Origin of the sequence: Streptomyces sp. NPDC087787 (genome assembly GCF_044743035.1) — a bacterium.
In the GTDB taxonomy this organism is placed as follows: domain Bacteria; phylum Actinomycetota; class Actinomycetes; order Streptomycetales; family Streptomycetaceae; genus Streptomyces.
The window spans coordinates 1-55399 of sequence record NZ_JBIUVQ010000029.1 but is presented as its reverse complement, the minus strand read 5'-3'; the positions used below and the strand labels follow the sequence as shown (position 1 = coordinate 55399).

Genomic DNA, 55399 nt, shown 5'->3' with positions numbered 1-55399 from the left:
CAGGACCTTGCTGAAACTCCGGCCGGTCCAGGCGTGCTTGGGGACGCGGCAGGTGGCACAGCCCGTGACGTCGTCGTTGTTGACGGGGTCGGCGCAGGCGTAGTCGTACGCGTTGCAGCTGCCGCCCAGCACGGGGTCGGTGGACAGGAAGCGACCGGTCGCAGGGTTGTACAGGCGCACGCCCATGAGGGTGAGACCCGTGACGGTCTCCCCAGAGCGGTGCATGCCGCCGTGCCAGCCGTAGCGGACCGCGGTCTGGGCGCCGGTGCGGTTGCCGTACTCGTCGGTGCTCAGAACTGTGGGTGCCTGGCCCGCGGTCAGCGGCAGCTGCATCACCACGTCGCCGTGCAGGTTCACCATCTGCAGCACGGTGTTCCCGGTCTTGGCGGTGGTGGCGACCAGTTGGCCGTCGAACCCGTTGACGTTGCGGGTCAGTGCCCCGGTCGCGGTGTCCTCCACGATCCAGCGGGGGATGTCCACGTCGGAGCCGTAGTGGTTGAGCTTGGACTGGGTCTGTGTCCAAGTACCCGAGGAGTTGGATTCGACTGTCCAGCCGCGGAAGCGGAACTGGGAGTCGAGGGTCCAGGTCTGACGCTGGCTGCCAGCGGTCTGCTGGCGGACCAGGTCGTTGGTGTGGTACGTCAGCGTCGTGCCGGGGGCCGCGGTGGTGCGGCCGAAGGCGTCGTAGGCGTAGCCGGAGTCGACCAGCCGGTCGGCGCTGTCGTAGGTGTGGCTCACCGTGGTAGCACCACTGGTGGTGCACTCCAGGCCTGGCTGTGAGGCCGAGGTGGCCCGCGTCTTCCGGTTGGAGTTCTTGTCGAAGGTGTAGCTGCGGGTGATGCAGACGGCGTCGACGGTGTCGTCCTCCGCCTTCACTAGTCGGCCGACCTTGTCATACCGGTAGCTCTGGTTTGAGGTCTGCCCCAGCGAGCCGGTGTAGAGCGACCGCTGTCCGTGGACCGTGGGCACCACGGTCTCGGAGAAGAGGAGCTCGCCGTCGCTGTCCCGGGTGTAGGTGCGCTGCGTGGCCATGCCCGCGGGGTTGGTGCTCTGGCGCAGGGTGTAGCCACCGGGCAGCTTCTGGCTCAGCACCTGACCGTCGGCGCCGTAACTGACCGAGAAGGTACCGGCCACCGAGTCCGTGATCGAGGTGAGCAGGTCCCGCGGGTCGACCGCGGTGTCGTAGGCGTACGACGTGGTGGACGGCACGCTGTCGCTGGCACTGAGCGGACGGTCCTGAGCGTCGTACTTGCTGGTGGTCACGCCACCGTCGGCATCCGTGTAGGAGATGAGTCGGCCGAGCTTGTCGTAAACCTTCCTGATCGTTCCGCCATTGGTGGAAGTGATCGTGGCAAATTTGCCGCTGGCGGAATCGTACGTCGTGGTGACAGCCGGGACGGCCGTGCCGAGGCCACCGGTGATCGTCACGGTCGTCGCGCGGCCAGCGGCGTCATACACGGTCGTCTTGACACGGGCGCTGCCGTTTGCGGTTTCCGTCAGCTTGGCAGTCTCGCCCCAACGGTCGTACTCGACCGTGGTGGTCACCAGCTCCGACGGGTTCGAGCCGCCGCCGCTGATCGCCGCCGCCGGGCGGGTGCGGCACACCTCGTCGGCCCACTCGGGGCGGCCACCGCAGACGCCCGTGCCATCACCCGTGTAGTAGTCGTTGATCACGGTGCCGGCGTCGGACCCGCCGGACGCGGGCAGGCTCCCGCTGATCTGGAGTCCGGCGCTGTTGTAGCTCGCCTTCTCGGTGATGGCCAGACCACCGGGGTCCTGGATGGTACTGGTGGGCTTGCCGACCACCCAGTCGTAGACGGTCTGCGTGACCCGGGCGTCAGCCGTGAGCGTCGGCCAGTTGCGCGGCTGTCCGCCCTCGGTGCTCTTGGTGACCTTGTCGGAGACGGATGCCGTGCCGTCGGTGGGACGGCCGCTGTCGTACTCCCTGACGGTACGGTGACGGACGGCCAACTGCTCACCCGCGGCGGCCACCGTGGTGGTGCCGTCCTTCAGATCGCTCTCCAGTACGACGCGGTGCAGCGGTCCAAGGGTCTCTGGCTCGCGGGAGCCGTCGGCGTTGTAGACGCTGCGGTTGGAGAGTAGTTCGGCGCGCTCGGCGGCGGGTAGGGCAGCGATACCGAGGTCGGCCAGCTGGGCCTTGTCGGCGTCGGTGGTGCCCAGCGCCAGGGCGCGGTTGGCCGCGGACAGCTCGCGCACGGCGTTGCCGGACGCGTCGTACTCCGTGGTAGTGATGTTCTTGGCCGGGTCCAGGGTATTGACCTCACGCCCGGAGGCGTTCAGATAGTGCACCATGGCGCGACCGTAGGCACCTGTCGTCAAACCGGCACCGTCGTGCGACGCCGGGATGGAGCCCGTGGGGATGATGGCGGTGGCATCGGAGGGGGCGTCCAGCTGACCCCATGCCCGCACATCACTGGAGCCCATGGCGCGGGGCGCTTTGGTGCCGGTGAGCGGGACCCCGTATACGACGGAGGTCTCGGCAGTGTTGCCGTCGAGCTCGTCAGCGGATCCGGCCTTGAGTGTGGGGCGGGAGACCTTGAGTAGCATGCCGTCGCCAGCTACCGGGTCGGAGCCGACCTTGCCGTAGACGAAGGTCCACGCAAGCTGGCCGGGCGGCGTCATCTGGGTGACCCGTCCCAAACTGTCATAGGCGTACGTCGTCTTCAGCGCCGGAGAGATCCGGGGATCCCAGGTCTCGCGCAGACGGCCGGAGTTGTCGTAGGCGTACTTCGCCACGGTCGTCGCCGTCGAAGCCGTGGCTCCCGGTGAGGTGGTCCAGGCACGGATTTCCACCACCTGGTCCTTCACATCGCCGAAGGCGCCCGCCGTGGCCGTAGTCGAGGTCGCATAGACAAACTCCAGGACGCGGCATCCCCGAGTGGCCGGGGCGGTCTCGCAGGTTCCTACGTTCACCGCACTGGTGGCGGCGATGACGCGCTTGGGCCGTGCGAGCACCTTTCCGTCCACCGTGACGGCCTCGGACACCACCTCGGTGGTCGAGTGTGCCTGGCCGTCGATCAGGGACCGCGACACCGTCCACGCTGCAGCCGAGGAGTTCACGCGGCTGAACGTGGTCACAGTGCCCTCGGTGTCCGACAGGGTGAAGTCGCCGCTGGAGAAGCTTCCCTTGAGGGTGAGGTTCTCGGCTCCTGGCTCGGGAATCCAGCCGGTCTTGGCTGCATTCGCAGTGAATGAGATCGTCTCGCCATCGGCGCTGACCACGTCGAGCGAGGTCGCGGAGGTCTTGACCAGCTCGGAGTAGTCGGACTCGACGGTCTGGGCCGCCGTTCCGCTCGTCCACTCCTTGCCGAAGATCGCAGCCTGGCCCCCCTGGGCCGCTCCTGCCTGCGGGGTGCGCGAGGACGCGGCGCGGGTCACCTTCATGTCGAACAGCGAGATATCGGTGCCCGACAGGGTGTAGTTGCCAGTGAGCAGGTTCAGCGAACCGGGACCGGCCTCGGCCTCGGCCGCGCCGTCGGCGTTGCGGTCCACCACGACCGACAGCGGCTGGGTGCTCCCGGAGGCGCTGTTCGGGCCCGTGAAGTCGGCCTTGACCTGGATCGAGCCGTCCGGGTTGACGGTGTCGGTGGTGTTCCAGACCAGGATGCTGTTCTTGCCGTTGGTGAGAGGCAGCGGCCACGCGGTCAGCGGGCTGCCACCAGAGGTCACGTGACCGGCCGGGATCTTCACCCAGTCGTCCGCCTCCGAGCGGCGCCAGGAGAACGACACCTTGTCGTACTTCGCAGCATCGGCTTCGGCGACCAGCGGCAGACGGCGTGCGGTGCGCTCACCCTCAGCGGGCTGGACGAAGCCGCCGGGGCCGGCGTGGAAGACGTACTCGGCCGGCTCGGACGCGTTGTCGGCCTTGTCCACGGCCCGCACCTGCAGGGTGTGGGTGCCGTCCTTCGGCGGGGCGATACTGATGGCCTTGTTCGCACTGGAGCCGCTCGTGGTCACCTTGGTCCAGGTGACACCGTCCAGCGACCATTCCAGCCAGTTGTGGTCACCGCCGGCGGGCGGGGTGACGGTGAAGGTGCCGGCCTGGCCGGCGCCCTTGACCCACTTGTCCGACGGGTAGTCCGTGGAGACGATCTTCGTCGGGGCGGACGGCGCCTTGGTGTCGACCGTGAAGGTCTTCCAGGCCGACCAGCCGGTGTTGTAGTGCGTGCCGTCGTACGGGCTGGTGCGGAACTTGTACGTCTTGCCGTCCGCGAGCACACCGGAGGGCACGGTCACCGAGGCGACCTGCCCGGACGGCACCCAGGGGGACACCAGGACGTTGCCGACCTGGGTGTTGGTGGCGGAGTCGAAGATCTGGAAGGTGCCGTTGACCTTGTCGCCGTCGGCGTCGACGAAGGTGTCTCGCAGGGTCGGCGTGGTGGTGTTCACCATGTAGTCGCCGCTGTAGGAGAAGTACGGCGGGCCGGCCTCCTGCTTGGTGCCGGTACGCGGCCGGTAGTTGTAGTTGACCACCAGCTTCGGCGGGTTGGAGGCCGCGTTGGCGGAGTTGACACGCTTCCACTGGGCCACGACCGCTTCGCTCGTGGCCTGGATGCCCATGTGGCCGCGGGTGGCCTTGGACGAGGCCCACTCCTGCGCCAGCGTGGTCACATTGGCGTTGATCCAGCCCGCGGGCTGGGTGCTGGTGCACGACGAGTTGCCACGGGTCTCGGTGGAAGTCGCCTTCAGGGCCGTCATCGTCGGGCGGTTGGTCCACCGGCTGGACGTGGAGGCTGCGGGAGAGGACCACACCTCCCACGGGTACGCCTTGCAGTCGGTGTTGCCCGAGTGGAAGTTCCACAGCGACAGCTTCGCGTCCAGGACCAGCGCGTCCTGGATCGGCGTGGTGTTCCAGGAGATGAAGGTCTGCGCGGTGCGCGGAGTGCCGTCGGCGTTCTTGGTACCGGGGTTGCCCCAGTCCAGCTCGGTGTCGGTCGACTGGTCGACCGTCACGCCCTGCTGCACGTAGGTGTCGAAGACGTTGGAGAGCGAGGAGGTGGACGGGTCGATGGTGACCGGGTACTTGGTGGCCGGGTCGGCGAGGAACTCGGCGTCCGGGGTGATCACCAGGTCGACGGAGGCGCCCTTCCGGACCACCTTCAGGCCGACCCTGGCCTTGCGGGTGTGCTCACCGGAGCGCTCGTCGACGGTGGCGTCCCACATCACCGGCGCGGGCATGACAGCCCGCTTCTTGTTCTTCCCGTCGGTGAACAGCACACTGCCGTCGGCCAGTTGCGTCGCCTTCAGGCCCCTGGCCTTCAGCGGCAGCGTGTAGGAGTAGTCACCGGTCTCGGGGCGCTGCTTGAGCTCGACGAACTGCTCGAAGCCGGTCCGGGTGGCCTCCACGACCACGTCCGCACCCGGTACGGCATCGGCGTACTCCGCCCGCGTACCGTCCAGCTTCGGCTGCGGAAGCCCGCCCTTCCACTGCAACGTGATCTGCTGATCACCTTCACCCAAGGTCACCAGGTCGGTGGCTGGGGTCTGCTGAGCGGCCTTCAGCGACTTCGCCGGAGTGCCCGTCTTGCCGGACAGGCGCAGCCCACCCGGGTGGGCCCTGGGTGCTACGGTCCCATCGGCGCCCTGGACCAGGTCCAGGTCGACCTCACGCCACTCTCCCGTATCCTCGTCCGTGAACCGAACGGGCCCGGCGGCGAGTTCGGTGGTGAGCGAACCGTCCTTGTTCACCCAGGTTGTCGAGGTCTCGGTACGCTCCGACAGCGCCTCGACGCGCTTGCCCGAAAGCCGTGCGGCGACACGCGCCGACGGGATGTCCGTGGCCTGCGTGGCGGCAGCGCTCTTCGCCTCCTGGGGAGCCTGCGGGGTGGCGAGGGCCGTGGAGTACGCGCCGTCAAGGAGCGTGAGGGCAAGAGCCAGGGACAGACTTCCCGCTATCCAGCGAGTGCTTCCCCCAGACCAAGGGCGTCTGCGTCGATGGGACGCATTGTTCCGAATCATCCGGTTTCTCCGGTCCTTTCATTTCGCGAACACGCCACATCTGTGGCGCTGTTGTGAAGCTAGCCGAAGCAAAAAGAGAGCAAAGGTGGCAAGTTAGAGGTAAAGTGATCTTGGTCGGGCTGAAGCAGCCCTGTGATCTGCATCATGTGGAATTTTGCGGCGTAATGGAGCAACCTTTAGCGGGCCTTGAAGGTCTGCCGTGTGAGTCGCCCCGCCCTGCCAGCGCGGGGGGCCACCTCTTTCTCGCTCCTCACGAAGGACATCGCAGATCAGTTATGGGCAAACCGCGCTACATCTGGGGTACGGCTGCCGTGGTCGCGGCAGGCATTGCCGGAGGGCTCGCACTGGGCACCGGCTCCGATCAGCCGGGCATGGACGCCGGTCGTGACGGCAAGCCGGGTCCGGTGAGGAGCCAGGCCCGCACCGCCGAGCTGCCGACGGCCGAGCACGGCACCAAGGCCACCCTGAAGCAGCAGGAGGCCGAGCCGTTCAGCATGCTCGGCATCACCTGGAGCGACCCCTCGGCGCGGATCGAGGGCACGATCGAGGCCCGGACCCGTGCCGTGGGATCCGGTCAGTGGTCGGACTGGCTGCGGCTTGATGGTGGTGGCGGTCAGGGTGAGGCGGCCGCCCAGCGCGGCGGTACGGAACCGGCCTGGGTGGGACCGTCGGACGCGGTGGAGGTGCGGGTCACGGCGGGCGGGCGTACCTCCGACCGCCTGCCTGCCGGGTTGCGCCTGGACATGATCGATCCGGGCAAGGGCACCGGCACCGCCACCGGCACCGGCACCGGAGCGATGGAGCCGGCGGCCTTCAGCGTCGATGCGCCCGACGACCCGTCCCCCTCCCCTGACTCCACGGACGTGGTGGAGCCGCAGGACCCCTTCGTGCAGGAGACGCCGGCCGGCGACGATCCCACCACCGAGCCGGCCGAGCCCGAGGCCCCGGCCGAGCCCGCCCCGCCGAGCCAGGCGCCTACTTCTTCCGCACCGGTCTCCCAGCCCCCGCCCCCAAGCCCCAGCCCCGGTGCCACCGGGCCCAAGGCTCCCCCGTCCACCGCGCCGCGGCCGGCGATCGTGTCGCGGGCCGGGTGGGGCGCCGACGAGTCGATCAGCCCCGAGCAGCCCGATTACCTGCCCGGCGGCAAGGTCAAGGCGGTGGTGGTCCACCACACCGCCGAGAGCAACAACTACACCTGCGCCGACGCCCCCGCGGTCGTCCGCGGCATCTACGCGTACCACGTCAAGCAGCTGGGCTGGAAAGACCTCGGCTACAACTTCCTGGTCGACAAGTGCGGCACGGTCTACGAGGGCCGCAAGGGCGGAGTGGACCTGCCGGTCATGGGCGCCCACGCCTACGGCTTCAACTCCGAGACCACCGGCATATCCGTCCTGGGCACCTACACCGACGTCGCACCGAGCGACGCCGCCCTGACCTCGGTGGCCAAAATCGCCGCCTGGAAGCTCGGGCAGTACGGCGTGGACCCGACCGGTACGACCACCCTCACCGCGGGTGACAGCGGCCGCAGCTACGCGGGCAAGACCTGGGCCAAGGGGGCGAAGCTGACCCTGCCGACCCTTCACGGGCACCGCGACGGCTTCAACACCCAGTGCCCCGGCAACGCGTACTACGCCAAGCTCCCCACCGTCCGTGCCTGGGCCGCCGGCCCCGTCACCGGCCTGACGATCAAGTCCGTCACCGGCGCCGGCGTGTCCGGCACCACGTACTACACCAAGGCCGCGATCACCGTGAACTGGACGGCCACCACACCGTCCGCACTGATCAGCAAGTACGAACTCCTCGTCGACGGACAGCCGGTGGCCACGGCCGCGGGAACCGCCACCTCGGCCAAGGCCACGCTGGCGCCGGGCAGCCACCAGGTGCAGGTCCGCGCCACCCACCAGTCCGGCAGGACGGCCACCTCCGCGGCGGCGGTGGCCGTCGCGGAGACCACCGCCCCCACCTTCCCGACCAAGCCGGCCCTGGCGCTGCGCGCGGGAACGGTGAACACGACGGCGGTCCCGGTCACCCTGAGCTGGAAGGCGGCCGACAACGCCGCGTTGAAGGAGGTGAGGCTCACCTCCCCGGCCACCGCCACGTACGGGCCGGCCACGACCAGCGCCAACCTCACCGCCCGGTCCGGTGCGGCGACCACCTGGTCCCTGACCGCGTACGACCAGGCGGGCAACACCGGTACGGCCTCCGTGTCCGGCACGCCGGTCATCGTCCGGGAGACGGCCGCGACGAAGACCGGCACCTGGACGAGCAAGTCCTCGACCAGTTACCTGGGCGGCACCTCCTACACCAGCTCGACCAAGAACGCCTCGCTGACCTGGACCTTTACCGGCCGCTCCGTGGCCTGGATCGTCTCCCGGGCCGCCACCTCCGGGCAGGCGCACGTCTACATCGACGGCACCAAGACCGCCACGGTCGACCTGAAGTCGGCGACGACCAAGTACCGTGACGCGATCTGGACCAAGACCTGGCCCACCAGCGCGAAGCACACCGTCAAGATCGTCGTCGTCGGCACCGCGGGACGCCCCGCCATCACCACAAACGGCATCGTCTACCTCAAGTAAGACCCGCAGCACCCCCCTCCGGTGGCAGCCCCCGGACCCTGCACAAGCAGGACCTCCGCTCCGGCTGCCGCCGGACCCGCGTCCAGGGGTAGCCGGGCAGCAGCCAGGCCCGGGCCTGCGTCTCCGAGCGCCGCTGGATCCGCTACGCCCGCTCCTACCTGCGGCCTGATCGCCCGCGTCCACAGGCTGCTGGCCACCGACCTGTGGACCGACAACGTCTGGGTGGTCGACTCCACCCCGATCGAGTGCGCCCGCTCCCGCGAGACGGTCAAGCGCTCCGACCTGGCCGGCTGGGCCGAGTACGGCTACTGCGCCAGCCACTCCCGGTTCTTGGCCGAGGCGTAATGGGCTCGAACTCGCCCTTCGTCTGGGCACCCCTGGTCCTCGCAGGAATGTGCAACGCCTCGTCCCCGGTAGCTTCAATGCCGGGAACGAGGCGTCTGTGCTTGCCGGGCCTACAGCTCGATCTCGATGTGCTCCACGTCGGTGAACTCCACGCCGAGGCCGTGCGCGCGGGTGTTGTTGTTGCGGAAGTACATCTGCGCGAGGCCGTCTGCCGCGATCTGCTGGAGCTGCTGTTCGGTGGCGCCCTGCTCCCGGGCGGTGAACAGCTGGTCCGCGAACATGGGCGGCAGGGCCTGGGTGATGTCGCGGATCCGGGCGTCGTCGGTGGTGCCGGGCGCGGCGGTGAACCCGAACCGTGCGCGCGTGGAGACGACCAGGCCGCCGGTGGAGGCCGCCTTCTGCCTCGCCTTCGCCCGCACCTGCGGCTGCCAGCGCTTCTTGACCTCGCGCTCCAGGCGGCCGCGCAGGTCCTGGCGGGGCCGCTTCAGCTGTCCCTTGACGTAGCGCTCCACGGTGCGCTGGGAGATCCCGAGCGCCTGGGCGGCGGCCTTGGTGCCCTTGAGCTGCTTGACCAGGTACTTCATTTGCGCCTGGGCGCTCTGCGGGATGCGGCGGGTGAACGCCCCCTCCAGCGCGCGGTCCAGGCTGTCCCCGAGCGAATCGACCATGACCTGCTACTCCCCTTCTCCGGCCGTCGGGTCGGTCTTGATCAGGTTCGAGACGTTGAAGACGCCGCCGTGTTCCTCGAACTGCTCTTCGGCCCACAGGACGGTCTGGGTGCCCTGGTGCTTCACCATCCCGGGCGAGATGCCGAGCCGGAAGCCGCCGGGCACCGGCTTGCCCTCTGGAGTGTGCGGCAGGACGTCCAGCGGGGAGGGGCCGGGCGAGGGGTAGACGATGGCGTCGGTGCCGATCGCCACCGGGTACAGGCCGGCGGCCGCGGCGGTCTTCATCAGCTTGCGGTGGATGCCGATGCGCTGGTTGGCCAGCACGGCCGCCCGGATGTCGGGGCGCCACGTCTCGCGGGCGAGGGCCGGCCACGGCTCGTAGTACGGCACCTGGCCGCGGTTGCGCTGGCGTAGCTTGCCGATGCCGCCCTTCGCAGTGGCCTTGATCGCGCCCGCCAGCAGCGCCATCGTCGGGTCGACGCTTTTGGAGCGGGCCATCGCGTCCAGGAAGTTCTGGCCGCTCAGGTCGGTGGTGACGCCGAGGTCGGCCATCGTGGCCACGTACGCGTCGCGCAGCCGCTTGTACCAGCCGTCCAGGTAGCGGCCGGTCTGGGTGCGGACGTACGCCTCGATCGGCGCGACGTCGAACCCGAGCTCCACCGCGTACTGCACGGTGGGCGTGGCGTACCAGGCCGGGCCGGTGGGGCGGTCGCCCTTCGGCGTGAACGGTGACGGGAGCCGGTTGCCGTCGACGGTGCGCCCGTTGATCTCCACGCGGGACAGGTCCACATGGGAGAGGTCGACCAGCCACGAGCCGGGCAGCGCCGGGTCGAACTTCGGGTTGCCGGTCAGGTGGGTCGGGCCGTTCAGCCCGACGGTGAGGCCGTTCGCGGCGGTGGCGAACGACATGTTGACGTCGACCGCGACCAGGAACTGGTTCATGCACTCCTCATCGGTCAGCGGCCGGCACCAGTCGTAGGGCTCCTCCATCAGCATCTCGGCCGGGGTGCGCAGGTGGTGCCGGGCGAACTTCCCCTTGAGCAGCGGGTGCTCGTCCGGGACCTCGCACTCCACCACGTCGTACACGGCGGTGAGGGCGTCCGCGTTGAACGCGCGCTTGAACTCACCAGTGGCGTCGTCCTTCTCCGCGCGGGTCGGCGGGCGCAGCGCGACCATCAACTCCAGGCCGGTGACGGCCGTGGTGCCGCGCGGCGTCATCACCCGCTCCGCGTACGTGCCCAGGTAGCGGGCGAGGTCGGCCGGGTGCATCGTCGGCAGCACCGGGTCGTCCTTGCGGTCCCACTCGCGCACGTCCAGCGCGTTCCAGGCCGGGATGCACAGCTGGACGCAGTTGCGCTTGGAACCCTCGGCCGGGCGGTAGATCCGCGCCCACGGCCCAAAACCGCGCTGGGTCAACTGCCAGTCAGCCTTGACGAGTTGCTTGACCACCTTGTGGCCGTCCGGGAGCCGTCCGGCGCGCCGCTCCTCCTCCGACAGGGCGGCGGGCAGACCGTAGCGCTCCAGCGCGGCCGGGGTGAGGACAAGGACCGGGTCGGCGTCGCGGCCGTTGCGGTGCAGCCGGGCCTGCCCGAGGCGGGCCTCGGACAGCGTCCACTCGATCAGCGCGGGCAGCGACTTGGCGGGCACGTCCAGGACCAGGCCGCCGACGCAGTACGCGACGACCTGGCCGTCTTCGGCGTCGACCACGGCCAGCGGGCCGTTCTCGAACCGGGGGTCGGCGGCCGCCGTGGCGGTGGGCCGCTTCGCCGCCTTCTTCGCACCCGGGCGCCGCGACGACGCGGCGGGCGCCGGGCGCACGGCAGCAGCCGGGGCCGCCAGCGCTTCGGCTGGGGCGGGAACGGGCGAGGGGCCGGTGAAGGCTTCCGGGACCGTCGGCGCCGGGGCGTCGGCGGGCGCGTCGGCGGCCGGGGCGGGGAAGCGGGCGGCGAGGCCCTCCAAGAGCCGGGCGTACGCGGCGCGCTTCGGCGGCCGCGGCTCGGTCTTCCCTGTCTCCCAGTTCCCCACCGCCTCCCGGCGGGCGTTCAGCGCCGTGGCGATCTGCGCCTGGCTCAGGCCCGCGGCCTCGCGCAGACGCTTGCGTTCTGCGGGGACCGGCAGGTCGTCCTGCGCGACTTGCTCCAGCAGCGCATCGACGGCGCTGAACAGCTCGTTCTCAGTGGACACAGAGGTCACCTCCAATAGACATCATAGCGGATCGCGCATTGATTCGCGCATTCAATCGCGCACGAATCGCGCGATTGGCGGGATTGCAACACGCGGGCGGGTAAGCAGCGCAACCGATGTGTTCTTGCAGGTCGGGGCTGCAGCACAGGGGTGTTGCCGCCCTGTGTTGCAGCGCGTGTTGCACTCTCGCTGTCCCCGCGACATCGAATCTGGACCGATTGCCATTGAAGTTGGACGGCCGAACGGTTCGTGACAGCGAAGTTGGCCGGCTGCCAGGACGGCACGGGCGCCCGCACCCACGGCGGGCTGGTGGCAGACCTCGTGATCAGGGAAAACTGCCCCCTGCCGAAAGGGCACACTGGCCTGGTGACTTCCTGGATGCACCGCCGCTGGTTCGGGCTCTGGTCCCGTCTGCACCGCGACCTCGAGGGCGCCGACCCCACCGCGAAACGAACTGCCCGTGTCATCTGCGTACTGCTGACCGTGGCCACCTGCCTGGTGCTGGGACGCACCGCCACCTGGGCGTGCCGGGCCGTGGGCGCATCGCCTGCCCTGACAGCGTGGCTCGCCGTGTGGGTCCTGTTCGGCGTCGTCGCCGTCGCGGTGATCGCGGCCGGTGCTGGACCGGGCCGTACCCGTCGGCCGGCGCTGACCGCGCTCGTCCTGGTGACCGGCGTTGTCCTGCTGACGGCGCTGTCGTGGCCGTCCTGAGTTCCAGCCCGGTACAGCAGCAGCGCGGCAAGAGCCAGTACAGCGCGAAGGCCGCCCGGGTAGCCCGGGCGGCCTTCGTCTTGAGGTCTGAACCCTGGGGGTATGGCCTGCCCACTTTCGAGGGCTACCAGGGACGATTCCAGGGTCTTCGCCGCCCAGTGTACCTACGATTGCCCCACCATGCACAGCACGTCGCCCACCAGCATCGAGCCGCCCGACGACAAGGCCGTCATCGAGCTGATCAGCCCCGACCGGCTCAACCCCTACCTGACCGCCTGCGCCGGCGACACCAGCGCAGCCCTCGCGCTGTACCGGTGGAACAGCGACCTCGCCGCGGCGTTCTTCGAACCGCTCGGGCATCTGGAGATCATGCTGCGCAACGCGTTGGACGCGCGGCTCGTGGCCCGCCAGCAGCGCCGGGGCCGCGCCGCCGAGTGGTACACCGACAGGCAGGTCCCGCTCAGCGGCAAGGCCCGCGCCGATATCGCCCAGGCCCAGGAGCGTGCCGGACGGGCCGGCGCGACCATCCCGCGCGGGAAGATCATCGCGGAGCTGAGCTTCGGCTTCTGGCGCTTCCTGCTGGCTCGCCAGTACAAGACCAACCTGTGGCCCGACCTGGCCGGCGCCTTCCCCCGCGCTCCCAACCGTGCCCTTGCCACGGTGGAGGATCCGGTCAAGCGGCTGCACAAGTTCCGCAACCGCATCGCCCACCACGAAGGCATCTGGCACCTGCCGCTCGAAGCCCGCCGCGACGACATCCACACCGTGCTCGGCTTCATAGCGCCAGCCGCCGCAACCTGGGTTGCCGACGCCTCCCGCATCGACGACGTCCTCGCCCGACGCCCCTGACCTCGCGCCCTTCCCCCACGCTGTCTCCTCCCGGACGCCTGCGCGGGGCGCGGCCGCCACCCCGGCCTGTTTGCTGCTGGGTGTCACGGTCAGGCGGAGGGACGCCGCCTGGTGCCGCCGCCGCTGCCGTTCAGCGGGATCAGGGTCTCCAGGTGAGCGCCTTTGACCCAGGAGCCCAGCAGGTCGCGGTGCAGGGCCACGATGTCCTGGCGCAGCGCCAGGCCCAGCGCGTCCCTCGTGAACGCGCGGCAGGTGGTGACGAACAGGGCGACATCCGCGCCGTGCTCAAGGCGGGCGGTGCCGACGAACTTCTGCATGTCCTGTGAGGAGACACTGCGGTGCGGCGCGTACTTCTTGCACTGGACGACCAGCTTGCGGCCGTCGGCCAGGTAGCCGACGACGTCCGCGCCCAGGTCGCCGCTCTTGCCGCTGACGACGACCTTCGTGCAGCCGTCCCGCCGGCACAGCTCGGCGACGTACGTTTCGAACTCCTGCCACGACAACGCGTCGACCTCAGCCATCGACAATTCCCGCGCCCTGGCCTCCTCCTCGGCCCGCCACGCGCGGTCCTGGCCGACCGCGCGACGGTGCGCTCTCAGCAGCGCCCAGCCGGCCCCACCGACCACGGCCGCGGCGAGCAGGGCCACCAGGACGGGCCACACCACCGACCAGTGCCCGGCTACCCACACCACGGCGGCCAGCGCCACCACCGCGCCCCAGCCCTGCAACTGCCTGCGCGTCTTCTTCTTCAAGCGCCGGCGTCGTCGACGTACCACCATCACTCCCCCACTCCCCCAACCCGTGCCCCGCCGTACGCACCGACGGGCGCCGTCCGGCCCTTGCGTGTGCGGGAGTTCATCGGCCGGCCTGGGTGACGCCGCTCGCAAGCTGTCCCAAGATGTTCAAGATCCCCTGGCCCGCCGGGGTGGGTGCGATCAGGACGCCCAGCGCCAGGACGATGACGACGGTCAGCTTCTCGTCGAAGCGGCTACGGGCCTCCGTACGCCGCCGCAGCCGCCAGACGACGATGACTGCGAGCAGCAGCGTCACGTTGATGGTCAGCAACCGTCCCGACCTCCCCCACACGACCGGCCGTCACCACGCAGGGACGGCAGCCCGTCACCCCAGCCTCCTTATGTAGCCGGGCCTCAGTGATGTTGGGGCCGGGTTGCCGACGAATGGCACGAAGCCATCGGACCTGGCCGAATACCGCGCGCTGGCTGATCATCCCGCTGACACGGCCTCGAACCCCGTGGCAGGGTGCGGTGATCGGATCACCGGACGGCAGGGGGCTCCCGTGGAAGCACGGATGTGGAACGGCTTGGTCGGCGTCGCGAAGGAGACGTACACCGCCTCGCTGGGCGAGGGAGTCGTGCCGCGTCCGCTCATGATGCCGCTGGTGCGCGGCGAGCTGGTCGGGCTGATCTGGGTCCGCCCGCTCAAGGTCGGCCAGGACGCGCTCGCCGGGATCGCTGAACTCGCGAACATCGCCGCGGCGGCCGGCGCGGACGAGGTCGTCCTCGCCTGGGAGACCCACGACGTCGCCACCGCCTGCGAACTGCCGATCGTCGGCCCGGCGCCGTGCCTGAACATGGTGGTCGCCACCCGCGACGGGCACGTCCTGCACCAGTTCCCCTACACCGAGCAGCTCCTGTCCCGCAGCCCCGAAGGCTGGGCATCGGTCGCCCCCGACTGGAGGCCGGCCCCCGCACCGCAGCCCGGCGGCGAACTGGTCCCGCCGATCCAGGCCGCGGTGAACTTCTCCTTCACCCCCATCGAGCTGGACCACCCCGACCCGTTCGGCGTCACCGTCGTGCTGATGGAAGAGGACGGCTACCGCATCAGCCTGACCGAAGCGTTCGCCCGCTGAGCCCGTGGCACGGGACTTCGACGACGACGCGCCCCGCCGCATCCAGGACGCGGACGACCTGATCAACGCCCGCAAGCGGGACGAAGCCGAACGGATTCGCGCCCGCCAGCGGGACGCCGACGAACGGATCTACGTGGTGACCACCAACCTCGTCATCGACGCCCAGGAGAAGCTCGCCCGGCGCCGGCGGCTGGACCGCATCTGGCGCGCCGGATGGGCGGTCAGCTGGCTGTCCTTACTCACCGCCGTCATCGGCACGGGCATCACCTGGCTCACCACGGGCGACCCGGCGCGGTTCGTCCTGGGCGACCTGATCTGCACCAGCCTGCTCCTGATGTCCCTGCTAGCGTTGGTCGGCGTGCACTTCGCCGGGCGGGGCCTGCCCACCCTCCAGCGCATCGAGGCCCAGCTCGCCTCCGCGCAGGAGTCCCTGTGGGCGCAAAAGGTCAAGAACAACCCGGACCTGGACGACCGGCGCAAGCTCTACCGCGAGGAAGTCACCACCGCGATCGAGCAGTACCAAGCCGACAGCCGCAAGTACCGGCGGATCCACAACGGCCTGCAGACCCTCATCATGATCGGCTCGGCCTCCACGACCACGATCGCGGCCCTGGACACCGGCAAGGAGCTGACCTGGCAGAGCGTCACCCTGACCGGGATCAGCTTCGCTATCACGGTGGCCGCGATGTTCACCGGCTACTACAAGTTCCGCGAGCGCAGCTACTTCCTCCAGCAGACCGCCGACGCCATCGAGGAGGAGGCCAACGCTGTGCGGCTCGGCATCGGCGCATACAGCGAGTACGGGCCCGGCCGGGAGGACGAGGCGCTGAAGCTGTTCACCCAGCGCGTCGAAGAGCACCGCAACGAACAGCGCCGCCGCCAGCAGCAGCTGGACCAGCCCGCCGACCAGGCTGCCCCGTCCAGCCAGCCGCCGGCAGCGTGACCCGCTCAGCCACGCAACTGCCGCCGGGTTCCCCCTCCACCCGACCGGGCAGGCGCCGCCACGGCTTGGCCCTGCGGCCCACGCCCCCAGGGAAGGAACAGGGCAAGCGACGTCAGGACCTGACCAAGGCCCGGGAGGATGTGCGGTAAGTCCTGGGGCCGTGCCTTCGCCACGACCGCACGGGCTACGACGGCGACCACGGTGAGCAGCACGACGATGACCGCGAGCGCGGCGAGCAGGACGTAGGCGGGCACCACAGAAGCAAGATCCATCATTGGAGACCTCCAGATACAGGGAAAGCCCCGGCGGTTGCCGGGGCCCTTGAACACGGGACGGGTGGGTGGGGAAGAAGGAGAACCCCCGTCCCGGGACGCGGGCACGGGGGCTTCGTGCGGTGGAACCAGCGAGGGATTTGGATGGGGCTATCGACCTCGCCGTAGTACTTGCACCGTCGTGAGGGAGCTCGGGCTCCACCTCGATCCGCCAGTGCCTCTTCATGCGGTTGTGGGGCGCCATGCTGGCAGTGCAGATGGCGCCCGATCAAACCGGCAGGTCACCGTCCCGCGTTCTCACGCGGGACGATGTGGGACGCCGAACTCGAGGTCGGTGAGCGTACCGAGCAGAGGCTTCGCAGCGTCGGCACGGGCATCGGGATCTCTGCACAAGGGGCCGCGCTCACTGTCGGGAGTGACCCAGATGCCGGCCCACCGCGGGTGGCGGTCGGTGATGGGTTTGCCGCAGTCCGCGCAGAGCACGGCTGGCACGTTGTGCTGGCGCAGGAGCCGGACAAGGGCGGTCGGCTTCAGTTCGGGGACGTGGTCGTAGTAGTCAAGCCAGTCGGACATGGTCTGGGAGGTGTTCCACGCGGCGGTATCGCGAGTGTCCTCCCAGGACGTGTCCGGGCCGACCGGGTGCAAAAGCCGCCATCCGAACACCGGCATGCCCGGGCCGTGCGGTTCCGGCTCCTCACGGAAGGACTGCAGAACAGCTGCGGTGTAGTCGGGGCGAACCTCGCGGATCTCAGCCTCCAGGACCGGCCGGACCGCCGTGTGAAGGTCATCCAGGGCGGCGAGCACCCCGGCCTCCATCGACTCCCGCCTCTGCTCCCCCGCCTGGTGCCAGGCGCACAGCAGGATCTCCTCAAGAGGACCACCGACGAAGACGGCCTGTTCGACGGCCGCGGTGCCGTCGGTGGCCACGAGGACACGGTGGCGCATCGTCGATCCGTCGATCTCGCCTGTCCACTCCACGCGCTCGCCGGCCTGCACGGCCTTCACCGCGTCAACGGGAGCGGAAAACCATTCGGCGAAGGCAACGAGCGGGTCGTTGCCCTCCTCCGGGTCGTCGTCCCAGTCCACCAGCTCCAGATCTGTGCGCTGGACTGGAGCGGTCCGAACTGAGGCTCGTTTCCGGGGGGCCTTACGGTCCTTCTTGCGCTTTTTCGGCATCCTCGTCGTCTCCTTCACCTTCTCGTGGCCTTCGATCCTTGCAGTCGGCAGCGGCCCTTACGCCTCGATCAGCCGACACGGCGAACGCAGCCCGCGCAGTTTCTGGTCACGCCGTGCGTTCCAGCTCCACCGCGACCGCTGCGCCCTTGAGTTGTCCCGCCGCAGTGCTGTCCTTCCGGGCCGCTCGCTCGGCACGGGCCCGGCGCAGCGCCAAGGAGCGGGTGGCCTCGGCTTCACGGCGGCCCTGGGCACGGACTGCTTCGATCGGGGTCGGCTGGTCTTCCGAGGACACCTCCGGCTCGGGGAACGCCCGGAGGCTCAGCGCCCTCATCGCCTTGGTCTGCCGCTCCACCGCCTCCGCGATCGACGGATCGATGCGGCTCGGAGGCGTGACGGCCTGGTGCGCGGCGAGTGCCTGGTGGAAACCGGGCGATGTCATCTCCCGCGTCTTCACCGGGGCCTTCGAGACGTCCGACGCGGCCGGGGCCTGCGAGGCGGGCCGGTCGGTCCGGGGCGCGGCGCCGACGGCCAGGACCCGGACGCTGCGCACGGCGTCGGTGCGGGCCGACTCGTTGGCCGCGGCGACGATGCGGGCGCTGATCAGCCGGAGCTGGGTGGCGTACGCGGGCGAATCCGGGCGCAGGTCCAGCTGCCCCGTTTCCGCGTGGAAGGCGACGGCGGCGACGTGTGCGGGCAGGTTCGGGGAGACGGCGGCTGCGATGGCCGGCCACTGGTCCAGGATGCTGCCGCCGGCGGCCGGGACGGCCCAGGCCCGGTCGGCCATCAGACCCTGGAGCACAGCGGCAAACCCGGCCGGCTCCCGGCCGTCGTGCCGGACAGGCGTGGTGCAGGTGCGGCGCTTCGCCTTCCGCGTGCTTCCCTCGCCTCGGGCCTTGGCGGCCTCACGTGCCTGGTGCAATGCGACCCGGGCCAGGTCGATGCCGGACAGCTCCGGGGCCGACTGCTCGCTGCTGTTGGTGTTCACGGTCTCGGTCATCACGGCCTCCTACCGGCGTCCGATGGTCATCAGCGAGCTGCTGCTCGCCAGCTTGCGAGCGCGCTGCACCAGGTCAGCGCCGAAGATGTGCACAGCAGCGGCCGGGCCGAGGGCGTCGTACGTGGTCATGACGAGGGTGGTGTCGCCCTGCATGAACTCGCCCCACCCCGTGGCCTGCATCTCCGCCAAGTCCTCCGGGCTCAGGTCTTCGACACCGCCCAGCTCGGGCAGTGCCTTGCCTTGGCCCGACGGCTGCGTCTGGGGCGCGAACGCCTCATCGACCATGCGGCGGACCGCCATGCTGCGTGGGGCCTGCCAGGCGCCCTCCCATTCCTGGTGACGAGCCGTCTCCGCGCGGCGGGATTCCCGGTACGCCTGGACGGCGCGCTCCCGGCCTTCCTCGGTCGGCCACAGAACCACCGCACCGGCCAGCCGCCCGGCGAGGAACCCCGACGGCCGGTGCACGGTGCCCGGGGCGTCGCCACAGTCCAGGAACGCGATCACCTGGTCCGCCGTCCAGCCCGTGTCCGAGACCTCCCGCAGGATCCAAGCGATCCGGGGCACCGAGGCCCGGCCCATCCACGGCACCCGACGGATCAGCTCCGAGGCCAGCTGGAAACGGCGCCCGACCGCGTTGAGCTTCCGGCGGCCGCGCTTGACCTTCTTCGGGGTGGGGGAATCGCTCTGCCCGCTTGCGAGCTTGCTCTCAGGGGGGAAGGAAGTAGTTCCCGCAGAAGAAACACTGCGGGAACTACCCCCCATTGGGGTGCAACGGACCTCATCCGAAACAGCCGTCACAGCACCCTGGTCAGTACCCCTCCGGGCACCCTTCGCCGGAGCCTTCGAGGACGACTTCGCCCGCCGCTTGCGCACCTTCCGGGCCGCCTTCTTCGCCAGCGCCGCCATCAGCTCCCGGCCGGCCTCCGCGATCCCGGTCATCCGCCGCCCAGTGCCCTCACCAGCCGTACGGACGCCCAGCGCCACGTCGAACTCCACCGGCACCATCCGCGCGAACTCCGACGCCTGCGCCGCCGCACCGCGGACCCGGGTGCCCCGCACGACGTACGCGAGCAGCCCGGCCTCCCGCAGCATCGCCAAGTGGTACTCCACCGAGCGCTCGGACAGGCCGGTGCGGCGCACCAGGTACTCGATCCCCGGACGGCACGGGAACAGCTGCGCGAGCTCCTGGGCGACGCGCACGGTCGTCGGCCCGAAGCTGCGCGGCCCGTGCGACCGGTGCCGCCGCGGCCTGTACAGCCCGGCCCCGGCGACCCAGTGGACCGCCTGCATCCAGGAGTAGCCCTCGCCCGCGACCCGGCCCGGTGACGTCGACAGCCACTGCGACGCCTCCGGAACGAACAGCACGGGCAGCACGGCGACCGCGTCGACGTCGTCGACCGACAGACGCGGGGCGGGCAGCATCACGGCGGCCGGCGCCGCCACGGCGCTCACCGGCCCGCCCGGACGCACGAGACAGAGATCATCCCGGCAGCCTTGCGCGGACCGCCTGTGGACAGAGGCCGGGAACCGGCAAGAGCGCCGATCCCTCCCGCCGGGCGGGCAACGACTTCCGATCGCGTCCCGCCCCACGGGACGGAGCCCCGGAGCACCGTGGCGGCCGGCGCCGTCAGGAGGACAGGGGTCCCTCTCTCGGTATAGGTGCGCCGGGCCGGGGTCGGTGTGACACTCCACCCCGAAGAATCTTCGTGATTAATGCCGTGAACAGGGCAAACAGGGTGTGCGAATCCCGTCACGCGGGAAGCGCGGGGGGCTCGAACCGGTGTGAATCGGGCACGGTCGAGCTGACAAAGTAACGTCAGGTCGGGCACTATGACGGGGACACCAACTTCCATATGCGAGTCGGACCGCCCCGCGCGAAACGGGAAGGGCCGGCGAGTGGATGCGGGTGGCAGCCCCCTCCGTGAGGAGCGGGCGCCGGACGAGAAGGGCCTCCTTGGTCCCTTGTCGGACGGGTAGTGCGGAACAGCCCTCGGGCTGGATGCGCGAGCGGCGATCTCCCTTCGGGGCGGTTGTTGTGTGGTCCTGACGGCCTGCGAAAGCCGCCGGAACCGGGTGCAGAAGCTCCTTTGCGAGAGGGGCGACTGCGGTAGTGCTGGTCCTTACGGACCGGTGTGTGAGATGAGCCAGCTCGATGAGCTGGAGCCCAGAACCGGGTGCGAACCGGAGACTGGGCAGCCGACACGGGTTACGAATCCGGTCGGCGAGACGGGCCGCGTGGCCACAGTGGATTGCGAGTCCACTGCTTGGCGCGCGGCCGGTGGCGGCTACGTCACCCCGACCCCCTTGATTCCGAGGCTGGCGTCGGCATGCCCTCATCCGGCTTCGCCGCCTCGGGATACCGCTCTGCAAGCCGCTTGAGCAGGTGCATGTAGGCATCGCGCTGCGGACGCCGGGGGTTGCTCTTTCCGAGCTCCCAACGCACTACGGCGAGACGCCGCACTCCTACCGCATCCGCGACGTCCTGCTGCGTGAGGTTCGCGGCGAGGCGTAGTTGAGCGCGCACGCGCGGCGGCGGTAGGACATCGTCCAGGCCGTCCAGCAGGGCATCGACCTGCTTCAACCGGTGCGGGTCGGACATAGCGCAGCCTCTCAAGATCGATCGATCTCTGAAACATACACTATTTGATCCCTGGCGGGGAGACGCCTTCACCGAGAGCGGCGTTGCGTTCGACGCCCGGTAGGGTCCGAGACCGTGCACCGACTTGCCCTTTTCGATCTGGACGGCACGCTGGCCGACCGGCAGTCGGCGTTCAGGGACGCCGTGACCGGCCTGTGCCGCACGCACTCCTTCACACCGGACATTGAGTACTGGCTGCGTACCGAGCTGGCCGACCGCGCGAACGCCGCCGACTTCACCCGGCTGCACGACATCTTCGACATGGCAGTGCCCGGCGCCCAGCTGTGGCAGGAGTACGTCGACCTCATGGCGGCCGCCGTCACCTGCCGACCCGAAGTCCTTGAGGGCCTGGCCCGTCTGCGCGCGGCCGCATGGACGATCGGCGTCATCACCAACGGGGCCGGCGACATCCAGCGCGCCAAACTCGCCGGGACCGGCCTCGCCTCCCTGGTCGACGGCGTCGCCGCCTCGGGCGACCTGGAGATCCGCAAGCCGGACCGGCGCCTCTTCGAACTCGGGGCCGCCCGTTGCGGCGTCAGCCTCGCGGACGGCGGCTGGATGGTCGGCGACCACCCGGCCGGAGACATCGGCGGCGGCCACCAGGCCGGCCTGCGCACCATCTGGCTGCGCGGCCGACACTGGCCCGACGGGCTCCCCGCCGCGCACCACGTCGTCGACGACGTTACCGACGCCATCACAATCCTGCTCAACGAGACGGAGTAGCACCGTGGACCAGCCGACCGTCGGCATCCTCCAGCCCGGCAGCATGGGCGCCGCCGTCGCCGCCTGCGCCGCGACCAACGCGGCCGCGGTTCTGTGGTGTGAGACCGGGCGCAGCACCGCGTCCGTGGAGCGCGCCACCCAGTTCGGGCTGACGCCCGTAGCCACGCTGTCCGAACTGCTGGACCGCAGCGACATCGTCATCAGCCTCTGCCCGCCGGCCGCTGCCGAGAACCTGGCCCGCGACGTTGCCAGGCGCCGCTTCGGCGGGGTGTACGTGGAGGCGAACGCCATCAGTCCCACGCGCGCGCAGCGGATCGCCGCGCTGCTCGAACCCGACGCGACCGTCGTGGACGGTGGTGTTGTCGGCTCCCCGCCGGTCGGCGGCAAGACGCCGACCTTGTACCTGTCCGGCCCGGCCGACGCGACCGAGCGCATCGAGGCGCTGTTCGCGGGCACCGCGGTCCGAACGGCGGTGCTGGGAAGGGAAATCGGGAAGGCATCCGCGCTGAAGCTGTCGTACGCCAGCTTCCAGAAGACGTCGCGAGTGCTGGTGGCGCTCGCCGTCGGCATGGCACGGGAGCACGGCGTCGACCAGGAGCTCATCAAGGTTGCCTCCCGGCGCACTGACTCGTACCTCTCCGAGCCGCAGTACGTTGCCAAGGCCGCGGCCCGCGCCTGGCGCTGGGGCCGGGAGTTGGAGGAAGCCGCCGACACCCTCGCGGCCGCTGGCCTTCCATCGGAGATGCTGCGCGCGGCCGCGTCCACGCTGGCACGGTGGAACGACGTCAAGGACGACGGCGAGCTCACGCTCACTGACGCCTTGGACCGACTCGCCCAGCCGTAGCCCGCGCTCATGCCGTCGCCGCTCCCGCCCGCTGCGCCAGCAGCTGGTCGATGAGCCGTGCAGCGTCCTGCGGAGACGCTGTCGTGGTGTCCACCGTCAGGTCCCAGGACAGGCCCGGGTGCGCGTCCAGGTCCTCGCGGGTCGCGTCCCACGCTGCCAGGCGTGCCGCGGTGTCGCTGTCGCCGCGCCCCGCCGACCGCTTCTCGGTCACCTCGCGCGGGCACCACAGCAGCACCACCGACCAGTCGGCCGGGTAGCCGTCGACCAACGCTCGGATGCCGTCGACCTGCCCGAGGTGCATTACGGGCACTCCGGCCGCGAACGCGGCGTCTACGCCGGGCCGGTCGATCGCGTACGTGTTGCCGTACCGGGCGTTCGCGTAGACGACGCCGCCCGCGGCCTCCAGCTCGCGCAGCTGCTCCGCTGTGCCCATCCGGTAGCCGACGGCCTTGCCCGTTCCGACCTTGAGCCGCGCGAACTGCGCGTACTTGGAATCCAGTTCGCTAAGCGCGGTGGTGACGGTGTCCTTGCCCGACGCCGGCGGGCCGTAGAGGATCACACCTTGCTTCTCCGTCATACGTACATCGCCCCCATCGCCTGCCGTGCCTGGTCCGCGAGCGTCACCGCGGTCCCCAGCCGGTTGTCGACGACCAGGTGCGGCACCGCCGGGCGCAGATCGAGGTCGATCGTGGCCATGTACTCGTCCCAGCGCTGGAGCTTCCACGCGTCCCGGGCCGCTGAGCGGAATCCGATGTACTCGCGCATCGACTCTTCGTCGCAGCGAACCCACACCGGGAAGACGTCGACACCCATCGAGCCTGCCCGGTTGGCCAGGCGCTGCATCCAGTCCGGGTCGGTCATTTCGGAGATGAACGGCGCGGTCAACACCGTGGAGATGCCGCACTTGATGTTGGCTATGGCCGACTGCATCAGGCAGTCGTACTCCACGGGCCGGACCTTCTCGCGGTAGAGCTCGGTGTGCCGGTCGTTCGCGTCACCGCCCAGCGCGACCAGGAGGCGCTCCACGAGCGGGCGGGTGAGCGGGTCCTTGTCGAGCAGAGGCCAGCCGGTGAGCTGAACGAAGAAGCGGGCGAGCTCGGTCTTACCGCTGCCAGCGAAACCGCCGACCAGAATGAGCACGGGACGATGGGGGTCGCCGCCCGTGTGCCGGCGCTTCCACGCGTCGATGATCCGTTGCTGCAAATCGAAGTGGTCGGCTTCATCAGAGCCCGGCGCGATGCGGTGAATGGCTCGCTCAACCGCCAAGACATGCGAACCGTTGAGGCGGTCGTCCATCGGCGTGAGCTTGAAGGACGTCTCCTCCCCCGGCAGGGCGGTGCGGAAGCCCAGGTCGGGCTCGGTGGCCCGGTACAGGAGGCAGTAAGCACGTCGGTAGTGGGGGCCGGGATAGACCTCGCCCTGCTCGTGCTGCCAGAGAGTCTGTGGATTCGCTGCTGGGATGCCCTTGAGCTTGGCCTGCTCAGCGACTTCACGGAGGCGCTCACCGGCCTTCTCCAGGGTCAGCCCGTGAGCCTCGCGCTGCTCGCGCAGCTTGTCCGGACGCCAGCCCGCTCGGTGCTTCCCCACCCTGTGGCCCTCCGTGATCGTCATGGCCGTGAGCCTAGAGCCAGGCCCACAAATCCCATGTGTACGTAGATGTTGAAAACCCGTGAACACGGGTGTGCACGAGCTTCGACAAGGCTTTGTGATGTTGCGTTTCGGCGCTCGCGAGTGTGATGGCCCCCACAAGACGATCAGTCATGAGGGGGCTCAAGATGGGCGAGTTGGGGCGCTCAGGCATCGAACGCGTACTCCAGCACGTATGCCGCGCTGTCCATGGTCATCTCGTTCACTTCGACGGCCTCAAGCTCAGCGTCGAAGGCCGTGCGGCACAGCTTGATGACGGGGCGCTCCAGGGGCATGGCCAGTCCTTCGGCCTCCTCAGCGACGGGCAGCCGGCATCGGATCTCTTCGCGGAAGTGAGCGGGCGCGTGCCCGATCTCAGCGAGCCGGGCGTACGTGCCGCCGTCGCCGGTGTCCACGCGCATGATCGCTGTGCCTTCGGCCAGGCCAAGAGGCAGGTACGAGGTCGCGAGCATGACGGGCCTGTCGTCCAGCGCGAAGCGTCGGGACCGAGCGCAGACGAGTTCGTTCTCGGCCACGTCCAGCATCCGGGCGATGTGCGGTGGCGCGGCCACGGTGTCCACGCGGACGTCGATCGTGACCGGGCGCTCCTCGTCAGCGGACCAGATGGACTTGCCAGCGCCCCACTGCTCGCGTGCGAGTCGTTGGATGCCGTGACGTCGGATCGGGCGGAACTCGATGACCCGAGCGCCGGCACCCTTCTTCGTCTCCACCAGGCCCTCGATCCGAAGGATCTTCAGCGCCTGGCGGGCGGTAAGCACAGCGACCTCGTACTGGGCGGCAAGCGCGCTCTCGCCCGGCAGCCGATCACCGGGACCGTACTCGCCGGACTCGATCGCCGCCTTCAGGTCGTCGGCAATCCGCTGGTACTTGGGCCGCTGTTTGCCCATGTCACTCGCCATTCGTCTCCCTACCTCGTTAGCGATCCTACGGCCGCTGGCTATCGAGGAACCGGCAAGGGCGCCCCGATGTGTGGGGGAGCCGCCGGAAGAGCGTACCTCGTTAACGTACTTCTTGACATCGCTAACGAGGGCAGGTCTACTGAAGGCGCATCGAACCTCGCTAACGAGGTGAGGGCGGGGGTGCCGAAGAGGTGCTGCTTCGCCCTGCCCACTCGCCATCGGGACGCCTCCCGAGCCCAGCACGTCCGAGAGGAGCACCACTCCATGAACGTCACCCGCTGCCCCGCCGCCAGCCTCGTCACCGAGTACTTCGACTCCGAGACGCACGCGCTGCTGGACGAGCTGGACGTTGAGCTTCCCGGGTTCGGCGACATCGACCTGGACGTGGCGTTCGGTACGCCGCTGGAGATGTACGAGGCCGGCGAACTGGACCACGAGCGGTGGGCGGGCGTGGACATGGCCGTGACGCTGGACGCTCTCTACGCCCGCTACGCCCGGATGGACGCCGCCCGCGACATCGTCCGCGCCGACCCGGCCATCACCGCCCGGGTTCGCGAGCGGCTGGTCGACGTGCTCCTCCCCTACGCCGCGCAGCTGCGCACCGCGGCGCCGGCCGCCGCGCCCCTCCCGATCGCGGCCTGACCCTCCCCTGCACCACCTGCCGGGTCTTCGGACCCGGCTCCCCCACTCGGAACCGCCCTCGGGCGGCGCCGGGTGAGGGAGCCGGACTCGGTTCCCCGATAGCACCAACGCTCCGAGCGAAGCCCGCCATTGCGGGGGGTGGGTCTCGGGAGTGGCCGCTCCTTGAGAACTCCATAGCGTGATCCACCACAGAGCAGGACCGACCGTGACCGCACCGGTCGGAGTGAGTGGAGACCCGTCGTGAGGCGCCATCACACCTGGTGGTGGCAGTCGGCACGCATGGATCCGTCGGGCGCCCTGTTCGGGGCGGTCTGGAGGGGTAAGGCCCGCCAGGCGCTCATTACTGACGGGGAGTGCGGAGGGCCGGCATCCCCACGACGCTAAAGAACCACGCGGCAGACATTCACTCCCGAACCCTCAGCTTCCGGGTCGCTGAGGCGAGGAGTCCGCGTGCAGACCTGGAGGGGCACCCCGTCTCCCTGCACCACAAGACGGGCGCGCGCGGCGGCAGAGGCCGCGCATATCGCTTGCAGCCCTGCGCTGCCCGCCGTTCACCGCTTCGCCCCTTGAGGCCGGGCCGGTGGCCGGCGGAGTGCGCAGGACGCACTGCCCCGCTGCTTGGCGGGGCCCCGTACGCGACGAACCCCCAGGGAGTGCAGCCCTGGGGGTTCTCGTCGCAGGTCACCCTTCCGAGAGGACGACCCGCATGCAATACAGCATGACACCCGAGCAGGCCCGGCAGTCCCGCCGGGCCGTACTCCAGACCGCGGTCGATGCCACCGCCGTGTGCACCACCCTCCTCGACCCGGACGCGTTTTTCCGCGCGGACGGCGAGCAACAGATCACCTGGCAGGCCCGCCGTGCAGAGGCGATCCGTGTGTGCACCGGATGCCCGGTGCGGGCAGCGTGCGAGGAACTCGCGCTCCGTGATGGCGACGGTCGGGCCGACGCCGACGAAATGGTCCGCGGCGGACTGACCGGCCCCGAACTCGCCGCCGTCCGCACCCGCCAGGCCGACCGCCTGGCGGCCGCAGCCGACGCCGACCGCGACACCGAGGGCAAGCAGCTGGACGACCTGACCGCCGAACTTCAGCGGACCGTCCTCAAGAACCCCGACAGGGCCGGCGGCCACCGGGGGAGCCAGGCGCAGGCCGCGCAGAACACGCAGGTGCGGCTCCTGGCGGGCCAGATCCACGTGATCCGTACCGCCCGCCGGGCCCGCGCCGGATGGAGGACCGCAGCATGATCCCCACCATCACCACCCGGCCCCGCACCGACGAAGAGATCGGCCCCCGCCAGCCCGGCGCGATCTACCAGAACGTCGACGGGCGTTTCGAGGTCCTCGCGCTGGTCACCAACCCGCACGAGGCGGCGAAGCTGCTGCGCCGCGACAGCGCCCGGTGGGCGGTCATCGTCCGCGACACCCTCCGCCCCGACGGGCAGCCGTTCGCGGTCGGCTCGGTCTGGACGACGTCCGACTACCTGATCCGGCCCGCCAGGACGGCGTACGCCCCGGCGGCCTGACGATCCGCCACGGTCCCTCTCCCACCCCACCAGAGCTGGAAGGGGGTGCGAGACGGGCCGTGGCTGGCCGTCCGGCCGGCCAACAGGGCGACAGCCCCGGAACTCTGACCTTCCGGGGCTGTCCGGTCAACGGAAGTCGGAGAACCCCCTTGACCACAGCGATCATGACACGGTCCGCGGCCCGTACGACAGAGGCCACAGCCAATCCCGAGTATGCACGCGGCCGACGCGGCCGGCACCCCGGTGCCTGCCCCGCTACCGCGCACCGTCAGCTCGGTGACCTCCTGGCGCGTATGGCGCGCGAGGCCGACACCCGGATCCCGGACGGTCGGCGGGCACGCCGCACGCTCCAGGAGATGATGCCCGGCTACCAGCGGCAGCCGCTGCTGACGCTGCACCGTCCGGTAATGGCCGACGACGCATGCCCGCTGTGCGGCCGGTGGAACTGCCCGGGCAGCGACTGCCCGCCCCCCGGCATCCTGCCCGCCGCGACGTCGACCGCAGCGCCCGCCCCGGCGACCGCCTCCGGCGGCGGCCAGTGCAGCCAGTGCGGCGGCTGGTTCGAGGGTTGGTCCGGCGGCGTCTGCGACGCCTGCCGCTGACCGGATGCCACACCTCATACAAGCGGCCCGCGCAGCGCAGCACCGCGCGGCGCGGGCCGCCACCGTCATCGGCACCACGCACCCGCTGACCCGCCTGCTGCTCGCGGCCGCCGCTGTGGCGGCCGCGGCGGCGTGGGAGGCAGGACACCGCGTCGCTGACCTTCACCACCCGACCCGCCAGCACCATGAGAGATGAGAACGTGCCTGACGATCTGTACCAGCGCTACCAGGCAGCGCACCGCACCCACCAGGCGCACATCCGCACTTGCACCCGCTGCACCGACACCGCCCGCTGTCCCGACGGACAGCGGCTGTTCGAGGCCTTCGCTCGGCTGCAAGACGCCTACCTCGCCCGCCAGCGCGACCAGCGCCGCCGCTGAGCCACCCCGCTCAGCCGACATCGCCGCCTCTGTCGGTTGCCTGACCCGCCCGTCCCGGCCCCGCACACGCGCGGCGGCCGGTACGGGCGCGGTCCAGGGGAGCCAACAGCGCCGCAGCTCCACCCCCTTCACTCGACTCCTTCTCGGAGGCCTCCATGACTGCCCGCCTGCCGAACGCCCTGTGCACCCACACGCCGCGCTGCCCGTCGGCTGCCAGTCCCGACCACGCGGCCGCCCACGCCGTGGCCGGCCACCCGGAGCAGGGCTGGAGCCTGCTGTGCAACGGCGTCCTGGTCTTCGAGGACACCGGCGAGCTGCTCCCCGACGGCCAGGTCTTCGTCCCGCACCGGCCCCTCACGGTCGCGGCCTGACGGCTGCCTGATCCGCCCGCACCGACCGCCGAACCCTGGCGGCTGGTGCGGGCGGTGAAGGGGAGCCGTCAGACCGGACCGACAGTCGAGAGCTGACTTCGCGCCCGCCTGGTGGGAGTCGCACCCAGTTTCGCGCCCGCCCCGTGACGCTTCGCGAGACCGGCCGCCCGCCCACCGGGCCGCCGGCCTTTTCGTGCGCCCGGAGCGGGTAGGGCCGGTTCCAGTTTCGTGATCAACCGACCGCACCGACCGCCGCTTCGGGAACGCGCCGCCGCGTTTCGGGAGCGGCCCCTGCCGTTTCGCGCACGCCCTGAATGACCCCCTCTGGAGGCCCTCATGACGATCACCGACTGGCCGCGCACCGCGGCCGAACCCGACCCCGACACGGCTTCACCGGCCGCCGCTTCGGGAACGCGCAAGCCGGTTTCGCGGACGCTCGGCACTGTTTCGGGTGCGCCGGAGTTCGTTTCGGAGACAGGAAGCGGAACCGGAACGAAGCCCTCACCGAGGAGGCTGACCGGCACCCAGAAGTGGACAGCCGGAGCGATCGTCGTGGCCGCGCTCGCCCTTGCGGGCATCGGCCTGTACCTGTCCTTCGAGCACGTCGCGGGCTTCGCCTTCACCGAGCTCCGCTTCGGCACGATGGGCAAGGGCCAACTGTTCGCGGTCGGCGTCGACACCGGCATCATGGTGATGATCGCGGTCGACCTGCTGATGGCCTGGCTCAAGCGCCCCATCAGCTGGATCCGCTACCCGGTGTGGCTGCTGACGGCCGCGACCGTCGTCCTCAACGCCGCGTCCGGCGCCCCGGAGGGCGCCTGGAGGCTGCTGGACTACGTCGCTGCCGGCGCCCACGGCGTCGTCCCGGTCCTCTTCATCACCGTGGTGGAGTTGGGCCGCACCGCCATCGATCGCGTTGTCCGACCTGAGCAGGAGGAACGGGACTCGATCCCGTGGCTGCGGTGGATCCTCGCCCCGGTCGCGACGGCCCGGATCTTCCGCCGGATGCGGCTGTGGGGCGTCACCTCCTACCCGGAGATGATCCACCGCGACCAGCAGCTCATCGCGTACGAGCAGTGGCTCAAGCGCAAGTACAAGGGCGACATCTCCAAGGCGTCCGAGGATGAGCTGCTGCCGATGAAGATGGCGCCGTACGGCTACACCGTCGACCAGGCCCTGGCCATGCCCGATGAACAGGAGCAGGCAGCTCAGGAGCGTGCGGAGGAAGCCGAGCGCCGCCGCCTGGACGCGGAGACGCGCAGCGAGGTCGCCAAGGCGGAGTCCGACGCCGAGCGGCTGCGCGCCAAGGGCAAGGTGGAGCTGGTCCAGGCGGAGGTCGACGGCCAGACGGGTCAGGCCCGGGCCCACGCCCGAGCCCAGGTCAGCGCCGCAGAGCGGGCCGCCGCGCTGGAGAAGGAGGCCCTGGACAACGCGGTGGTCGCCGAAGCCCGAGCCCGTGAGGCGGAGGCGGAGCGCAAGGAGGCCGACGAGCACGAGGCCAAGGCCGCCGCCGATCTCCGGGCGGCGGAACTGGAGCGGCAGGCAGCCGAGAAGCGGAAGGAAGCTGCGGAGGCCGACCGGGTCGCCGTGGCGGAGGCTCAGGCGGTTGAGACCCGGACCGTCGCCGAAGCCCGCGAGGCCGCTGCCGAAGCGGACCGGCGTGCTGCCGAAACGGAGAGGGCCGCTGCCGAAACGCGTCGGGCCGCCGCCGAAGCCGACCGCAAGAAGGCTGAGGAGGAGCGCCTCCATGGGGTCGCTCTCGCCGACGCCGCGCGCGCCAAGCAGGAGGCCGCCGAAGCCGAGCGGGCTGCTGCCGAAACGCGTCGGGCCGCTGCCGAAACTGAGCAGCGCGCGGTCGAAGCCGAGGACGTCGCGAAGCTCAAGCCGCGCGAGCGGGCGGTCCGCCGGGTCGCCCGGATGATCCTCGTGGCCGGCGGGGACGCCGACCGGCTGCCGCTGGCCGACATCCAGCACGAGCTGGCGGTCACCTCGCCCGGCACGGCCTCGGAGTACCGCCAGGAGGCAGCCGAGCTGCTCGCTGGCGGCTACCGCCCCTGATCCACCGTCCGGCACACACCAGTGAGGGCCAGCCCATCGGAAGTGGGCTGGCCCTCGCTGCGACTGCCGGAAGCAGTCACAGCCCCCACAAGTACACCAGGAGGGAATCCCCGCCGTGAACAGCGAAAACGACCCGAACTACTCCCCTCTGCGCGACGTCGCACAGAGCCCGGAGGCAACCGCCCGGTACCTGGCCGACGTTCAGCGGGTCCTGCTGGACATCGGCAAGAACCTGGAGACCCTCTCCATCGAGACCCGCGTGCACCTGCGCGAGACGCACGTGGAGGGCGACCGCTGGTACCACGCCAGGCTGCGGGCGATGCCCGTGGAAAAGGCCCTCGGGCAGGTTCTCAAGAACCTGAACAACCTCACCGAGGGCCTGGAAAAGAGCGCCTATAAGCGCCGTGCCCACGATGAGGCCGTGGTGAATACAGCCAAGGACCGGAAGGAAAAGGAGCTGGAAAGGCAGCGGAAGAAGAACCCGCCGACCCTCCAGGCCGCGCCCAATCCGCCCCAGCAGGGTGCGCAGGGCCAGAATTCCGGGTATGGTGGTCCCACGTCGATTTACGACCTCGGTAAGAGGGAGTCGGCGTGACGCGCCCCCTCAGCAGCGCCGAACGCTCCATTCAAGGGCGGAACAGCTGGCTGCAGGACGAAGAGCGCAAGGCGATCGAAAGTCGCGGGGAAGTCGGCCGGATGGAATTCTGGCTCCGCGTTACTCGGTCCGAAATCACGAGGGAAATCAAGGCCGGACGCGGCGATGTCATTGCCGCTTTCACGTTGGTCTGCCGCCTCTTCAAGTTGGTCCTGGAGAAGCGGCAGGCGGGCGACCCGCGGCTGTTCGACCACCTCATGCAGTACGCGGACACCGTCCTGAAGCAGCACGGCCCGCGTAGCTGAGCGTCACCCACGAAGGCCCCGCCGGGCTCCGGCGGGGCCTCGCGCGCGTAAAGCGTGCACACGTGCACGTGCACGCGCGTGCACACGAGACCCCACTGTCTGTCAAGTCCCCTGGAAGGGAGGTGCCCGTGTCCGACGACCCCGACGACACCGGCGGCGGAACCCTGGTCCACGGCCCGTGGAGCGGCGATTCCACGTACTCGCTGCCGCCGACCCCGGATTTCATCGACACCATTCCGCCGCCGGAAGACATTCCGGCCGCTCCCCCGGAGACTCCGGAGGAGACGACGATGGAACTGCCGCCGATTCCGGCCGCTCCGGACCCGGCAACGGCGCTGCGTTCCGACGGAATTACCGCACCGGAAACCGATGAAGACGAAGGCGAATACGAGGAAGGCGAATACGAACAGCCTCGCTCTCTCGCTGACCGTCTCGGTGACTGGTTGGAATTCCGGCTGGAAATGGCGCGGGCCAACCATGAAAGCGAAGCGCCTTTCCGTGAGGCTGAAATAGCACGGAAGGCGGCGCTGCTGGAGGGCCACACCGCGCAGGAAGTCGCGATGATGGAGCAGAACGGAAAGCTCCATGCCGCGATGATGAAAGCGAAGGGCGACAAGGCGGCGGCGCGCGGAAAGGCGGATGCCGACCGCACGAAGTCGTCCTCCTCCGGCCTGGGTGCGGACAAGGGCCGCTCGAAGGCCGGCGGCGGGGGCGGGTCCTCGCGCGGCGGGGGCGGCGCCGGGCCGAACCGGTCCGGGGCCTCGCGCGGCTCCAACTCCGGCGGCCCCGGAGGCCGTTCGGGGAACGGATCGACCGGGGGCGGCGGAGGCGGCAAGGGCGGCACGAAGGGCTCCCAGTCGGGCTCTGGCGGCCGCGCAGCCGGTTCCGGGCGCGCCGGTCCGTCCGGGGGGTCGAAAGGCTCTCAGACGGGCTCTGGCAGCTCCGGCCGGAACGGCAACTCCCGTGGTGACGGCGCCAGTCAGGCATCCGGCGCCCGTGCCGAGCGGGCCCGCGGCCGCCAGGAGCGCGCCGGGGCCCGGCAGGCCGGGCGGCAGGAGCGGCGCACCGCCGGGCACGCCGCCGGTGTCGCGGACCGGACCAAGGACCGCGACCAGGCCCGCGCCCAGAAGCAGCAGGCGTGGGAGGACCGCTGGGCCAAGAAGGCGGAGCGGGCGGAGGCACGGAAGGCGAAGCGGGAAGCCGCGGCGTCGGCCGACCCCGGCCGCACCACGCTGGGCAAGGCCATCAGTGAGGAAGCCCAGCGCCGCTTCGACAAGCGCCGCGCCGACATGAAGGCCGCCGCGGACGCGAAGGACGCCAAGGCGGCCGGCACCGAGAAGGTGAACCTGACCAAGGACAAGGACTCCAAGGCCAAGGGCACCGACGGCAAGGACGCCAAGACCGCCAAGGACGCCTCCGACGGGGCCTCCAGTGCCACGAAGGACGGCAAGGCGGGTGATACGCCGGGCACCGACTCAACGGCCGGCGACGGGGCGTCTGACGGTGCGAAGAAGCGGCGGCGGTTCCGGCGCTGGCGCACCGGCGGCACGGGCCGGGCCGGACGACGCGGACGTACCCGCCGCACCGGTCGCACCGGCCGGACAGGGCGCGGTCGTACGGGTCGTACCGGTCGGCGCGGCCGTCCGGCGGACAGCCCGTTCGGCGCGGAGGACCCCACCCCGACGGTGGAGTGGCCCGACCGTCCCACCCGCCCGCCGCGCACCGACGCCAAGGGCGAGGACGACATCGTCGAGGCCGACATCGTCCCCGACGGCCCGGCGGCCGTCACGACCGGCGTGCGGGGCCTGCCGCCCGCACCGGAGCGGCACACCGCACGGCCCGGCACCAGCCGACCGACCAGCACGGAAGGGAACAGCGTGAGCAGCTCGCAGGTCAGCAGGCCGTCCGGCGCGGGTGGCCTCGGCGCCCAGCACCGCACGGACATCACGTTCGACGACTACCTGATGGAGATGGCGAACATCGCCATCCAGGCCGCCTCCGACCAGGAGCGGGCCGAAGCCCTCGCGGAGGCCCTGGACAAGGTCGCCGACGCCCTGCGGGACATGGCCACCGACCTGATCGGCGACCACAACGTCACCACCGAGGTCACCGAGCTCATCTCGGACCTGGCCGACGCCGCGGCCCGCATGAAGCAGCAGGCCGAACGGTGCGCGACCGAGTGCGGGCTGGCCCTGGAGGCCGCCAAGCTCGCGGCCTCGATGGTCGCCCGCGTGTACGGCCAGGACATGGCCGCCAAGGAAGACGCGGGCCTGAAGTACGTCTCCGCCGCCGCCCACCACGACTAGGAACAGGGAGGAAACCCGCTGATGAGCAGCGATCTCGCACCCCGCCCCAGCAGCGCGGCGCCCGCCGTGGCCGACGGCGACAACCGCTACAAGGCCGTCCAGGCCAAGCTCGACACCCTCGGCCAGGCGCTCGATGACGCAGGGCTCGGCCTCGAGGAGCTCATGCGCAGCATCAAGAAGAACGCCAAGCGCGCTGAGGACGCGGCCCGCGACGTCGCCAACGCCGACCTCGACCCGAAGTTCGTGGAGCTGACCAGCAACGTCGGCGTCGCCCTCGGGGGCGCCGGGGTGCAGGTCAAGAAGCTGCACGACACCGCGCAGGAGACCGCCGACCTCACCTACGAGACCAAGCACACCCACTCGAAGCTGTACGGCGCGCTGGACGACATCCGCTCCAACCGGCGCGAGAAGACGCCCCGCCCCGGGTTCTTCAACCGCTGACCCGCTCCCCCAACCCACCCTCGCCACGGGCGGCCCCGCACCACGCGGGGCCGCCCGTGCCCGTTCCCGAAGGAGAACCGGTGACTACGCCGCGCAGTGTCGCGCTCGAACGCCTCGCCTACACCCTCGCCGCGCCCGTGCTGGCCGTGGCCCCGAACCTCTACCCCGACAGCCCCGTCAACCAGGTCGTGCAGCTGGCCGGCGCGGCCGGGATCGGCGGCTGGGTGCTGGCTGCCAAGAGCGGTGAGCCCGGCGCCGGACGCAAGATCCTGCGCTGGTCCCCGCTGGTCCTGGCCGCCGCCGTCGACGTCGCCGCCGGGCACACCACCGGCTTTGGTTCGTACGGGATGGACTGGCTGCTCGCCGCCGGATGGGCGGCGGCCGGCTACCTCGTGATGCCCTTCTCCCGGCATACCCGCCGCCGTCACCGTCCCCCCGTCGCGGCGCCGGCCCCGCAGCTGGCACCCGCCGAAGCCCCCGAGCCGTCCCCGGTCGTGCAGGACGACGGAGCCGACCTCCTCACCCGCGACGCGCGGGTGCTGTGGGAGCAGGCCGGGATGCCCGGCCGCACCCACATCGTCAAGGCCACCCGGCACCACGGCATGCAGCACGACATGACGATCCTGCTGCGCGCCTCGGAGACCGGGCGCCCGATCACCGGCCTCACCGAGGCTGCGGTCGCCGCGCCGTTCGGCGTGCACTCCAGCGACGTCGTCCTGGCGGAGGTCGCCATCCAGCCCGGCCGCCAGGGCGGCCCCGGCTGGATGGAGGCCCTCATCACCCCCGACGCCAACCAGCGCCGCCGCAAGGCCCCCACCGACCAGGAGCGCTGGGTGGACAAGGTCGGCTCGCCCAAGGGCGGTGCCCCCGGCTCCGAGCTGGTCCACAAGACCCGCGACGACGAACGCGGGGTCACGTTCTACCGGGCCAAGATGGCCGACTCCACCGAGACTCCGCGCATCGACCTCGCCAAGGTCTGCCGCGGACTGAAGCTGCCCGAGGACGACTCCTGCGTGTTCGTCCTCGTTGACGGCAGCGAGTTCCTGATCAGCGTGTTCGACTCCCCGCCGCTGTCGCAGATCTTCCGGGCGACCCGCGAGCTGCTCACCCCGGACGCCAAGGGCATGTACGTGTGCGGGTACACCATCACCGGCCAGCCGGTGAAGACGATGGTGTACCAGCACGACAAGAACGCCCCGGCGCACGGCCTGACCCTCGGGGTCAGCCGGTCCGGCAAGACGCAGTTCTTCGCGATCCACATGGCCGCGCAGTCCCTGGACGGGGAGGTCGTGTGGCTGGGCACCGTCCGCAAGGACGAGAAGACGAGCGTGCTCGGTCGGTACATCGACCGGCAGGGCTCGAACGCGCTGTGGATGGCCCGCTCGCTGCGGGCGGGGAAGGCGCTGTGCGAGATCAGGGCGGAGATGCCCTGGCCGCACGACGGCCAGCCGCACGACTACAAGCCGGGTGACCCGCGCTGCCCGTACCGGCAGCTCAACGTCTACGGCGATGAGTTCATGACCGCGGCGCAGGACGCGGACTTCGGCGAGTTCATCCAGAAGGACGGCGAGGATCTCACGGTCACCGGCCTGAAGTACGGGATCGGCTTCAACCCGGCCGGGCAGTCGCCGTTCGCGCACAACGGGTTCTCCACGGAGATGAAGGACAACCTGCGCCAGAACTCGAGGCCGGTCATCTTCAACATGGGTTCGCCCGGCGCCACCCGCAAGGCGGCGGAGGGCACCATGGAGAACGCCTACGACGTGCCGACCATCCCGGCCCGCTACTCCCGCACCGAGGGTTCCGCGATCGAGCGGGCCATGCGCGGCGAGGCCGACCCGGAGAACGGCGTCAGCACCGGCGGCGTCGCGGTCATCGTCCTCGACAACGGCCGCGCCGTCCTGATGCGGTCGCTGTACGCGGACTTCGACACCGACCTCTCCGAGCTGTTCCCCGACGAGGTCAACCGGCTCACCGACCACGAGATCGCGGAGCTGGAGAAGCGCGGCCTGTGGTTCGACTGGAACGAGCCCGTCAGGCCCGGCGAGTTCTGGCCCGAGCCCGACGAGGACGACGAGGGCGAGGGCCGCTCCCGCCGGCGCGGCGGCGGAGGCGGCAAGGGTGGCGGGCGCGGCTCCAAGGGCGGCGGCCGCCGCTCCGAGCAGGTCGCCTCTCCCCGCCAGGCGCTGGAGGCCATCAAGAGCCTCACCGACGCCTGATCACACCCACCCATCCCCGGGGCCGGCCCGCCCGAGCACGGCCGGCCCCACCCCACCTCTCGTGAAGGAGCACCATCACCGTGGCCCTGTCCATCTCCGCCGCTGTGCTGCTGGGCATCATCGTCTTCGTCCTGGTCAAGGGCGGCTACGTCCGGATCGGCTCCGCGCTGGCCTGCACGCTGTTCGGCTTCACTCTCGCCGCGACCGGCCTGGCCCCGACCATCAACAGTGGCCTGGTCTCGCTCGCCGGACTGGTCTCCAGCTTCTGACTACGCCTCGGTCCACGGCGGGTCGGGCGTGTAGTTGAGGCCGTCGCAGAAGCGGCAGTCCCACTCCGAGGGGATCTCCCACTTGTCGACCCAGAAGCCGACCTGCCTGCCGACGAAGTAGTTGTCCCCGCCGCACCACCCGCACTCGAAGACGAACTCCACCCGATTCCCTCCACCGCGCCTGTCGGATCGAGGATGCCCGGGGCGCCGGTGCGGTGACTACCCACCTATCAGCCTCAACTCACCTGCGGCACAACGCCGAAGGGCGCCGCCGGACACGACTCCGGCGACGCCCTTCGCCGTTGCGCGCGGCCACTCCCCCACGCGCCCTCCCAGCCGTCACGGCCAGGAGGGCGCGCCCCTTCCCGCGTGATCGGAGAACCCCGATGGACCCCCTGAACACCACCCAGTCCGGCATGCCCGAGTCCGAGGCCGCGGCCGAAGCCCGCCGTCTGCTCGATGAGTGGGCGGGCAAGCCCGTGCGCCACCACCCCACCTCGTTCCGCGACGACACCGAGCCGCCGGCCTTCGGCTCCACCCCGCCCGTGCGGCAGGAGGACCACCGGATCGTCCCGGCCTGGGCGGCCGGGATCGCGGTGGCCTCCATCGGCGTGGGCGCCGGGGTCACCGGCATCGGCTGCGGTGCCTGGCTCGTGCTCCAGGGCCTGTCCTCGGTCACGTTGAACGGCGTCCTGATGGTCACCCTGCCCTTCGCGGGCATCGCGATGGTCGCCACCGCCATCGGCGGCGCGATCAGCAAGGCCCGCGCAGCCGTCACCAAGAACGTCTACGAGGGTCCGGTCACCCACCACACCGAGATCCACAACAACAGCACCACGCGCGGCGCGTTCTTCGCCCGCACCCGCAACGAGATCCGCTGACCGGCTCCGGCCAGCCCGCACCGCCCACACACCGATCCCCTTCGCCGAAGGAGCAGCTACGCCATGCCCAACAACGACAAGCCGGTCAACGGCCAGGAGAACCCGTCCTTCCTCGACGTGCTCAACCAGTTGCCGCCCGTGCCGCCGGCCCCCGAACTGGACGGCAAGCCCGGCACCCGGCGGCTCGCGCGGCTGCGCGCCGCGTGGAAGGAGTCGTGGGAGGAGGGCGGCTTCCTCTACCAGCGGTGGGAGGAGGTCTTCCAGGCCCGGCACGCCAGCTGGCACGAGGTCGCCAACTGGATCAAGGCCGCCGCGCTGTTCGGCGGGCTCAGCCTCATCGTGCTGATGCTGGACGCCGCCGGCGACATCGCCTCCGCCACGCTCAAGGGCCTGTCCGCCGTACCGGCGTCCGGCGCCGCTGACGGCAGCGGCCTGTGGGGAACGGTCGACCACCCCGTCCGCGTGTTCCTCGCCGACCAGGCCGCGCACCTCGCCGTCGCCCCGGCCGCCCTGTACGCGTTCTGGCAGCTGACCGGGCTGGTCGGCCTGGTCGGCGGGTTCTTCGGCAACGCCGGAGCACGCATCGCCTGGCTGCTGTTCGGCCTCGGCAGCCTCGCCATGATCTGGTCCACCGCCCCGGCCGGAGGCCGCGCCGCCGCCACCGGGCTCGCCGCCCTCATGTGGGCGCTGGCCAGCATGTTCGCCCTGCGCGGCCTGACGCTTCGGCCCGTCGTCCACAACCACCCGCCGCAGTACCAGTTCAACCCCGCGCTCCACTTGCACGCCACGATCCCCGCCCCGACCCCGGCGGGCGACGACCTCGGTCCCGACAACGTCCACCCGCTCCAGCGCTGACCGGCCCCGCCCCGTCCACACCACTACCGCGCACGAAGGGAACCTGATGAAGCCGCAGATGGAGGACACCGAGTTCTGGGTCGGCACCTTCCACGGGAGCCACGACGACACCACGGCCACGGTCACCGCGACCCGCGACGACACCCGCACCGAGCCGTACGTCTGGACGTGCACGTGCGGCGCGTCCCGCTCCTTCCCCACCGAGGACGGCGTGTGGCCCACCGCCTGGCGCCACACCCACCCGACCCGCTTCGACCGGCTGCGGTCGTGGGCCGCCCGCCGATTCCGCACCGCCCGCTGACCTGACGCCCTGCCTGGCCCTCGCCCGTCCCGCACCCCGGGGCCGGGCGAGGACCGGACAGGCCGCCCGGCCGCACGCTGCGTCCCGCCGACACCAGCACGACGTCGGCGGGGCGCAGCGCTGTCCGCTCGACGACTGGAGGAGATCACTCGTGCTCATCCCCCGCCCGCGCCGCCGGATCGGCCGGCCCCGCCCGCAGCGCCCCGGCCCCCGCCACCCGCAGCGTCCCCACCGGCTCTCCGGCTCCTGGAGCAGGTGATGGCCCGGACGCGACGGAAGCGGCGCCGCGAGATCAAGCGCGTGCCCCGCGCTGACGCAACCCTGCCGGAGCACGACCGCAGCGCTTGCCCAGCTGGGCTGCTCACCCGGCGTCAGTTACGGGAGAAGGGGCTGAGCCCCGGCGGGCACGACCCGGTCGCCGTCCTGCGCTGCAAGGCGTGTTCCTTCCGACCCGGCCAGTCGTGCATCCATCCCACCCGGGCCTGGCTCTACAGCGTGGAGCTCGCCCGCCCGAAGCGCACGCCGACGCTCGCGCAGGAAGAGGCGCTGGACCGGGCGATGGCCGCGAGGCAGACCTGCCCGTGCTGCCGCCGGCGCTACTACTTCTGCCAGTACCGCTGCGCACCCAGGGCTGCTGTGACCCCTGCAACAAGGGCTACGAGCCCACCCCCGGTACCTACATCGATCCCCCGGCCAAGCACTTGCTTGCCGCCTGACCCGAGAGGACAACCGCCCATGAGCATCACGATCACGAACACGTACGGCACCGCGCACAACGTCAGCGAGACCAACCCGGCCCACGTCACGAGCTGCGACTACTACCGGCTGCCCCTCGTCGGCACCATCGCCCCCGGCAACCCCGGCTACGAGGACATGGTCGAGATGCTGAAGGACAACGGCCACGACACCCGCCCCGAGGGGTATGGGCTGATCTTCCTGGAGTCCGAGGAGTTCAGCGCGACGTACTTCGGGTCGATCGAGCAGATCGAGAACTACAAGCGCGAGAACATCGACGGCAAGGCGACCTTCGACGCCTCACAGGGCGTCATGTACGCACGGTGGCCCCACGGCAAGGGCTGGGACGACTTCCTCCCCCGCGTCTTCTGGAACGTGAAGGCGCGCGGTGCGATCGCGGACGGCGTCGGCCTCGTCACCGCCTTCGCGCACACCGAGACCCCGGGCGCCGAGGTCATCGTCTACGAGTTCGAAGGCACGTGGCTCCCCGGCGGCAAGCCGGAGCAGATGGTCACCTACCACTGCACCGCCTGCCACACGGACACGTTCAACGACGGCGGGCACGTGCACGAGAACACCGGACCCGACCGCCGCCGCTGGGCCGCCCGCCAGGCCCGCCAGCACATCATCAGCGCCGCCCGGCACGGCGTCGGCGACAAGAACAGCGCCTGCCGCCCCAACAACGGCGAGATGCTGCGCGTCGTGAACGCGGTCGCCCGCGACATATGGGGCACCACGGGCAACGCCCTTCCGGACACCGACGACGCGTACTGCGCCACCAAGGGCCCCTGCTCGATCATCCGCGAACTCCGCGCCGACGTCCGCCCGCCCGTCTACCGCGCCTGACTGCCCGCGACCTGACCAGCGCTCTCCGTGCCGCCCCGCCAGCCCTTCCGGCTGCGCGGGGCCGTGCGGTGTCCGCCCTGTCAGCAGAGACCAGGCGACCGGCCCACCCCTGGAGGCCACCGTGCCCCTCACCCGCCGCTCCCTGATGGACTCTCCTGGCGCGGCGCCTACAGCACCACCACCGAGGTCGACGCGCTGCTCACCGAGCAGACCGAGACCGCGTACACCGCCGCAGCCGACCACGCCGCGCTCGCCACCGCGAAGAACACGGACGCCCTGGCCGTGCAGCCCGGCGTCTTGGACACCCGCGGCCGGATCCTCGCCGACGTCCTCTACCTCGAAGGCGTCCTGACCGGGGCCCGCAACCGCGGCCTGCCGAGCGAGGTCATCGAGCGCTTGGAGAACGTCGTCGACCACGACCACGAGGTGACCGTGCTGCTCGCCGCCGCCGTCCGCTCCACCGCCGCCGCCCACGAGAGCAGCGGCCACTGAGACGCCCGGGACGGCAGCTGGTGTGCGGCCCGGCCGTCCCGGAGCCACCCAAGGGCGGCCCGCATCACCACGCGGGCCGCCCCGCTCACGTCACGACGAGGAGAACCCCGCGCATGACAGCATCCACGGCCCCTTCCTCCATCATCGATAAGAACCTAGACACGGCCTGCGTCTCGGTCGCCAGCGAGATCGGACGCACGGACGGCAAGGCGTCCTTACTGCTCGCCTTCAATGGCGCCGCCCTCGCCGGGCTTGCGTCCGTCGCCGACAAGAATCTGCCGCCTGTGACCAAGGCCGTCGGCTCGCTCGCCGTCCTCGCACTGGGCGCGGCCGCCGTACTGTTGCTCCTAGTCGTCCGGCCCCGTCTGAAAGGGGACGACCGGGCGTCCTTCCCGTACTGGGCGCGCCTGGACGACGACGAGATCCGGGCCTGCATGGACGGCGACACCCGAGCCGCGCGCATCCGGGTCCTGTCCGCCCTCGCCATGAGGAAGTTCACTCACCTGCGGCGAGCGGTCGACCTGACACTCGCAGCCCTGGCCCTCCTCGCACTGGCTGCCGCGGGGCTGGCGCTGTGACGACGGCCCCGGTGACCCGCACCCGCCTGGACCGCGTCCGCGCTTCGGTCGGTATCGCCGCCCTGGCCCTCCAGCAGATCGAGGACGACCTCAGCGCCGACGACGTCGACCAGGAGGAGCTCGCTGCGATCCTGCGTGAGCTCATCGAGGACACCGACCCGCCCGGCGGCTTCATCCCGGCCCTGGCGCAGCTGCTCACCGCCGCCGCGCGCCGTGCCGAGCAGATCGAGCCCGACCGCGACGGCGACGCTTCCTGCCCCCTGCACGAAGCCTCCGCCTTGATCACCGACGACGCCAGGCAGCGCCTCATCTGGGCTGCCCGCGCCCTTCACCCGCAAGGAGAATCCACATGACCGAGCTGATCTACCCGGAGATGCACGAGCACAGCGTGGTGGTCCTCATCGGCCCGTCCGGCGCCGGGAAGTCCACGATCGCGCACACCTGGCCCGCCTCGCAGGTCCTGTCCCTGGACGCGCTGCGCGAGACCGTCAGCGACGACGCGGGCGACCAGGACGCGACCGGCGACGCGGTCGCCGCCCTGCACCTGCTCCTGGAGGCGAGGATGCGCCGCCGCCGGTTCACGATCGTCGACGCCACCAACGTCACCGAGGCGGCCAGGCGTCCGCTGGTCGCCGCCGCCAAGCGGCACAACATGCTGCCGATCGCCGTCATGGTCGCCACCCCCGGCAGCGTCTGCATCGAGCGCCAGGGCCCGCGGCCGGCCAACCGCACGGTCCCCGACGCCACGGTCATCAAGCAGCGCAAGGACATGGTCGACTCGCACCGGACCCTCAAGGCGGAGGGCTTCGCCGAGATCGTCTTCGTCGACAGCCTCTACCGGCTGCTGCCGTTCCTGGAGCGCCTGAGCCAGGCCCGGCAAGCCGACCTCGGCCTGGACGGTGGCGACGGCCTCGGTGACCTGAACCTCGTGGCCCGGATGTTCGGCGAGGCGATCCTGCCGCTGTGGCAGTGGAAGCCTGGCTCGAACGTCGCCGGCGGCGACCGCGTCGCGGAGATCCGCCTCGGTCAGCAGTACCTCACTCTCGCCCTGCGCACCGACGTGGACGGCGAGGGCGACGTCGGCTTCGACGTGATGGTGCCGTGCCCGCACGACGACGAATGCGACGGCTACGCGTGGGTGCCCGCCTACAGCGTCACCTGCCTGTTCCGCGCGCTCAACGGCGACCTGGACGACGACGAGGACATCGTCTGCACCGTCCACGGCCCGAACAACGGCGACGACCAGGACGACGACCTCGAAGGCCGCGCTGACCTCGAAGAGCAGGCCCTCGAAGCGATCCGGGGCTGACGGACCCTCCGTGCTGCCCCCGGCCCCGGCCCACCGCCGGGGCCGGGGCGGTCGCGGTGGTCCCTCAACCACCGCGATCACGAGAGGAGATGGACGTCATGACCCTGCCCTACTTCGAGGTCGACGTCCCCATACGGAGCACCGAGGCCCCCGGCCTGGAAGGCGTGCACGTCTTCACCGGCCAGGCCGACAGCCGCAGCGCCGCCGTGAAGGCCGCGCACGAGGTCTACGACGCGGCACGCGCCGCGGCGGAGGCCGGACTCGAGATTCCCCACGGGCGCCCGGACGGCTGGGGCGCCTGCGGATACCGGCCTGGCTGGGAGCTCGACTGGCCCGCCGCGAAGGCCGGCCCCTGGAGGAGCCCGTACAGCTGGCTCAACTCCAAGACCTTCGAGCTGTAGCTCTGCCCCGGGACGGCCGCCATCGGCCTGGTAACCACGTCGGCCGCCCCGGGCCCCCAACCCGTACGAGACGAGAGGGAGATCCTCAGTATGGACTCCGTCCTGCACACGACGGGCCGGTTCGGCCCGCGCACCCTCCTGATCACCGCCGCAGCCGTCCCGCTGACCGGCTGGGCCATCCACGCGACCGTGCTGCTCAAGCAGAGTGCCGCCAAGGACAAGGACCCGCTGACCGGGCTGCTGCGCCGCGACGCCTACACCGCCCGCGCCCGCCGCATCCTCGCCCGGCACGGCGACAGCACGACCGTGGTCATGGTCGACGCCGACCACTTCAAGCAGATCAACGACACGGCCGGACACCCGGGCGGGGACGCCGTACTCGCCGCGTTCGGCGCCCGGCTCACCGCCTGGGCGGGCCCGCGCGCCGCCGCCGGCCGCCTCGGAGGCGATGAGTTCGCGGTCGTCCTGGAGCTGCCCGCCGACCGTCGCGAGCAGCGCCTCGCGCAGCTGGTCCGCATGCTGCACACCCCGGTCACCCTGGACGACGGCCGCACCATCGACGTCGCCGCCTCGGTCGGCGCCGCAGCCCCCGACATCCTCGGCACCCGCGACCTGACCGGCCTGCAGAGGGCCGCCGACAGCGCGCTGTACGACGGCAAGCACTCCGGCCGCGCGGTACTCGCCACTTCCACGCACACCACGGTCCCGTCCATCAACGGGCGCCGGGCGGGCAGGCCGGGCACGGCCGTGTGGGGGCGGGCCGCATGAGCACCGCGACCCTGCCCGAGGGCGACTGGATCCGGGGCATCAGCATCCGGCAGCCGTACGCGGCCTGCATCCTCGCCGGGGCCAAGACGGTGGAGAACCGGCCCGGCCGGTGGCGGACCGGCTGGGTGCTGCTGCACACGAGCAAGACCGTCGACCGGCCCGCCCTGCGGATTCCACTGATCGGCCGCACGATCCGCGACCGCCAGCTGGTCACCGGCGCCGTGGTCGGCGTCGCCCGGATCACCGACTGCCACCAGGACCCCGAGGGTGCGCCGCTCTGCTCGCCGTGGGGGCACCCGGGCGCCTGGCACCTGGTGCTCGACGACGTCCAGGAGCTCCCCCTGCCCGTCCCCGCGCGCGGGCAGGTCGTGCCGTGGAAGCCGACGTCGGACCTGCTGGGGCGCGTGTTCCAGCAGCTGCCCGCCTTCCGGCCGTGACCCGCAGGGGGACGCACGAAGGAGAAGCCGCCGTTCGAGCCGGGCCTGATCCCGGCTCCCGGCGAGCTTCTCGTCTGGCGCGACGGGCCAGCACTTTGACCGCTGGCCGGACCTCCCCTGCACGCTGTGCGGCCAGCCCACGCCCATGCGCTCCCACTCCGGCGAGCCCGTGCACAAGGCATGCGCGGAGGACTGGATCACCGCCAACCCCGTTGAGGCCCGCCTCGGGCGGTTCGCCTCCGACCTCGCGCCGAAGCCCAAATCCAAGTCCAAGGGCCAAGGCGACCACGCACTGACCTCCACCTGGAGGAACCCATGAGCAGCACCGACCGCGACGTCGACCACGCCCTCGCCTACCCGGAGCCGCCGGCCTCGCCGCTGTGGTATCGCGCTGGTGCGAAGGCCCGGCCGCTCACCCCTGCAGAACAGCGGCGCAACCGCGAGCTGCTGGTCCTCGCGCAGAAGCGCCCGACCCGACCCCGCTCCCCTCGCTCCACCAAGCCCCTGGCGGAGGCCAGCTGATGCACCCCCAGACGCACCTCGCCATAGACGGCTACGTCGACGCGATTCCGGCCCCCGGCGCCGGCTGGGGCACCGCGACGTTCGACCTGATCCTCTCCCCCGTCGACGCGGACACCATCGCGCCCGATGCCCCCGACACTGTCTACGCCTGCACCACCGCCGACCCGCGCATCGCCGACGTGCTCCTGCGCGAGATCCAGCCCGGCGACCTGCTGCGCGTCACCGGCATCGTCGTCCAGCCCGACGACCCCACGGCCCCGGCCCGCTTCACCGTCGACGCCCTGGAGGTCCTCAAGGCCGCCCCGGCCCCCGTGCTCTACGACCTCGTGCTGGAGCGCTGGGGCACCTACGTGGCGGTCTTCGACGCCGACCGCGACCAGGTCCCGGTCTTCACCGTGTCCGGCCGGTGGGTCGGCGAGGCCGCCAACCCCGACGCGATCAGCGACCTGATCGACGCCTACGAGGAAGGCGACCCGCGATGACGACCGCCCCCCCCACGCAGCGCACCATCCTCGAATGGTTCCCCGTCGGCCACCCCCGCGGCTCCTGGCCCGCCGACGAATACGCCGCCGCCCAGCGAGCCCAGGGCACCACGGACGGCCGGGTCGCGATGGACCTGGCCACCGACCAGTTCCTGGTCATCACCGAGACCACCAAGTAGCACCCGACGCCACCGAGCGCCGCCCGCCCCTTCCGGCCGGGCGGCGCTCCGGCGTCTCCACCCCTTCGAGCCTGGAGGCCCTCGTGCCCGACGTGTTCATCGACTCCTTCGGCGCCCGCTGGCAGGACCCGCCGCCGCCCCGCTACCGCGCCGCCGTCCTCGGCATCAACCTCACCAACGCCCTGCTGAACCCGCCCGACGACCCGGCCCTCGCCGACATCATCGCCCGCCAGACCGGACAGGACGCGGGCGTACGCGACTACGTCCTGAACACCCCCGGCGCGGCCCGCATCATCAACGACGCCGTGCACGAACTCACCGCGCTGCGCGCCGCCACGCAAGGCCGCCCCGTCCAACTCCTGGTGAACTGCTGGTACGGACGCCACCGCGCACCCGCAATCGCCAACGCCATCGGGAACCGGATGCAGGAGACCGGCGCCCAGGTGCAGGTCACCCACCACCACATCAACCGGCCGCCAGTCCCCCGCAAGCACCCGCGCCCCGACTGCCCGTTCTGCCGGATCATCCACGACGGCGCCCCGGCCACGATCGTCCACGAGTGGAGCGACGCCCTCGCGATCGTGCCCCGCAGCGGCGGCTGCACCGACGGCCACCTCCTGGTCCTGCCCCGCGGCCACGTCGCCGACTTCACGACCGACCCCGTCGTCTCCGCCACCGTGCAACTGCGCGCCGCCGAACTCGCCGCGCAGATCGGCGGCCAGTGGAACTACCTCACCTCCTGTGGCCCGGATGCCACGCAGACCGTGTTCCACCTGCACGGCCACCTTGTGCCCCGCACCGCCGGCGACGGCCTCGCCCTGCCCTGGACCCACCCGACCCGCGAACAGGAGCCCGCCCGATGAAGCGCCCCTTCTTCCGCCGCTGCGGACACGCCCCCGGCGCCCTCTCCCCCGAGGACCAAGCCGTCGTCGACCAGTTCCGCGCGATGTTCACCGCCCTGCGCAACCCTGAGCCCTGGGCGCCCGGTAGCGCCCGGGACATCGCTGTGCGCGTCGGCCCGTTCGTGGAACGCGCGCACACCCGGCCCGGCGACGACCACGGCCCCGACATGATCGCCGCCGCCCTGGTCCATCCCGACACCCCGCACGCCGGCGACTACCTCCACGGCCGCCATCGCCGACCCGTATGAGGCCGACGCCGTGGTGCTCCTGGCCGCCGCCGTCGCGGGGGTGAGCGCGTGACCGCCCCGGCCCTGTAAGAGATCGAGACCAGCGAGGGCGACGACGGCACCATGTAATCCCGTGACGTCCGCACCATTCAGCGCCCGCGATGGGGGCGAGTGGCCACGGACCCAGGTGTCGAGCCGCGACCGCGAGGTCGAAGTCGAGCACCTTCACGTCCATCTGCCACGCGTCTTCAAGGCGTCCGGCAGCACCCGCACCGCGGCTGCGCGATGATCCGTCGCTGCGGCAACGGGCTTGGCGCCCTCACTTCCGAAGACCAGGCGGCCGTCAACGTGTTCCGCGATGCTCGCCGCTCTCTGCTCACCGGAGCCCTGGACCCCGGGCCACACCCAGGACATCGCCATCCCGGTCGGTCCGTTCAGGCACGCCCTCGCGAACGCCTCGGCATGGCGTCCAACTGGGCCGTCGCGCGTTGAAGAAGCGTGGTTAGACGAGACTGCGTCCGCCGTTCGGAGGCGCACCCGAGCGTGCTTCCAATGTCTCGCTCCGAACTTGAGGCGGTGATTACGCCGTAATCATCTGCGGCGGCGGTCGACACGCGTACGCGAGGCTCCGCGCGCCATCCATGTGTGCCCGGGGGAGGGAGGTGATTACGGCGTAATCACCACGCGAAGCGTGGCATGGCGACTGACAGAGCAAGAAGCACTCCTAACTAACGTGTCGATGCTCCAAAAGATCAAGGACGTTAGTATGGTGTCCCCCATGAGTTCGCCAGCCACTTCCAGCGACCGCGAGAAGGTCGTCTCCAAGCTGCCGGGATGGCTCCGGCAGAACCTCAAAGTCAGGGCCGCACAGCACGGCATCGAGATCCAGAGCGCCGTCGAACAGGGCATCAGGGACTGGTGCAACCTGGCCTCCGCCACGGCAACCATCGACACTTCCGGTGCCGACTCCTTCTCCACCTTCCTGCCTCCCGGTCAGTGGGAGGAGTTCAGGCAAACTGCCGCCGACCGACGGGTCTCGCTCATCCAGGGCCTTGCCCAGTCCATCCAACTGTGGCTCGACGCCAACCCCGCTCCGCACGTCGCCCGCCCTGAGATCACTCGCCGCATCATTGTCTGCAACCAGAAAGGCGGCGTAGGCAAGACCGCCATCACCGCCGGCCTCGGAGAGGCACTCGCCGAGAACCCCAATACCCTGCACCCCGTCCGGGTCGCCAAGGCACTCACCAAGGCTCTCAAGGCGAGTGAGACACACGCCGACGATGCCGATCCAGAAGAAAACCCCCTCGACATCGAGAACCTTCCGGGGCCAGGCCTGCACGTGCTGCTCGTGGACTTCGACCCCCAGTGCCACCTCACCAACCAGCTCGGCGCCACTCCCCTGCCGCTCAACGGCGACAGCCTCACCAACCACATGGCGGGCGACCCCAAGGGAGAACTCCGTGACCTCGTCGTCTCCATCGACGACGACGCCTTCGGCGGAAGACTCCACCTCCTGCCCGCCTGCAACGACGCTTTTCTGCTCGACGTCCGCCTGTCCGCGGTGCGTGCCCGGGAGGCCGCGCTGGAGAGGGCTCTTGCGCCGCTCGAAGATGATTACGACGTAATCATCGTCGACTGCCCTCCCAGCCTCGGCCTCAGCATGGACGCTGCTGCGTACTACGGTCGGCGCCGTGAGAGTGAAAAGCCCGGCCAGTCCGGCGCACTGATCGTGGTTCAGGCCGAAGACAGCTCCGCAGACGCCTACGAACTGCTCACCACGCAGATCGGCGACCTGCGCAGCGACCTCCAACTCGACATCGACTACCTCGGCATCGTGGTCAACCTCTACGACTCGCGCCGCGGTTACATCGCCACCTCCTCCCTGCAGGGGTGGGTCGACATAAAGGATCCGAGGGTCGTCGGCCTTATCGGAGACCTCAAGGAACAGAAGGAAGCGGTCCGAGTGAAGCAGCCCCTGCTGTCCTATGCGCCTAAATCACAGCAGGCGATCGGAATGCGTGCACTTGCCCGGGAGGTGCTGTGAGCAAGGCCGATCAGCTGGGCGCCGGCCGTTTCGGCGGAGCAGTGCGGCCTGTCAGCTCGCGCCGCCAGGCCGTCGCCGCTGCCACCGGAGTCCCAACCGAAGGCATGGCCCCGCCAACGAAGCTTTCACCGAGCCGTATCAGTCTCAACCCAGACAATCCCCGCTCCAGCCTCGGAGACCTCACCGACTTGGCTGGCAGCCTGAAGACTCACGGTCAGAAGCAAGCGATCACGGTCATGAACCGTGACGCCTACATCAAAGCCAATCCTGAACGCGAAGCCGACCTCGAACCGGATACAACGTACGTCGTCATCGATGGCAGCAGCCGACTCGCCGCAGCGCGTGATGTCGACCTGGACACCATTGCCGTCATGGTCAGCGACGACCAGGGATCCACATCCGAAGAACTACTCGAATCCGCTCTCGTCGCCAACATCCACCGCCAAGACCTGGAAGAACTTGACGAAGCGCGAGCCCTGCAACGGCTACTGGCCATCCACGGCAGCCAGAGGGCCCTGGCCAAGCGGCTTCACCGCTCTCAAGGCTGGGTGTCGCAACGACTGGCCCTGCTGAACCTCTCGCCCGAACTCCAGGCCCGCATCGGCGAAGAGCCCATTGACCTGCTGCGCGCTGTGGGCAACAAGCCAGCTGAGCAGCAGGCGACGGCACTCAAAGAACTCAAGGAAGAGCGGGTCCGCAAGGAGGCCGAGAAGCAGGAACGCAACCGGAAGAAGCCTGGAAAGGGCGCCGGGTCTGTCGTACAGGATGTCGGGAAGCCGGACGGCTATTACGGCGTAATAGGAGACGGCGCGACGAGCGAGTCGTCCTCCAGTGCCCCGGCAGAAGAGTCCGCTGGCGATCGAGCACTCCAGCAGTCGGTACCGGAGCCGCGGTCTGACACGGCGCCTCCGCGCAAGGATGACGATGCCGCAGGCGAGGAACGGCCAGTCCGCAAGGTGCCGTACAACGAGCCCGGCAGCCTGGCGATGCTTTTGGACCGGAACGTGAAGAGCGATGACGACTTCTTCGACCTGTTGAAGTTTCTGAGCAGGAAGGCGCTGGAGCGGGATCCGGCCCGGCTCGGCGAACTGGCACAAGCCTTTGCCGAGGAAGCCGCCGCCCGCGTCGACTGAATCGGACACCGCCCTCTCGCATCCTTCAGGGGCCTGGCCTCCCGAACTTGGGAGACCAGGCCCCTGCTGCTCACACCACAGCATGTGCCTGCTACCGGCCGGGGTACCGACGAGGGACGCGAGCTGCGTGCGGCCGCCCTTTTGGGGCTTGTCGCTGCCAGGACTGCGGCCAACTCATCCCGCTTGGTGAGCCAGTCGGTTCCGCCCGCTCGGATCGCATTGCCCAGGCCGTGCACGATCGGGTCATCAGCGGCACCGGGGCGGCGGGCCGGGCGCGGTGGAAGTGTCTGAGCAGGTTCGGCAGCCTGCTGGCGGCGATGTTGCTCTTGGCGTGCCAGGAATACAGAGGCAGGAACCACGTCCGGATCGCTCTTGGAACACTGCGGTGAAGCGGTAGCGCCGGTAGTCGGCCGCAGCTTCCGGCAGCGTGTCGTACGGGATGTGCCCTACCAGGCCGTGCTGTGCCCGCTGACCCGCACCCGCACGAAGTCCCCGTATGAGCGGGCCGCCTTGCCGCCGGTGCGCTGACCGCCCGGGTCCGCGCGGTACGACGCTCGGACCGCCTGGACTCCCGGACCCGGCCGCACACCGTCGCCGCGCCCGCCGCCCTTCCCGCGGCCGTCCCGTACGGGACCGGAAGGCGAGCCGCAGCCAGGGGCAGACGACCGACGTCGCCACGGTGGAGCAGACCCGCCGCACGTTCGCCGCCGCCAAGATGGCCGCCAAGCTCCAGGACGGCATCCGGGACCGCGCCGTCGCCCACGGCCCCCGAGCACAGCCCGCTCCGGCGACGTCCCCGCCGCCGCACACCCATCAGCCGGCGCCCAGCCAGCGCCGGACCGGACCATAGGAGGGTTGCGTGAGCACACCGGAAGAACCCAGCCTCGAGGACGCCCACGCCCGCGCACGCGCAGCCGCCCCGGAGCGGTCCGCCGTGCTCGACGAGCCTCCGCCATGGGAGCCGATCTGGAAGCGGCCCCGGACACCGAAGAACGACCGGGACAAGAAGCGGGAGCTGCGCAAGCAGCGCAGGCGGCTCCAGGACGCCGGTCGCTGCCGCTTCGTCGCCGGGCAGTCCCGCTGGCCCCGGTCCCGGCAGAACCGCATCGGCAACGCGGCCGCGCGCCGCGACGCGCGCGCCCTGTCCCGGGTGCGGCACTCCACCACCTGGCTGCGTCTGGCCCGGCGCGCACCGTCGGTCAGTCGCGTCCCGCCGGAAGATCACCCAACCACAAAGCCCCCTCGACTTGCACGTTTCAAGACCGGTTGAGAGACGGCTTCCCACGCAACAGCACTGGTTGGCTGTCACGCAAGGGCGTCGAGCCATGCGTCGCCGGACGGCGGGACGAAGAAATATCCGCCCCCGACGGTGAGGGTGTATTTGGCCATGGCCTCGCCCTGCAGCCGGTGCTGCACAGTCTCGAAGCCTTTCTCCAGATCACGTTGGAAACAAGAGAAGATCAGGCCCTGGTCGTCGGCGCCGCGGTGGTAGTTGTAACCGCGTCGAACCAGGGGCGGGGGATGGCGCCGGTCCGGGGCGGCTCTGCGGACATGGGCATCGAGTGGTGTGGTCTTGCCGTGCGGATCGGCGGCAAATACGGGCTGCTCGCTGCTGGGGGTGCCGTCCAACCACCGGCCGTTTCTGCGACGCCCCATGATGCGTTCTTGCTCGTGGACCGTGTCGCGGTCCCAGAAGTCGGTTGCCAGCCGGATGATGCGTATCACCTGGTAGCTGCCTCCCACCGCCCAGGCTGGCTCACTCTGATCGGCCGTGATGACCGCGCGTTCGGTGACTCTGGCAGAAGTAGTGGGATTGCCGTATCCCTCGGTGAAGTGGAACGGGTTACGGGCCAGCCCTCTGCCCTCCTCTGTGCGATTCTCGGGGCGCGTACCCTCCATGCGCCAGCGCACTTGCCACTGAGGCAATGCCCGCAGCGTCCGCTGCGCGGTCTCCCGCACGATACGGGTTGAGGTCCCGGTGATCTGAAGCAGGAGATCCCCGTGCGACTGGGACGGATCCAACACGTCGCCAGTAAACGATGGCATTTGCTTGAGGTGGCGTGGCCTGGCTGCCCGCGGAGGCAGTGCGCTGTCACCCAGAGCCAGCCAGGCGGCGACCTTTTCACCGTCTATCGCCTCGACAGCACGGTATGCAGCACGGAGCGACCTATCGTGGCGGTCTTCACCCGCAACGAGGTCAAGGGCCATCACCCGCGTGTACGGCAACGGGGCTGAGCCGCGCAGATGGGCGGGTGCCGGGTTCTGGTAGGAAGTGTCACCGCCCAGGGCAGCGACAGCGGCAAGCCCACCCGTGGCGACACCGGCAACGGCGAACGAGGCGCGCAGGACGTTTCGCCTGCCTGTCATTTCCACTGTGCGACCTCACCGAACAAGCCTGGAACACCGCATTCGTGCCAGATGAGCAGGGCACGCAGCCGATTACCAAGTCGCTGATCGAATCGGGCCCGCTGGGGCATCACCGTTCCGCGCCCTTGCTCCACTGACGGGCATCAGCCCGCCGCATCAGGCCCTCTGCTGCTGGACCAGCAAGGAACGGATGTACGAGCCGGACATAATCGGCTTGCTCCAGCAGGGACTTTTTTAGCTGTTTCAGATTGCGGGCGCTGTAGGAGACCCTTCCCCGCAGCTCCACGACCCCGGCAGCAAGAGCTAGGTCTTCGATGGATGCAGTGAATGCCATGGATTCCGTTTCAGTGCTGGCGCTGCACCCTACAGCGCCATCCGTGAAATCGAGCCCGATTTGGTACTCAATACCACCACCTCGATACGCAGAGACCGGCATGCGCTGCTCATTTTCAGCCGGGCCAGTCAGCCTCAGGGAGCTTGCCGTTTCCGCGTAGGCTGCCTGCACCTCTTCGAAGAAGACCTTCGCCGATGGAACCATTCGTGCCTCTCATCTTGGAAAGCTCGCCAGCAGCCTAGTCGCTACTCTCGAAACTTCTCCGAGTCGCGGCGAGATTGCTAATCGCATCAGAAAGAGCCCGCCTTAGTGTATCTTCTTCGGAATCAAAGGCTCCTACCTTCCCGCCGGATGTCTCGTATGCGGCGATATACGACGCCCAGGCCTCGTAAACATGGTGGAGTTGTTTGTTTGTTGTTAGTGACAAGATCGCTAGCTGCTTCGGTGAAGCAATTTTCTTTTTGGCCTCCGAACCGAACCAGATGCTGAAGCGAGCACTCTCGCTCAGTAGCTGACCCACCAGTTCGATGAGGTCATTCCCCAGCGTCTTACTCGATAGCATCCTGATCGGTAGGTCAACTCGAATCATTCCTGTTGGAACTAGCAATTCTGCAGGTGGAGACCATCCGGATGGAATTTCATCCATCCACTCCCAGCCATCTGGCAAGGGCATTAATCTCCTCCGTGTTCGCCGAGAGCCATCGCCGCCGCTATCCGTGTTGCCGAAGCAGCCACTTCGTAATCTCGTAGCTTCCCTCTTCTATGGGTATCCCCCCTACTCCACCCTGCTTCAGTACCTCCGCGCAGTAGGTGATGCAGCTCCTGGTCGCTTCATCATAGGCACCCAAATCCTGCCCGAGTGTCACATCTTGGTAGGACCTTGCACGGCTCGCGTTCGGGAGAGGAATACGAACGTCGAGCCTGAAGCTGGAGAGATTTCCAACGTATTTCTGAGCAACTGCACGTGTTCCGGGTACGCCAGCCTGCTCAGTGTGAAGAACATCGGCGCCGTGCCGCACCGTAATCGATGCATGTCCTGCCTTGCGATCAAGGTGCACAATCGCTTCGCCGGCATTGCCGCCACAGTTATGAACCAAGACTGGTGTGGTGCCCGCCAGCACATAGTACGTGTGCAGGTCGTCGACGGTGAGGTTGTAGACCGAGGTGGCCTGGGTGCGGTGTCGAATCGCGGTGATCTGTACCCAGGTGCCGGCGCTGGTCTGCACCCACTGTCCAGACGCGAGGTTGCCGGCCTTGACCCATTGGTGGAGTTGGGGGACCCAGAAGGGGTGGCCGTCGGTGGCGGTGACCGTGTCGGTCTTGGTTCCGGTGGGTCCGTCGGTGTCGAGGGTGATGTCGACGAGTTGTTTGTCGCCGTCTCCCTTGATCAGTGCGGTGACTTCGCGGGGTCCTGTTTCCCCAGTCTCGGGGTCGGTGGCGATGACCGTGTCGCCGATCTCGACATCCTTGATGGGCTTGCGGGTGCCGTCGGCCATCAGGACGGTGGTGTCGCCGGTGAAGCTGTTGGGCAGGGCGCAGCTGCCGAGTTTGGAGCCGAGCCTTCCCTGAAGCATGGCGCCGAGGCCTTCGCCGAGCATGCCGGACAGGCAGCCGATGGCGGCGGACTGGCCGACCTGGCCCCAGTTGACCTTGCGGCCCGACAGGCGCTGGGTGAGCCAGTTCAGGCCGCCGTCCATGAGACCGCCGACAACACACGCGGCGATCATGGGGTTGTTGCCGGTGGGGTCGGTGTAGGTGGTGGGGGAGGACAGGGCGTACTGGTAGAGGTTGGTGCCGCCGGCGAATCCGGAGGGGTCCTGGGAGATGAACCGGCCGGTCTGCGGGTCGTAGTAGCGATCGCGGTAGTAGAGCAGGCCGGTGCCGTCGTTCTCACGGCCGGTGAAGGTGTACGGGTTCGACGAGGTGCTGCCGGAGGCGGTGGGGGTGCCGTTCGGGTCGTAGGCGTAGGTTGTCGCAACGGTGCCGTCGGTGTTGGCCAGGCCGATTACGCTGCCGAGGGCGTCGGTCAGGTAGACCTGCGTCGTGCCGCCCTCGGTACGGGTGAGGAACTCGTCCAGGCCCGAGGTGGCCACGGTGGCCGTGGTCGCTCCCGAACCGTCCTGCTCCACCAGCGGGTTGGACCCGTCGGCGAGAGATCGGCTGGTGGAGCCGCCGATGGTCTTCGAGACGCGTCCGCCGAGCGGGTTGTAGCCGAACGTCGAGGCGGTGCCTGCCTTGGTCAGGCCGGTCAGCTGCCCGCGGGCGTTCCAGGTGTAGCTACGCAGGCCGTCGCCGGTGAGCTGGCCGTCCGGGTTGTAGGTGAAAGTGCGGCCGTCGTAGCTGGTGATGCGGTTGTCCTTGCCGAACCGTGTCCCGTTTTCGGCGGCGGGCAGGGCCACCTTTGCCAGCGAGCCGGTCAGTCCGGTCTGCAGGGCTCGCTCGTCCCGGGTGTAGGTCAGGTCCCCGATCGCCTTGGGGGTCTGTCAAACGAGCGGTGTAACCAGGGTGGTTGGGGTTACTGACGGGCTGCGGAGAGTCGGCCGTCGAAGGTGATGTCGAAGGCGTTCAGG

The 55399-nt window shown here is 70.0% G+C and carries 59 protein-coding genes and 2 pseudogenes (1 of these 61 cut by a window edge); 43 read left to right on the top strand and 18 right to left on the bottom strand.

Features of this window, described 5'->3' with window-relative positions; all coding sequences use genetic code 11:
- Positions 1-5979, bottom strand: the 5' portion of a protein-coding gene (locus tag ACIOWN_RS32080) for an RHS repeat-associated core domain-containing protein (protein WP_401984148.1). It extends 345 nt beyond the left edge of the window; only the first 5979 of its 6324 coding nucleotides appear in the window; its start codon is at positions 5977-5979; its stop codon lies beyond the left edge, outside the window.
- Between the two features lie 275 nt (positions 5980-6254).
- Between ACIOWN_RS32080 and ACIOWN_RS32075 the strand changes: the two genes are divergently transcribed.
- Both ACIOWN_RS32075 and ACIOWN_RS32070 read left to right on the top strand, forming a co-directional pair.
- Positions 6255-8558 (top strand): peptidoglycan recognition protein, encoded by a 2304-nt coding sequence (locus ACIOWN_RS32075; RefSeq protein ID WP_362356412.1) that lies wholly within the window; start codon positions 6255-6257, stop codon positions 8556-8558.
- A 165-nt stretch (positions 8559-8723) separates the two neighbouring features.
- Positions 8724-8888 (top strand): annotated as a pseudogene (locus ACIOWN_RS32070) (IS982 family transposase); the annotation flags it as partial.
- A 125-nt stretch (positions 8889-9013) separates the two neighbouring features.
- Here the strand turns inward: ACIOWN_RS32070 and tpg are convergent.
- Both tpg and tap read right to left on the bottom strand, forming a co-directional pair.
- Positions 9014-9571: a telomere-protecting terminal protein Tpg gene (gene tpg / locus ACIOWN_RS32065; protein WP_362356414.1), complete on the bottom strand. Its 558-nt coding sequence runs from the start codon at positions 9569-9571 to the stop codon at positions 9014-9016.
- 6 nt (positions 9572-9577) lie between these two features.
- Positions 9578-11755, bottom strand: a complete 2178-nt coding sequence (gene tap / locus ACIOWN_RS32060; RefSeq protein WP_362356416.1) for a telomere-associated protein Tap — start codon at positions 11753-11755, stop codon at positions 9578-9580.
- Positions 11756-12121: 366 nt separating this feature from the next.
- Here tap and ACIOWN_RS32055 point away from each other — a divergent pair, with 366 nt between their 5' ends.
- Both ACIOWN_RS32055 and ACIOWN_RS32050 read left to right on the top strand, forming a co-directional pair.
- Positions 12122-12466 (top strand): hypothetical protein, encoded by a 345-nt coding sequence (locus ACIOWN_RS32055; RefSeq protein WP_362356418.1) that lies wholly within the window; start codon positions 12122-12124, stop codon positions 12464-12466.
- Positions 12467-12646: 180 nt separating this feature from the next.
- Positions 12647-13315: a hypothetical protein gene (locus tag ACIOWN_RS32050; RefSeq protein WP_362356420.1), complete on the top strand. Its 669-nt coding sequence runs from the start codon at positions 12647-12649 to the stop codon at positions 13313-13315.
- Between the two features lie 89 nt (positions 13316-13404).
- On the opposite strand, the gene ACIOWN_RS32045 is transcribed toward ACIOWN_RS32050, so the two are convergent.
- Positions 13405-14094, bottom strand: a complete 690-nt coding sequence (locus ACIOWN_RS32045; RefSeq protein WP_401984146.1) for a restriction endonuclease — start codon at positions 14092-14094, stop codon at positions 13405-13407.
- 76 nt (positions 14095-14170) lie between these two features.
- Positions 14171-14380, bottom strand: a complete 210-nt coding sequence (locus ACIOWN_RS32040; protein ID WP_362356424.1) for a hypothetical protein — start codon at positions 14378-14380, stop codon at positions 14171-14173.
- Between the two features lie 244 nt (positions 14381-14624).
- On the opposite strand from ACIOWN_RS32040, the gene ACIOWN_RS32035 reads away from it, so the two are divergent.
- Together ACIOWN_RS32035 and ACIOWN_RS32030 are read left to right on the top strand one after the other, a co-directional pair.
- Positions 14625-15185, top strand: coding sequence for a hypothetical protein (locus tag ACIOWN_RS32035; protein ID WP_362356540.1), 561 nt, complete (start codon positions 14625-14627; stop codon positions 15183-15185).
- A gap of 4 nt (positions 15186-15189) precedes the next feature.
- Positions 15190-16128, top strand: coding sequence for a DUF4231 domain-containing protein (locus ACIOWN_RS32030; RefSeq protein WP_362356426.1), 939 nt, complete (start codon positions 15190-15192; stop codon positions 16126-16128).
- A gap of 5 nt (positions 16129-16133) precedes the next feature.
- Here ACIOWN_RS32030 and ACIOWN_RS32025 read toward each other — a convergent pair whose 3' ends face one another.
- The 5 genes from ACIOWN_RS32025 to ACIOWN_RS32005 form a co-directional block, all read right to left on the bottom strand.
- A complete protein-coding gene (locus tag ACIOWN_RS32025; protein ID WP_401984143.1) occupies positions 16134-16400 on the bottom strand; it encodes a hypothetical protein in 267 nt (88 codons plus the stop codon).
- A 297-nt stretch (positions 16401-16697) separates the two neighbouring features.
- Positions 16698-17594, bottom strand: a complete 897-nt coding sequence (locus tag ACIOWN_RS32020) for a hypothetical protein (RefSeq protein ID WP_362356428.1) — start codon at positions 17592-17594, stop codon at positions 16698-16700.
- Between the two features lie 88 nt (positions 17595-17682).
- Positions 17683-18573, bottom strand: a complete 891-nt coding sequence (locus ACIOWN_RS32015) for a DciA family protein (RefSeq protein WP_362356430.1) — start codon at positions 18571-18573, stop codon at positions 17683-17685.
- A 9-nt stretch (positions 18574-18582) separates the two neighbouring features.
- Entirely contained in the window at positions 18583-20025 is a 1443-nt protein-coding gene (locus ACIOWN_RS32010) for a helix-turn-helix domain-containing protein (protein ID WP_362356432.1), read from the bottom strand.
- 838 nt (positions 20026-20863) lie between these two features.
- Positions 20864-21172: a helix-turn-helix transcriptional regulator gene (locus ACIOWN_RS32005; RefSeq protein WP_362356434.1), complete on the bottom strand. Its 309-nt coding sequence runs from the start codon at positions 21170-21172 to the stop codon at positions 20864-20866.
- Positions 21173-21286: 114 nt separating this feature from the next.
- Between ACIOWN_RS32005 and ACIOWN_RS32000 the strand changes: the two genes are divergently transcribed.
- The gene (locus ACIOWN_RS32000; RefSeq protein WP_362356436.1) at positions 21287-21934 is read left to right on the top strand and encodes an HAD family hydrolase; all 648 of its coding nucleotides are present in this window, start codon (positions 21287-21289) and stop codon (positions 21932-21934) included.
- 4 nt (positions 21935-21938) lie between these two features.
- A complete protein-coding gene (locus ACIOWN_RS31995; protein WP_362356438.1) occupies positions 21939-22778 on the top strand; it encodes a DUF1932 domain-containing protein in 840 nt (279 codons plus the stop codon).
- A gap of 7 nt (positions 22779-22785) precedes the next feature.
- Here ACIOWN_RS31995 and ACIOWN_RS31990 read toward each other — a convergent pair whose 3' ends face one another.
- From ACIOWN_RS31990 to ACIOWN_RS31980, 3 genes are all read right to left on the bottom strand, one after another.
- Positions 22786-23355, bottom strand: coding sequence for a guanylate kinase (locus ACIOWN_RS31990; protein ID WP_362356440.1), 570 nt, complete (start codon positions 23353-23355; stop codon positions 22786-22788).
- Positions 23352-24389 carry an AAA family ATPase gene (locus ACIOWN_RS31985; protein WP_362356442.1) on the bottom strand — a complete coding sequence of 346 codons (1038 nt, stop codon included), beginning with the start codon at positions 24387-24389 and terminating at the stop codon, positions 23352-23354. The genes ACIOWN_RS31990 and ACIOWN_RS31985 overlap by 4 nt, the downstream gene beginning before the upstream one ends.
- Before the next feature lie 182 nt (positions 24390-24571).
- Positions 24572-25324 (bottom strand): GntR family transcriptional regulator, encoded by a 753-nt coding sequence (locus ACIOWN_RS31980; RefSeq protein WP_362356444.1) that lies wholly within the window; start codon positions 25322-25324, stop codon positions 24572-24574.
- A gap of 264 nt (positions 25325-25588) precedes the next feature.
- Here ACIOWN_RS31980 and ACIOWN_RS31975 point away from each other — a divergent pair, with 264 nt between their 5' ends.
- The 13 genes from ACIOWN_RS31975 (at position 25589) to ACIOWN_RS31915 (ending at position 37036) form a co-directional block, all read left to right on the top strand.
- The gene (locus ACIOWN_RS31975; RefSeq protein WP_362356446.1) at positions 25589-25966 is read left to right on the top strand and encodes a hypothetical protein; all 378 of its coding nucleotides are present in this window, start codon (positions 25589-25591) and stop codon (positions 25964-25966) included.
- Between the two features lie 706 nt (positions 25967-26672).
- Entirely contained in the window at positions 26673-27212 is a 540-nt protein-coding gene (locus ACIOWN_RS31970) for a WhiB family transcriptional regulator (RefSeq protein ID WP_401984140.1), read from the top strand.
- A complete protein-coding gene (locus ACIOWN_RS31965) occupies positions 27209-27490 on the top strand; it encodes a hypothetical protein (RefSeq protein WP_362356450.1) in 282 nt (93 codons plus the stop codon). Before ACIOWN_RS31970 ends, ACIOWN_RS31965 begins: the two co-directional genes overlap by 4 nt.
- A 293-nt stretch (positions 27491-27783) precedes the next feature.
- A complete protein-coding gene (locus ACIOWN_RS31960) occupies positions 27784-28092 on the top strand; it encodes a hypothetical protein (protein WP_362356452.1) in 309 nt (102 codons plus the stop codon).
- 200 nt (positions 28093-28292) lie between these two features.
- Complete coding sequence (locus tag ACIOWN_RS31955; protein WP_362356454.1) at positions 28293-28472, top strand: hypothetical protein; 180 nt, start codon at positions 28293-28295, stop codon at positions 28470-28472.
- A gap of 179 nt (positions 28473-28651) precedes the next feature.
- Positions 28652-28843 carry a DUF5999 family protein gene (locus ACIOWN_RS31950; protein ID WP_362356542.1) on the top strand — a complete coding sequence of 64 codons (192 nt, stop codon included), beginning with the start codon at positions 28652-28654 and terminating at the stop codon, positions 28841-28843.
- A 336-nt stretch (positions 28844-29179) separates the two neighbouring features.
- Positions 29180-30901 carry a DUF2637 domain-containing protein gene (locus tag ACIOWN_RS31945; RefSeq protein WP_362356456.1) on the top strand — a complete coding sequence of 574 codons (1722 nt, stop codon included), beginning with the start codon at positions 29180-29182 and terminating at the stop codon, positions 30899-30901.
- A 115-nt stretch (positions 30902-31016) separates the two neighbouring features.
- Positions 31017-31496, top strand: a complete 480-nt coding sequence (locus tag ACIOWN_RS31940) for a hypothetical protein (protein WP_362356458.1) — start codon at positions 31017-31019, stop codon at positions 31494-31496.
- Complete coding sequence (locus ACIOWN_RS31935; protein WP_362356460.1) at positions 31493-31801, top strand: hypothetical protein; 309 nt, start codon at positions 31493-31495, stop codon at positions 31799-31801. The genes ACIOWN_RS31940 and ACIOWN_RS31935 overlap by 4 nt, the downstream gene beginning before the upstream one ends.
- A gap of 128 nt (positions 31802-31929) precedes the next feature.
- A complete protein-coding gene (locus tag ACIOWN_RS31930; RefSeq protein ID WP_362356462.1) occupies positions 31930-34107 on the top strand; it encodes an ATP/GTP-binding protein in 2178 nt (725 codons plus the stop codon).
- 21 nt (positions 34108-34128) lie between these two features.
- Positions 34129-34548 carry a conjugal transfer protein TraB gene (locus ACIOWN_RS31925; protein WP_362356464.1) on the top strand — a complete coding sequence of 140 codons (420 nt, stop codon included), beginning with the start codon at positions 34129-34131 and terminating at the stop codon, positions 34546-34548.
- 80 nt (positions 34549-34628) lie between these two features.
- Positions 34629-36767 carry a chromosome segregation protein ParM gene (locus tag ACIOWN_RS31920; RefSeq protein ID WP_362356466.1) on the top strand — a complete coding sequence of 713 codons (2139 nt, stop codon included), beginning with the start codon at positions 34629-34631 and terminating at the stop codon, positions 36765-36767.
- A gap of 80 nt (positions 36768-36847) precedes the next feature.
- Positions 36848-37036 carry a hypothetical protein gene (locus ACIOWN_RS31915; protein WP_362356468.1) on the top strand — a complete coding sequence of 63 codons (189 nt, stop codon included), beginning with the start codon at positions 36848-36850 and terminating at the stop codon, positions 37034-37036.
- Here ACIOWN_RS31915 and ACIOWN_RS31910 read toward each other — a convergent pair whose 3' ends face one another.
- On the bottom strand, positions 37037-37198 hold the full coding sequence (locus tag ACIOWN_RS31910; protein ID WP_225828917.1) for a hypothetical protein: 162 nt from the start codon (positions 37196-37198) through the stop codon (positions 37037-37039).
- A gap of 224 nt (positions 37199-37422) precedes the next feature.
- Here ACIOWN_RS31910 and ACIOWN_RS31905 point away from each other — a divergent pair, with 224 nt between their 5' ends.
- The 22 genes and pseudogenes from ACIOWN_RS31905 to ACIOWN_RS31800 all read left to right on the top strand — a co-directional run bounded on the left by ACIOWN_RS31905 (position 37423) and on the right by ACIOWN_RS31800 (position 51398).
- Positions 37423-37917 (top strand): hypothetical protein, encoded by a 495-nt coding sequence (locus ACIOWN_RS31905; protein ID WP_362356470.1) that lies wholly within the window; start codon positions 37423-37425, stop codon positions 37915-37917.
- A gap of 63 nt (positions 37918-37980) precedes the next feature.
- The gene (locus ACIOWN_RS31900) at positions 37981-38772 is read left to right on the top strand and encodes a hypothetical protein (RefSeq protein ID WP_362356472.1); all 792 of its coding nucleotides are present in this window, start codon (positions 37981-37983) and stop codon (positions 38770-38772) included.
- Between the two features lie 46 nt (positions 38773-38818).
- Complete coding sequence (locus ACIOWN_RS31895; protein WP_362356474.1) at positions 38819-39073, top strand: hypothetical protein; 255 nt, start codon at positions 38819-38821, stop codon at positions 39071-39073.
- Positions 39074-39331: 258 nt separating this feature from the next.
- Positions 39332-39622, top strand: a pseudogene (locus ACIOWN_RS31890) (RRQRL motif-containing zinc-binding protein); the annotation flags it as partial.
- 186 nt (positions 39623-39808) lie between these two features.
- Positions 39809-40654, top strand: coding sequence for a hypothetical protein (locus tag ACIOWN_RS31885; protein ID WP_362356544.1), 846 nt, complete (start codon positions 39809-39811; stop codon positions 40652-40654).
- Between the two features lie 27 nt (positions 40655-40681).
- Positions 40682-41146, top strand: a complete 465-nt coding sequence (locus tag ACIOWN_RS31880; RefSeq protein ID WP_362356476.1) for a hypothetical protein — start codon at positions 40682-40684, stop codon at positions 41144-41146.
- Between the two features lie 113 nt (positions 41147-41259).
- The gene (locus tag ACIOWN_RS31875; protein WP_362356478.1) at positions 41260-41724 is read left to right on the top strand and encodes a Pycsar system effector family protein; all 465 of its coding nucleotides are present in this window, start codon (positions 41260-41262) and stop codon (positions 41722-41724) included.
- Between the two features lie 11 nt (positions 41725-41735).
- Positions 41736-42077 (top strand): hypothetical protein, encoded by a 342-nt coding sequence (locus ACIOWN_RS31870; protein WP_362356480.1) that lies wholly within the window; start codon positions 41736-41738, stop codon positions 42075-42077.
- A complete protein-coding gene (locus ACIOWN_RS31865; protein WP_362356482.1) occupies positions 42074-43033 on the top strand; it encodes an ATP-binding protein in 960 nt (319 codons plus the stop codon). The genes ACIOWN_RS31870 and ACIOWN_RS31865 overlap by 4 nt, the downstream gene beginning before the upstream one ends.
- A 98-nt stretch (positions 43034-43131) precedes the next feature.
- Positions 43132-43434 (top strand): hypothetical protein, encoded by a 303-nt coding sequence (locus ACIOWN_RS31860; protein ID WP_362356484.1) that lies wholly within the window; start codon positions 43132-43134, stop codon positions 43432-43434.
- A 90-nt stretch (positions 43435-43524) separates the two neighbouring features.
- The gene (locus ACIOWN_RS31855) at positions 43525-44202 is read left to right on the top strand and encodes a GGDEF domain-containing protein (protein ID WP_362356486.1); all 678 of its coding nucleotides are present in this window, start codon (positions 43525-43527) and stop codon (positions 44200-44202) included.
- The gene (locus ACIOWN_RS31850; protein WP_362356488.1) at positions 44199-44639 is read left to right on the top strand and encodes a hypothetical protein; all 441 of its coding nucleotides are present in this window, start codon (positions 44199-44201) and stop codon (positions 44637-44639) included. Before ACIOWN_RS31855 ends, ACIOWN_RS31850 begins: the two co-directional genes overlap by 4 nt.
- A 145-nt stretch (positions 44640-44784) precedes the next feature.
- Positions 44785-44958, top strand: coding sequence for a hypothetical protein (locus tag ACIOWN_RS31845; protein WP_362356490.1), 174 nt, complete (start codon positions 44785-44787; stop codon positions 44956-44958).
- Complete coding sequence (locus tag ACIOWN_RS31840; RefSeq protein ID WP_362356492.1) at positions 44955-45161, top strand: hypothetical protein; 207 nt, start codon at positions 44955-44957, stop codon at positions 45159-45161. Before ACIOWN_RS31845 ends, ACIOWN_RS31840 begins: the two co-directional genes overlap by 4 nt.
- The gene (locus ACIOWN_RS31835) at positions 45161-45643 is read left to right on the top strand and encodes a hypothetical protein (protein ID WP_362356494.1); all 483 of its coding nucleotides are present in this window, start codon (positions 45161-45163) and stop codon (positions 45641-45643) included. Before ACIOWN_RS31840 ends, ACIOWN_RS31835 begins: the two co-directional genes overlap by 1 nt.
- Positions 45640-45822, top strand: a complete 183-nt coding sequence (locus ACIOWN_RS31830) for a hypothetical protein (protein ID WP_362356496.1) — start codon at positions 45640-45642, stop codon at positions 45820-45822. The genes ACIOWN_RS31835 and ACIOWN_RS31830 overlap by 4 nt, the downstream gene beginning before the upstream one ends.
- A gap of 83 nt (positions 45823-45905) precedes the next feature.
- Complete coding sequence (locus tag ACIOWN_RS31825; RefSeq protein WP_362356498.1) at positions 45906-46685, top strand: HIT domain-containing protein; 780 nt, start codon at positions 45906-45908, stop codon at positions 46683-46685.
- The gene (locus ACIOWN_RS31820) at positions 46682-46972 is read left to right on the top strand and encodes a hypothetical protein (protein ID WP_362356500.1); all 291 of its coding nucleotides are present in this window, start codon (positions 46682-46684) and stop codon (positions 46970-46972) included. The genes ACIOWN_RS31825 and ACIOWN_RS31820 overlap by 4 nt, the downstream gene beginning before the upstream one ends.
- A 757-nt stretch (positions 46973-47729) precedes the next feature.
- On the top strand, positions 47730-48995 hold the full coding sequence (locus ACIOWN_RS31815) for a ParA family protein (protein ID WP_362356502.1): 1266 nt from the start codon (positions 47730-47732) through the stop codon (positions 48993-48995).
- Positions 48992-50128 carry a ParB/RepB/Spo0J family partition protein gene (locus ACIOWN_RS31810; protein ID WP_362356504.1) on the top strand — a complete coding sequence of 379 codons (1137 nt, stop codon included), beginning with the start codon at positions 48992-48994 and terminating at the stop codon, positions 50126-50128. Before ACIOWN_RS31815 ends, ACIOWN_RS31810 begins: the two co-directional genes overlap by 4 nt.
- Before the next feature lie 679 nt (positions 50129-50807).
- A complete protein-coding gene (locus ACIOWN_RS31805; protein ID WP_362356506.1) occupies positions 50808-50978 on the top strand; it encodes a hypothetical protein in 171 nt (56 codons plus the stop codon).
- Between the two features lie 9 nt (positions 50979-50987).
- Positions 50988-51398 (top strand): hypothetical protein, encoded by a 411-nt coding sequence (locus ACIOWN_RS31800; protein WP_401984131.1) that lies wholly within the window; start codon positions 50988-50990, stop codon positions 51396-51398.
- A 35-nt stretch (positions 51399-51433) separates the two neighbouring features.
- On the opposite strand, the gene ACIOWN_RS31795 is transcribed toward ACIOWN_RS31800, so the two are convergent.
- The 4 genes from ACIOWN_RS31795 to ACIOWN_RS31780 all read right to left on the bottom strand — a co-directional run bounded on the left by ACIOWN_RS31795 (position 51434) and on the right by ACIOWN_RS31780 (position 55228).
- On the bottom strand, positions 51434-52336 hold the full coding sequence (locus ACIOWN_RS31795) for a Dyp-type peroxidase (protein ID WP_362356508.1): 903 nt from the start codon (positions 52334-52336) through the stop codon (positions 51434-51436).
- A 268-nt stretch (positions 52337-52604) separates the two neighbouring features.
- Entirely contained in the window at positions 52605-53033 is a 429-nt protein-coding gene (locus tag ACIOWN_RS31790; protein WP_362356510.1) for a hypothetical protein, read from the bottom strand.
- A gap of 34 nt (positions 53034-53067) precedes the next feature.
- Positions 53068-53502: a hypothetical protein gene (locus tag ACIOWN_RS31785; protein ID WP_362356512.1), complete on the bottom strand. Its 435-nt coding sequence runs from the start codon at positions 53500-53502 to the stop codon at positions 53068-53070.
- Positions 53503-53539: 37 nt separating this feature from the next.
- Positions 53540-55228 carry an RHS repeat-associated core domain-containing protein gene (locus ACIOWN_RS31780; protein WP_362356514.1) on the bottom strand — a complete coding sequence of 563 codons (1689 nt, stop codon included), beginning with the start codon at positions 55226-55228 and terminating at the stop codon, positions 53540-53542.
- Between the last annotated feature and the right edge of the window lie 171 nt (positions 55229-55399).

Bases quoted from the DNA above. Each gene is read 5' to 3' on its own strand.
- ACIOWN_RS32075 (WP_362356412.1), top strand. From the start codon at position 6,255: ATGGGCAAACCGCGCTACATCTGGGGTACGGCTGCCGTGGTCGCGGCA.
- tpg (WP_362356414.1), bottom strand. From the start codon at position 9,571: ATGGTCGATTCGCTCGGGGACAGCCTGGACCGCGCGCTGGAGGGGGCG.
- ACIOWN_RS32050 (WP_362356420.1), top strand. From the start codon at position 12,647: ATGCACAGCACGTCGCCCACCAGCATCGAGCCGCCCGACGACAAGGCC.
- ACIOWN_RS32045 (WP_401984146.1), bottom strand. From the start codon at position 14,094: ATGGTGGTACGTCGACGACGCCGGCGCTTGAAGAAGAAGACGCGCAGG.
- ACIOWN_RS32035 (WP_362356540.1), top strand. From the start codon at position 14,625: ATGTGGAACGGCTTGGTCGGCGTCGCGAAGGAGACGTACACCGCCTCG.
- ACIOWN_RS32025 (WP_401984143.1), bottom strand. From the start codon at position 16,400: ATGGATCTTGCTTCTGTGGTGCCCGCCTACGTCCTGCTCGCCGCGCTC.
- ACIOWN_RS32015 (WP_362356430.1), bottom strand. From the start codon at position 18,573: ATGACCGAGACCGTGAACACCAACAGCAGCGAGCAGTCGGCCCCGGAG.
- ACIOWN_RS32005 (WP_362356434.1), bottom strand. From the start codon at position 21,172: ATGTCCGACCCGCACCGGTTGAAGCAGGTCGATGCCCTGCTGGACGGC.
- ACIOWN_RS31990 (WP_362356440.1), bottom strand. From the start codon at position 23,355: ATGACGGAGAAGCAAGGTGTGATCCTCTACGGCCCGCCGGCGTCGGGC.
- ACIOWN_RS31985 (WP_362356442.1), bottom strand. From the start codon at position 24,389: ATGACGATCACGGAGGGCCACAGGGTGGGGAAGCACCGAGCGGGCTGG.
- ACIOWN_RS31980 (WP_362356444.1), bottom strand. From the start codon at position 25,324: ATGGCGAGTGACATGGGCAAACAGCGGCCCAAGTACCAGCGGATTGCC.
- ACIOWN_RS31975 (WP_362356446.1), top strand. From the start codon at position 25,589: ATGAACGTCACCCGCTGCCCCGCCGCCAGCCTCGTCACCGAGTACTTC.
- ACIOWN_RS31970 (WP_401984140.1), top strand. From the start codon at position 26,673: ATGCAATACAGCATGACACCCGAGCAGGCCCGGCAGTCCCGCCGGGCC.
- ACIOWN_RS31965 (WP_362356450.1), top strand. From the start codon at position 27,209: ATGATCCCCACCATCACCACCCGGCCCCGCACCGACGAAGAGATCGGC.
- ACIOWN_RS31960 (WP_362356452.1), top strand. From the start codon at position 27,784: ATGGCGCGCGAGGCCGACACCCGGATCCCGGACGGTCGGCGGGCACGC.
- ACIOWN_RS31945 (WP_362356456.1), top strand. From the start codon at position 29,180: ATGACGATCACCGACTGGCCGCGCACCGCGGCCGAACCCGACCCCGAC.
- ACIOWN_RS31925 (WP_362356464.1), top strand. From the start codon at position 34,129: ATGAGCAGCGATCTCGCACCCCGCCCCAGCAGCGCGGCGCCCGCCGTG.
- ACIOWN_RS31905 (WP_362356470.1), top strand. From the start codon at position 37,423: ATGGACCCCCTGAACACCACCCAGTCCGGCATGCCCGAGTCCGAGGCC.
- ACIOWN_RS31900 (WP_362356472.1), top strand. From the start codon at position 37,981: ATGCCCAACAACGACAAGCCGGTCAACGGCCAGGAGAACCCGTCCTTC.
- ACIOWN_RS31895 (WP_362356474.1), top strand. From the start codon at position 38,819: ATGAAGCCGCAGATGGAGGACACCGAGTTCTGGGTCGGCACCTTCCAC.
- ACIOWN_RS31885 (WP_362356544.1), top strand. From the start codon at position 39,809: ATGAGCATCACGATCACGAACACGTACGGCACCGCGCACAACGTCAGC.
- ACIOWN_RS31875 (WP_362356478.1), top strand. From the start codon at position 41,260: ATGACAGCATCCACGGCCCCTTCCTCCATCATCGATAAGAACCTAGAC.
- ACIOWN_RS31865 (WP_362356482.1), top strand. From the start codon at position 42,074: ATGACCGAGCTGATCTACCCGGAGATGCACGAGCACAGCGTGGTGGTC.
- ACIOWN_RS31860 (WP_362356484.1), top strand. From the start codon at position 43,132: ATGACCCTGCCCTACTTCGAGGTCGACGTCCCCATACGGAGCACCGAG.
- ACIOWN_RS31855 (WP_362356486.1), top strand. From the start codon at position 43,525: ATGGACTCCGTCCTGCACACGACGGGCCGGTTCGGCCCGCGCACCCTC.
- ACIOWN_RS31850 (WP_362356488.1), top strand. From the start codon at position 44,199: ATGAGCACCGCGACCCTGCCCGAGGGCGACTGGATCCGGGGCATCAGC.
- ACIOWN_RS31845 (WP_362356490.1), top strand. From the start codon at position 44,785: ATGCGCTCCCACTCCGGCGAGCCCGTGCACAAGGCATGCGCGGAGGAC.
- ACIOWN_RS31840 (WP_362356492.1), top strand. From the start codon at position 44,955: ATGAGCAGCACCGACCGCGACGTCGACCACGCCCTCGCCTACCCGGAG.
- ACIOWN_RS31835 (WP_362356494.1), top strand. From the start codon at position 45,161: ATGCACCCCCAGACGCACCTCGCCATAGACGGCTACGTCGACGCGATT.
- ACIOWN_RS31830 (WP_362356496.1), top strand. From the start codon at position 45,640: ATGACGACCGCCCCCCCCACGCAGCGCACCATCCTCGAATGGTTCCCC.
- ACIOWN_RS31820 (WP_362356500.1), top strand. From the start codon at position 46,682: ATGAAGCGCCCCTTCTTCCGCCGCTGCGGACACGCCCCCGGCGCCCTC.
- ACIOWN_RS31815 (WP_362356502.1), top strand. From the start codon at position 47,730: ATGAGTTCGCCAGCCACTTCCAGCGACCGCGAGAAGGTCGTCTCCAAG.
- ACIOWN_RS31795 (WP_362356508.1), bottom strand. From the start codon at position 52,336: ATGGCCCTTGACCTCGTTGCGGGTGAAGACCGCCACGATAGGTCGCTC.
- ACIOWN_RS31790 (WP_362356510.1), bottom strand. From the start codon at position 53,033: ATGGTTCCATCGGCGAAGGTCTTCTTCGAAGAGGTGCAGGCAGCCTAC.
- ACIOWN_RS31785 (WP_362356512.1), bottom strand. From the start codon at position 53,502: ATGCCCTTGCCAGATGGCTGGGAGTGGATGGATGAAATTCCATCCGGA.